Annotated in this window: 53 protein-coding genes, 2 tRNA genes and 1 riboswitch (2 of these 56 only partly in view); of the genes, 8 read left to right on the top strand and 47 right to left on the bottom strand. The window is 56.5% G+C overall.

Annotated features, from left to right (window positions below; genetic code table 11):
* From PUV47_RS18675 to fliI, 11 genes are all read right to left on the bottom strand, one after another.
* Positions 1 to 889, bottom strand: the 5' portion of a protein-coding gene (locus PUV47_RS18675) for a 4-hydroxyproline epimerase (RefSeq protein ID WP_274220109.1). The gene continues 155 nt to the left of window position 1, outside the view; 889 of the gene's 1044 nt are visible here — the first part of the coding sequence; it begins with the start codon at positions 887 to 889; the stop codon falls past the left edge of the window.
* Positions 890 to 907: 18 nt separating this feature from the next.
* Positions 908 to 2143: an NAD(P)/FAD-dependent oxidoreductase gene (locus PUV47_RS18670; RefSeq protein ID WP_274220108.1), complete on the bottom strand. Its 1236-nt coding sequence runs from the start codon at positions 2141 to 2143 to the stop codon at positions 908 to 910.
* A gap of 4 nt (positions 2144 to 2147) precedes the next feature.
* Positions 2148 to 3041 (bottom strand): dihydrodipicolinate synthase family protein, encoded by an 894-nt coding sequence (locus PUV47_RS18665; protein ID WP_274220107.1) that lies wholly within the window; start codon positions 3039 to 3041, stop codon positions 2148 to 2150.
* 218 nt (positions 3042 to 3259) lie between these two features.
* Positions 3260 to 3688, bottom strand: coding sequence for a GNAT family N-acetyltransferase (locus PUV47_RS18660; RefSeq protein ID WP_274220106.1), 429 nt, complete (start codon positions 3686 to 3688; stop codon positions 3260 to 3262).
* A gap of 138 nt (positions 3689 to 3826) precedes the next feature.
* Positions 3827 to 5317: a glycerol kinase GlpK gene (gene glpK, locus PUV47_RS18655; protein WP_274220105.1), complete on the bottom strand. Its 1491-nt coding sequence runs from the start codon at positions 5315 to 5317 to the stop codon at positions 3827 to 3829.
* 117 nt (positions 5318 to 5434) lie between these two features.
* Positions 5435 to 6934 (bottom strand): glycerol-3-phosphate dehydrogenase, encoded by a 1500-nt coding sequence (gene glpD, locus PUV47_RS18650; protein ID WP_274220104.1) that lies wholly within the window; start codon positions 6932 to 6934, stop codon positions 5435 to 5437.
* 251 nt (positions 6935 to 7185) lie between these two features.
* The gene (locus PUV47_RS18645) at positions 7186 to 9660 is read right to left on the bottom strand and encodes a mechanosensitive ion channel domain-containing protein (protein WP_274220103.1); all 2475 of its coding nucleotides are present in this window, start codon (positions 9658 to 9660) and stop codon (positions 7186 to 7188) included.
* A 197-nt stretch (positions 9661 to 9857) separates the two neighbouring features.
* The gene (locus PUV47_RS18640) at positions 9858 to 11420 is read right to left on the bottom strand and encodes an aldehyde dehydrogenase (NADP(+)) (protein ID WP_274220102.1); all 1563 of its coding nucleotides are present in this window, start codon (positions 11418 to 11420) and stop codon (positions 9858 to 9860) included.
* Between the two features lie 179 nt (positions 11421 to 11599).
* Positions 11600 to 12046, bottom strand: a complete 447-nt coding sequence (locus tag PUV47_RS18635) for a paraquat-inducible protein A (protein WP_274220101.1) — start codon at positions 12044 to 12046, stop codon at positions 11600 to 11602.
* A 178-nt stretch (positions 12047 to 12224) separates the two neighbouring features.
* Positions 12225 to 12632, bottom strand: a complete 408-nt coding sequence (gene fliJ, locus PUV47_RS18630; RefSeq protein ID WP_274220100.1) for a flagellar export protein FliJ — start codon at positions 12630 to 12632, stop codon at positions 12225 to 12227.
* A 28-nt stretch (positions 12633 to 12660) separates the two neighbouring features.
* Positions 12661 to 13986 carry a flagellar protein export ATPase FliI gene (gene fliI / locus PUV47_RS18625; protein WP_413697841.1) on the bottom strand — a complete coding sequence of 442 codons (1326 nt, stop codon included), beginning with the start codon at positions 13984 to 13986 and terminating at the stop codon, positions 12661 to 12663.
* 350 nt (positions 13987 to 14336) lie between these two features.
* Between fliI and ctrA the strand changes: the two genes are divergently transcribed.
* Entirely contained in the window at positions 14337 to 15026 is a 690-nt protein-coding gene (ctrA, locus tag PUV47_RS18620; RefSeq protein ID WP_274220098.1) for a response regulator transcription factor CtrA, read from the top strand.
* A gap of 73 nt (positions 15027 to 15099) precedes the next feature.
* Here the strand turns inward: ctrA and PUV47_RS18615 are convergent, their stop codons facing one another.
* From PUV47_RS18615 to PUV47_RS18580, 8 genes are all read right to left on the bottom strand, one after another.
* The gene (locus PUV47_RS18615; protein ID WP_274220097.1) at positions 15100 to 16071 is read right to left on the bottom strand and encodes an MBL fold metallo-hydrolase; all 972 of its coding nucleotides are present in this window, start codon (positions 16069 to 16071) and stop codon (positions 15100 to 15102) included.
* A 213-nt stretch (positions 16072 to 16284) separates the two neighbouring features.
* Positions 16285 to 17211 (bottom strand): CheR family methyltransferase, encoded by a 927-nt coding sequence (locus PUV47_RS18610; RefSeq protein WP_274220096.1) that lies wholly within the window; start codon positions 17209 to 17211, stop codon positions 16285 to 16287.
* The gene (locus tag PUV47_RS18605) at positions 17208 to 18446 is read right to left on the bottom strand and encodes a protein-glutamate methylesterase/protein-glutamine glutaminase (RefSeq protein ID WP_274220095.1); all 1239 of its coding nucleotides are present in this window, start codon (positions 18444 to 18446) and stop codon (positions 17208 to 17210) included. Before PUV47_RS18605 ends, PUV47_RS18610 begins: the two co-directional genes overlap by 4 nt.
* Before the next feature lie 27 nt (positions 18447 to 18473).
* Positions 18474 to 18839 (bottom strand): response regulator, encoded by a 366-nt coding sequence (locus tag PUV47_RS18600; RefSeq protein ID WP_274220094.1) that lies wholly within the window; start codon positions 18837 to 18839, stop codon positions 18474 to 18476.
* 33 nt (positions 18840 to 18872) lie between these two features.
* Positions 18873 to 19364, bottom strand: a complete 492-nt coding sequence (locus PUV47_RS18595; protein WP_274220093.1) for a chemotaxis protein CheW — start codon at positions 19362 to 19364, stop codon at positions 18873 to 18875.
* A complete protein-coding gene (locus tag PUV47_RS18590; RefSeq protein ID WP_274220092.1) occupies positions 19361 to 22102 on the bottom strand; it encodes a hybrid sensor histidine kinase/response regulator in 2742 nt (913 codons plus the stop codon). The genes PUV47_RS18595 and PUV47_RS18590 overlap by 4 nt, the downstream gene beginning before the upstream one ends.
* A gap of 132 nt (positions 22103 to 22234) precedes the next feature.
* Complete coding sequence (chpT, locus tag PUV47_RS18585) at positions 22235 to 22885, bottom strand: histidine phosphotransferase ChpT (RefSeq protein WP_274220091.1); 651 nt, start codon at positions 22883 to 22885, stop codon at positions 22235 to 22237.
* Positions 22886 to 22978: 93 nt separating this feature from the next.
* Entirely contained in the window at positions 22979 to 23398 is a 420-nt protein-coding gene (locus PUV47_RS18580; RefSeq protein ID WP_274220090.1) for a YHS domain-containing (seleno)protein, read from the bottom strand.
* Positions 23399 to 23551: 153 nt separating this feature from the next.
* Between PUV47_RS18580 and PUV47_RS18575 the strand changes: the two genes are divergently transcribed.
* Both PUV47_RS18575 and PUV47_RS18570 read left to right on the top strand, forming a co-directional pair.
* Positions 23552 to 24160 carry a DUF1134 domain-containing protein gene (locus PUV47_RS18575; protein ID WP_274220089.1) on the top strand — a complete coding sequence of 203 codons (609 nt, stop codon included), beginning with the start codon at positions 23552 to 23554 and terminating at the stop codon, positions 24158 to 24160.
* A gap of 122 nt (positions 24161 to 24282) precedes the next feature.
* On the top strand, positions 24283 to 25383 hold the full coding sequence (locus PUV47_RS18570; protein ID WP_274220088.1) for a hypothetical protein: 1101 nt from the start codon (positions 24283 to 24285) through the stop codon (positions 25381 to 25383).
* A gap of 45 nt (positions 25384 to 25428) precedes the next feature.
* Here the strand turns inward: PUV47_RS18570 and PUV47_RS18565 are convergent, their stop codons facing one another.
* On the bottom strand, positions 25429 to 26202 hold the full coding sequence (locus PUV47_RS18565; RefSeq protein ID WP_274220087.1) for a DeoR/GlpR family DNA-binding transcription regulator: 774 nt from the start codon (positions 26200 to 26202) through the stop codon (positions 25429 to 25431).
* 261 nt (positions 26203 to 26463) lie between these two features.
* Between PUV47_RS18565 and PUV47_RS18560 the strand changes: the two genes are divergently transcribed.
* Positions 26464 to 26748 carry a hypothetical protein gene (locus PUV47_RS18560; RefSeq protein ID WP_274220086.1) on the top strand — a complete coding sequence of 95 codons (285 nt, stop codon included), beginning with the start codon at positions 26464 to 26466 and terminating at the stop codon, positions 26746 to 26748.
* 108 nt (positions 26749 to 26856) lie between these two features.
* Here the strand turns inward: PUV47_RS18560 and PUV47_RS18555 are convergent.
* From PUV47_RS18555 to PUV47_RS18545, 3 genes are all read right to left on the bottom strand, one after another.
* Positions 26857 to 26931: transfer RNA gene (locus PUV47_RS18555), tRNA-Glu, on the bottom strand.
* A gap of 49 nt (positions 26932 to 26980) precedes the next feature.
* Positions 26981 to 27055 (bottom strand) — tRNA-Glu (locus PUV47_RS18550).
* A 90-nt stretch (positions 27056 to 27145) separates the two neighbouring features.
* Positions 27146 to 27505 carry a hypothetical protein gene (locus PUV47_RS18545; RefSeq protein WP_274220085.1) on the bottom strand — a complete coding sequence of 120 codons (360 nt, stop codon included), beginning with the start codon at positions 27503 to 27505 and terminating at the stop codon, positions 27146 to 27148.
* On the opposite strand from PUV47_RS18545, the gene PUV47_RS18540 reads away from it, so the two are divergent.
* Both PUV47_RS18540 and rpoH read left to right on the top strand, forming a co-directional pair.
* Positions 27504 to 28553 carry an RluA family pseudouridine synthase gene (locus tag PUV47_RS18540; protein ID WP_274220084.1) on the top strand — a complete coding sequence of 350 codons (1050 nt, stop codon included), beginning with the start codon at positions 27504 to 27506 and terminating at the stop codon, positions 28551 to 28553. The genes PUV47_RS18545 and PUV47_RS18540 overlap by 2 nt on opposite strands.
* Positions 28554 to 28707: 154 nt before the next feature.
* Positions 28708 to 29610, top strand: a complete 903-nt coding sequence (gene rpoH, locus PUV47_RS18535; protein ID WP_274220083.1) for an RNA polymerase sigma factor RpoH — start codon at positions 28708 to 28710, stop codon at positions 29608 to 29610.
* Positions 29611 to 29671: 61 nt separating this feature from the next.
* Here the strand turns inward: rpoH and PUV47_RS18530 are convergent, their stop codons facing one another.
* From PUV47_RS18530 to PUV47_RS18515, 4 genes are all read right to left on the bottom strand, one after another.
* Complete coding sequence (locus tag PUV47_RS18530) at positions 29672 to 30610, bottom strand: ABC transporter substrate-binding protein (RefSeq protein ID WP_274220082.1); 939 nt, start codon at positions 30608 to 30610, stop codon at positions 29672 to 29674.
* Positions 30611 to 30624: 14 nt separating this feature from the next.
* On the bottom strand, positions 30625 to 31380 hold the full coding sequence (locus PUV47_RS18525) for an ABC transporter permease (protein WP_274220122.1): 756 nt from the start codon (positions 31378 to 31380) through the stop codon (positions 30625 to 30627).
* Positions 31381 to 31542: 162 nt separating this feature from the next.
* A riboswitch (TPP riboswitch) is annotated at positions 31543 to 31647 on the bottom strand.
* A 120-nt stretch (positions 31648 to 31767) separates the two neighbouring features.
* The gene (locus PUV47_RS18520) at positions 31768 to 33585 is read right to left on the bottom strand and encodes a hypothetical protein (protein ID WP_274220081.1); all 1818 of its coding nucleotides are present in this window, start codon (positions 33583 to 33585) and stop codon (positions 31768 to 31770) included.
* 40 nt (positions 33586 to 33625) lie between these two features.
* On the bottom strand, positions 33626 to 34918 hold the full coding sequence (locus PUV47_RS18515; protein ID WP_274220080.1) for an adenylosuccinate synthase: 1293 nt from the start codon (positions 34916 to 34918) through the stop codon (positions 33626 to 33628).
* Positions 34919 to 35243: 325 nt separating this feature from the next.
* Between PUV47_RS18515 and PUV47_RS18510 the strand changes: the two genes are divergently transcribed.
* Positions 35244 to 36158 (top strand): DMT family transporter, encoded by a 915-nt coding sequence (locus PUV47_RS18510; protein WP_274220079.1) that lies wholly within the window; start codon positions 35244 to 35246, stop codon positions 36156 to 36158.
* Between the two features lie 72 nt (positions 36159 to 36230).
* On the opposite strand, the gene serA is transcribed toward PUV47_RS18510, so the two are convergent.
* From serA to ruvC, 17 genes are all read right to left on the bottom strand, one after another.
* On the bottom strand, positions 36231 to 37817 hold the full coding sequence (gene serA / locus PUV47_RS18505; RefSeq protein ID WP_274220078.1) for a phosphoglycerate dehydrogenase: 1587 nt from the start codon (positions 37815 to 37817) through the stop codon (positions 36231 to 36233).
* 101 nt (positions 37818 to 37918) lie between these two features.
* Positions 37919 to 39094 (bottom strand): phosphoserine transaminase, encoded by a 1176-nt coding sequence (locus PUV47_RS18500; RefSeq protein ID WP_274220077.1) that lies wholly within the window; start codon positions 39092 to 39094, stop codon positions 37919 to 37921.
* Positions 39095 to 39348: 254 nt separating this feature from the next.
* A complete protein-coding gene (locus tag PUV47_RS18495; protein WP_274220076.1) occupies positions 39349 to 39948 on the bottom strand; it encodes a GNAT family N-acetyltransferase in 600 nt (199 codons plus the stop codon).
* Between the two features lie 135 nt (positions 39949 to 40083).
* A complete protein-coding gene (locus tag PUV47_RS18490; protein ID WP_274220075.1) occupies positions 40084 to 40878 on the bottom strand; it encodes an outer membrane protein in 795 nt (264 codons plus the stop codon).
* A 215-nt stretch (positions 40879 to 41093) separates the two neighbouring features.
* Complete coding sequence (gene glmM / locus PUV47_RS18485; RefSeq protein WP_274220074.1) at positions 41094 to 42440, bottom strand: phosphoglucosamine mutase; 1347 nt, start codon at positions 42438 to 42440, stop codon at positions 41094 to 41096.
* A 278-nt stretch (positions 42441 to 42718) separates the two neighbouring features.
* Positions 42719 to 44641, bottom strand: coding sequence for an ATP-dependent zinc metalloprotease FtsH (gene ftsH, locus PUV47_RS18480; protein WP_274220073.1), 1923 nt, complete (start codon positions 44639 to 44641; stop codon positions 42719 to 42721).
* Between the two features lie 238 nt (positions 44642 to 44879).
* Positions 44880 to 46196 (bottom strand): tRNA lysidine(34) synthetase TilS, encoded by a 1317-nt coding sequence (gene tilS, locus PUV47_RS18475; protein ID WP_274220072.1) that lies wholly within the window; start codon positions 46194 to 46196, stop codon positions 44880 to 44882.
* Entirely contained in the window at positions 46180 to 47106 is a 927-nt protein-coding gene (ybgF, locus tag PUV47_RS18470) for a tol-pal system protein YbgF (protein ID WP_274220071.1), read from the bottom strand. Before ybgF ends, tilS begins: the two co-directional genes overlap by 17 nt.
* A 176-nt stretch (positions 47107 to 47282) precedes the next feature.
* Complete coding sequence (gene pal / locus PUV47_RS18465) at positions 47283 to 47768, bottom strand: peptidoglycan-associated lipoprotein Pal (RefSeq protein WP_274220070.1); 486 nt, start codon at positions 47766 to 47768, stop codon at positions 47283 to 47285.
* Between the two features lie 139 nt (positions 47769 to 47907).
* Positions 47908 to 49272, bottom strand: a complete 1365-nt coding sequence (gene tolB / locus PUV47_RS18460) for a Tol-Pal system beta propeller repeat protein TolB (RefSeq protein ID WP_274220069.1) — start codon at positions 49270 to 49272, stop codon at positions 47908 to 47910.
* Between the two features lie 28 nt (positions 49273 to 49300).
* Complete coding sequence (locus tag PUV47_RS18455) at positions 49301 to 50152, bottom strand: cell envelope integrity protein TolA (RefSeq protein WP_274220068.1); 852 nt, start codon at positions 50150 to 50152, stop codon at positions 49301 to 49303.
* Between the two features lie 90 nt (positions 50153 to 50242).
* Positions 50243 to 50698, bottom strand: coding sequence for an ExbD/TolR family protein (locus PUV47_RS18450; RefSeq protein ID WP_274220067.1), 456 nt, complete (start codon positions 50696 to 50698; stop codon positions 50243 to 50245).
* 2 nt (positions 50699 to 50700) lie between these two features.
* The gene (tolQ, locus tag PUV47_RS18445) at positions 50701 to 51414 is read right to left on the bottom strand and encodes a protein TolQ (protein ID WP_274220066.1); all 714 of its coding nucleotides are present in this window, start codon (positions 51412 to 51414) and stop codon (positions 50701 to 50703) included.
* 259 nt (positions 51415 to 51673) lie between these two features.
* On the bottom strand, positions 51674 to 52150 hold the full coding sequence (gene ybgC, locus PUV47_RS18440; protein ID WP_274220065.1) for a tol-pal system-associated acyl-CoA thioesterase: 477 nt from the start codon (positions 52148 to 52150) through the stop codon (positions 51674 to 51676).
* Positions 52151 to 52156: 6 nt separating this feature from the next.
* Entirely contained in the window at positions 52157 to 53203 is a 1047-nt protein-coding gene (gene ruvB, locus PUV47_RS18435) for a Holliday junction branch migration DNA helicase RuvB (protein ID WP_274220121.1), read from the bottom strand.
* A complete protein-coding gene (gene ruvA / locus PUV47_RS18430) occupies positions 53203 to 53820 on the bottom strand; it encodes a Holliday junction branch migration protein RuvA (protein ID WP_274220064.1) in 618 nt (205 codons plus the stop codon). The genes ruvB and ruvA overlap by 1 nt, the downstream gene beginning before the upstream one ends.
* Complete coding sequence (gene ruvC / locus PUV47_RS18425) at positions 53817 to 54341, bottom strand: crossover junction endodeoxyribonuclease RuvC (protein ID WP_274220063.1); 525 nt, start codon at positions 54339 to 54341, stop codon at positions 53817 to 53819. Before ruvC ends, ruvA begins: the two co-directional genes overlap by 4 nt.
* A gap of 281 nt (positions 54342 to 54622) precedes the next feature.
* Here ruvC and PUV47_RS18420 point away from each other — a divergent pair, with 281 nt between their 5' ends.
* Positions 54623 to 55114 (top strand): Lrp/AsnC family transcriptional regulator, encoded by a 492-nt coding sequence (locus tag PUV47_RS18420; RefSeq protein WP_274220062.1) that lies wholly within the window; start codon positions 54623 to 54625, stop codon positions 55112 to 55114.
* 63 nt (positions 55115 to 55177) lie between these two features.
* Here the strand turns inward: PUV47_RS18420 and PUV47_RS18415 are convergent, their stop codons facing one another.
* The 3 genes from PUV47_RS18415 to PUV47_RS18405 form a co-directional block, all read right to left on the bottom strand.
* A complete protein-coding gene (locus PUV47_RS18415; RefSeq protein ID WP_274220061.1) occupies positions 55178 to 55921 on the bottom strand; it encodes a YebC/PmpR family DNA-binding transcriptional regulator in 744 nt (247 codons plus the stop codon).
* Positions 55922 to 56149: 228 nt separating this feature from the next.
* Positions 56150 to 56977, bottom strand: coding sequence for a TIGR00282 family metallophosphoesterase (locus PUV47_RS18410; protein ID WP_274220060.1), 828 nt, complete (start codon positions 56975 to 56977; stop codon positions 56150 to 56152).
* Positions 56974 to 57428, bottom strand: partial view of a 5-formyltetrahydrofolate cyclo-ligase gene (locus PUV47_RS18405; RefSeq protein WP_274220059.1) — the 3' portion only. It continues 154 nt past the right edge of the window; only the last 455 of its 609 coding nucleotides appear in the window; the start codon falls outside the window, past its right edge — the gene reads right to left on this strand; the stop codon is at positions 56974 to 56976. The genes PUV47_RS18410 and PUV47_RS18405 overlap by 4 nt, the downstream gene beginning before the upstream one ends.

The following is a 57428-nucleotide window of genomic DNA, read 5'->3' as shown; positions in this document are numbered from 1 at the left end:
CCACCTTCACCTCTTCCTTTATGCCGCCCACAAACAAGGAGCCGATGATGGACTCGTGGGTGAACGTATCCCCCACGGAGAGCAACCCCTTGCCATAAAGGTGAGCCATACGCGCCGATGTACCCGTGCCACAGGGGCTTCGATCCAACGCCCTGTGACCATAAAACACCGCGTTGCGCGCACTTGCGCCTTCCACCGTCGGCGCCCCAGTCCATTGAACGTGGCTGATCCCTGAAATCCGGGGATCTTCCGGGTGGACCATCTCGTAGGCCTCATTGAGGGCCGCGCGCAAACGCGGGCTCCAGTCCAGCAAGTTGGAGGGGCTCACATGTTCCAGTCCCGGAAAGGCCTCCTGCGCTTCAACAATGGCGTAAAAGTTTCCGCCATAAGCCACATCAACATGAACCTCACCCAAACCCGGCACATGCACGCGCAAGCCTTCAGCGGCCAGAAAACTGGGCACATTGGTGAGGCGGACACTTTCTACATAACCCGCCTCCATGATGTATTCCGCAGTCACAACACCGGCGGGTGTTTCAAGTCGCAGCACGCCTTCTTCACGCGGTGTGACCAGCCCTTCTTCCAACGCCATGGTAACGGTGCCAATTGTCCCATGACCACACATGGGCAGGCAGCCAGAGGTCTCGATGTACAGCACGGCCACGTCGCAATCTTCCCGTGTGGGCTCCAGCAGAATGGACCCGGACATCATGTCGTGGCCACGGGGTTCAAACATCAGCCCGGTGCGGATCCAATCGTAATGTTCCATGAAGAAGGCGCGCTTGGCCAGCATGTCTGCGCCCTTCAGAAGGGGCGCGCCGCCCGCCACCAACCGAACCGGATTTCCGCAGGTGTGCCCATCGACACAAAAGAAACTTTTCGACGCCATAACCCCTCCCAAGGTTCTTTAAAACCGCTGTGCGCTGTAAGGTTCCAATGATAAGGCGGGCCGCTCCGCAGTCACCAGCGCGACCACCAGATCTGCGGTGATGGCGGCCTGCGTGAGTCCGTGATGCCCATGTCCAAATGCATAGGTAATGTGCGGACTGGCGGTCGAGGGCCCAATGACCGGCAGAGTGTCTGGCAGGGATGGACGAAAGCCCATCCACTGCTTGCCGCCTTCAGTCTGCAGGCCCGGCAGAATGGTCTTGGCACGCTTCAAAAGCGCCTCTGCACGCTTCCAATTGGGTGGCAGCTTGAGGCCGCCAAACTCCACCGCACCGCCAACGCGCAAACCCGTGGCAAGCTGCGACAATGCAAAGCCGTACCCGGGCAGCATCACCATGTGACTTAAAGCAACACCGGAATCGGCAATGGTGGTGTTATAGCCCCGCTCCGTGTCCAGAGGTACGGGGTCGCCCAACCGTGATGCGAGCGCCTTGGACCAAGCCCCTGCCGTGATGACGGCATGATCACCCTCAATGTGTTCGCCGTCCTCCAGAGAAACGGAGACACCGGTGCCTGACGGCTGAACGGCCGCAACCGCAGCGGTGCGAATGATGCCTCCCTGCCCCTGAAAGAAAGCCGCAAGGTCCTGGCACAGCAAAAAGGGCTCATCCACGCTGGTCCATCCGGGCAAGCGCGCGCCGCCTTTGACCCGTTGAGACAGGTCAGGCTCCAGCTCCCGAAGCTCTGCCCCGGACAGCTCCTCCACCTCGATGCCGAAGTCACGCTGTTGCTGCCAGCCGGGCCGGGCGCGAGCAACTTGCTTGTCATCATCATATACATCAAGACAGCCGGAATAGCGCACCCGGTGGGCCGTGCCCGTGCGCTGCCAAAGGCGTTGCCATGCGGGCAAGGAGGCCCCATTGAGGGCGGCCTTGGCCTGTGTGCTCTGGGCAACTTTTGACGGCAGAGCGGCAAGACAGAAACGCACCATCCATGGCAGTATTTGCAGCGCATAGGCCGGGCGAACCGACAGCGGCCCAAGAGGATCGAACAACCAGCCCGGCACGTCGCGCCAAATGCCGGGAGATGCAAGGGGCGCAACATCCGTCCAGGCAATGCCGGCAGCATTGCCGCGCGAAGCCCCCTCTCCCGGCCCACGCCGATCAAGCAGTGTCACCGTGTGGCCCTGCTCCAACAGCCGAATGGCACTCGCAAGACCAACAACTCCTGCTCCGATGACGAGGATATGGCGCATATGGTTATAGCTCCGGCAGTTCTGGACGGCAGGCCATGGCCGTTTTTATCACCGTTTCAACCCGCGTACGCTCAGCACCAGAAAGGGCCATGCGCGGGGCGCGGCAACGATCGCTAGAGCCAATGGCGTGAACTTCCGCCAGTTTGATGTTCTGTACCAGATTGGTCGATACATCGAGATCCAGCAAGGGGCGGAACCAGCGATAGATCGCGCGGGCTTCTTCGAGCCGGCCCGCCTGAGCCAGCTTCCAGATGGCAACGGTTTCCTTTGGGAACGCGACAACCAGACCAGCAACCCAGCCATGAACGCCCATGAGGATGCTTTCCAACGCCAGATTGTCAACGCCCGTGAAAACATCGAAGCGGTCACCAAAGCGATTGAACACCTCGGTGGCGCGCCGGATGTCGTCGGTGGATTCCTTCATGGCGACAATGAGGGGCTCTTCGGCGAGTTCTGCGAACATGTCGAGCGAAACGTCCACACCATAGGCAACAGGATTGTTGTAGACCATGACAGGCAGACCGGCGGCCCGGGTCACAGCCAGAATGTGTGCAACGGTTTCATGCGGTGCGGATCGGTACGGAACGCCCGGAAGAACCATCAAGCCATTGGCCCCGGCCTCGGCCGCATCCAGCGCTGCGCGACAAGCCCGCGCTGTAGAGCTTTCGCAAACGGTCATCAGAACCGGTTTGTCTCCCGCAACGCTTTTGGCGACTTTCAGGATTTCAATCTTCTCTTCCGGCTCAAGAGCCATCGCCTCCCCAAGCGACCCGCAAACGATGATTCCGTCCACCCCTGCCTCGATCTGCAGGGAGAAGCACCGCTCCATCTCCGCAATATCAAGCCGATCATCCTCGGTAAACTTTGTTGTTACAGCTGGATAAACACCACGCCACATAGCACTGCCTCATTCATATTGTGATATATCAGAGTTAATGAAGGAGCCCAGCACTAATGTCAAGTCTCTGATATATCTCTAGCGGCAGTTTTCCGGTATCGAGGAAAATTACACCACGATACCAATAGGTTTCGTCCATGAAGCGGGCAAGCTGGAGATTGGTTGAAGCCCTCTCAAGCAATGGCATCTCATCCCTTCAAAAGCCTTGAAAGAGAGACTCACGACAAATTTCGTGCGGAAGTCGCCATGCCGAGGCAGTGAGGCGCTGTCTCCTTGAAGCCAAATTTGGCGTAGAGATGGTTGGCCGGCACATCGGCGAGCAAGTTCACAAAGGCAGACGGGTCTGCGTGCGCTTTCAGGTGCTTGACAAGAGCGCTCACAATGCGCTTGCCCAGGCCCTGCCCTTGGTAAGCAGGCTCAAGAGCGATATCGACCACCTGCAGGAAGCAGCCACCATCCCCGACTATGCGGCCCATGCCAATTGTCCGCCCTTCAGCGACAACCACCACCGCGAACCATGTATTCTGCAGGCCCTTTTCTGCTGCCTCTCGCGAAAAGCTGGAGAGCCCTGCCACCTGACGCAGGCGCATGTAGTCGTCGAGCGAAGGCGTTGCGGCGATAACTTCAAAAGAGGCTTGGTCGGTCATGGGGGGCTCCTGATCGGAAACTCGGGGATCTACCTCTCCGCCAAATTCCGAACCAAATCAAGTCACCAGAAACAACCTAAGAAAAAGCACCTGCGGTTGAGGCAGGTGCTTGGGAACGGCCTGGGGGAAGTGAAGGCGTCAAGAGCGCGTGCGCTGAACCGCATCCCGCCAGCCATCAAGCCGCTGACGGCGCTCTTCTTCACTCATGGACGGCTCAAAGCGTCGGTCCAGGTGCCAGCGCTTGGAAAACTCCTCCATGTTTGGCCACACCCCGGCACGCATGCCCGCAAGCCAAGCAACGCCAAGTGCGGTCGTTTCCAGCACCACCGGTCGGTCAACACGCGCGCCCAGAATGTCGGCCAGGAATTGCATGGTCCAATCAGATGCAGTCATGCCCCCATCAACGCGCATGACGATCTCATCGCCGTTACCGCCTTTGAAGTCGGCATTCTTTGCTTCAATAAGATCAACGGTCTGATAGCCCACGCTCTCCAGCGCGGCGCGGGCGATTTCTTCCCGGCCTGTCGCGCGGGTCAAGCCAAAGATGGCTCCGCGAGCATCCGGATCCCAATAGGGCGCACCCAGGCCTACAAACGCGGGCACCATGTAAACCTGGCTTTCCTCATCGGCCTGTTCAGCAAGACCTTGTGTCTCGGAAGCCTTCTCGACGATTTCCAACCCATCGCGCAACCACTGCACGGTCGCACCCGCCACGAAGATCGACCCTTCCAGCGCGTAAGTGGTCTTGCCATCCAGCCGGTAGGCAATGGTGGTCAGAAGACGGTTCTTGGAACGCACCAGCTCTTCGCCGGTGTTTAGAAGAGCAAAACAGCCCGTGCCATAGGTGGACTTCACCATGCCAGAGGAAAAACAGGCATTGCCCACGGTCGCGGCCTGCTGATCACCCGCAACCCCAAGGATCGGCAGCGCAGCACCAAACAGTTCCTCCGGGATCACACCGAAATCGTCGGAACAGTCCTTCACTTCCGGCAGCATGGCGCGAGGAATGCGCAAGATGTCCAAAAGCTCCTGATCCCATTCGTTGGTCTCGATGTTGAACAGCAGCGTTCGAGAAGCGTTGGTCGCATCTGTCACATGAGAGCGCCCGCCGGTAAATTTCCAGATCAACCAGGTATCAACCGTGCCAAACAGCAGTTCTCCCGCTTCGGCCTGTTCGCGCGCGCCCTCCACGTTGTCGAGGATCCAGGAAACCTTGGTGCCAGAGAAATAGGGGTCGAGCAGCAGACCCGTCTTGCGCATGAAGACTTCTTCCAGACCCTTGTCTTTCAGATCGGCGCAAAAGTCCGAGGTACGGCGATCCTGCCAAACGATGGCATTGTAAACCGGTTTGCCGGTGAGCTTATCCCAAACAAGCGTGGTTTCGCGCTGGTTTGTAATACCCACACCGTGAATGTCGTAGGCTTCCAGATTGGAGTTGTAGAGGGCCTCGCGGCATGTCTCCAGAGCGGTGCGCCACAGATCTTCAGGATCGTGCTCAACCCAGCCCGGATGAGGAAAATGCTGCGTGAATTCCTTTTGGCCAATGCCTTTGGATTCGAACTCATCATTAAAGATGATGCTTCGCGTGGACGTTGTGCCCTGATCGATTGCCAGAATCCAGCCGCTCATAGGAACCCCCTCCCTCTTCAGCTTCTTATTGTTCTACGAATTTCTACGGTATTATCGAAGGAACCCAGAAAGGTCCAGAGTTGGCGGAGGGTTATACAACCCTCCAGACCATATTCTTTAGTGGACTTTTTCGGCGAGATAGTCCGCAAGAGCGGCTTTCTGCTCGGCGCTGAATTTCAATCCCAGCTTGCTTCGCCGCCAAAGAATATCGTCGGCGGCAACGGCCCATTCCTTGGACTTGAGCCACTCCACTTCCACGGCATGAAGCCCTGCCCCAAAGTGCTGGCCCAGATCTGCTTCCGACTTCACGTCTTTCAGCATCTCCAGCGCGTCCAGACCATAGGAGCGAAGCAGACGCCACGCCAACCGGTCATTAAGGTATGGATGCCGGACCTTCAGCGCCTTCAGCTGGCTTTCAAACTCTTGCGGCGAGAAGCCCCCTCCCGGAAGTTCCGCCGTGGCGGTCCATGGCTTCTGACCTGCTGGCAAAAAGTCCACCAGCTTTTCAAGGGCAGATTCGGCAAGGCGGCGGTACGTGGTAATCTTGCCGCCAAAGATATTGAGAAGACCCGGTTCTCCCGCTTGATGCTCATAGTCCAGAACATAGTCACGAGTAGCCGCCTGAGCCGCTGATGCGCCATCGTCGTATAGCGGGCGCACGCCAGAATAGGTGTGAACCACATCTTCCGGGCGGATCGGCTTTTCAAAATATTCGCTGACGGCGGCGCAAAGGTAGGAAACCTCATCGCTGGAAATGGCCACCTCTCCCGGGTCGCCCTGATAGTCTACGTCAGTGGTGCCAATCAGCGTGTAGTCATGCTCATAGGGAATGGCAAAGACAATACGGCCATCGGTGTTCTGAAAGATGAAACAACGGTCGTGCTCGTAAAGCTTGGGCACGATGATGTGACTGCCCTTCACCAGACGCACGCGGGATTCTTCATTCCGGCCCAGCGCCCGGTTGAGAAGGTTGGAAACCCATGGACCTGCTGCGTTGACCAGAGCCCGCGCCTTCACTTCCCGTGTTTCACCGGAAAGCGCATCGCGCACACTTACGACCCAAAGCGCGCCTTCTTTCTTGGCGCTGACAACTTCGCAGTTGCGATGGACTTCCGCACCTTTTGCCTGCGCATCACGGGCATTGAGCACCACAAGACGCGCATCATCCACCCAACAATCCGAATACTCGAACCCCTTGCTGAACAACGGCTTCAAGGCTTCCTTGTAGGTACCGTCCTTCAGGCTGACACTGCGGGTGCCCGGCAGGATCTTGCGCCCGCCAAGGTGATCGTAGAGGAACAGGCCCAACCGGATGAGCCACGCCGGACGGAGCCCCTTGTGGTGAGGCAGAATAAACCGCAACGGCCAAATGATGTGCGGCGCCGCATTGAGAAGAACTTCGCGCTCAATCAGCGCTTCGCGCACAAGGCGGAACTCATAGTATTCCAGATAGCGCAGACCGCCATGAATGAGCTTGGTCGAGGAAGACGATGTGGCCTGAGCAAAGTCGCTTTTTTCTGCCAGAAAAACAGAAGCGCCACGCCCTGCCGCATCCCGTGCAATGCCGCATCCATTGATGCCGCCCCCAATGACAAAAAGATCAAAGGTCTGATCCATAGTTTCCCCCGGCGCGGTGTCGCCTCGTGTTTATTATGTTCGTCGCACCCAAAGTACGCGAAACCTCTTACGCTTAATTACGAAATAAAGCGCGCCTTTGCGAAAGTCAACGAAACAAAACGAAATCTACCATGACTCACAACCAGGCTGGCCTGCCTCCCAAATAGGCAGCAACCCCCTGCGTAAAAACAAAAAACGGCCCCTCGAGGGAGCCGCTTTCTGTTGTTTCACTAGATGAAAGTATAGAGGGATTACCGTGATCCATCCCCATCCGCATCGGCATCAACCTCGGTTGGCAGCGCCTCGTTGGGAACGCGTGGCTTTCCGGTCTTGATCGGTGCGTCCTTGGCGGCAGCAGCTTTGGGCGCACTCTCCTTTTTGCCGGTAGCAGGCAGAGGCTTTGGCTTATCCTTCTTTTCCGCATCCTCGGCATAGTGGTAGGTGACCTGAGGGAATGGAATCTCAATGCCGCGCTCATCAAAGACCCGTTTGATGTGCTCGTTGTAGGCACGCCCGATGGCCCACTGACTGCCCGGGAGCGTCTTTATGCGGGCCCGAATGTCCACGGAAGAGGCACCAAAAGCGATAACGCCCTGCATGTCCAGATCTTCCAGAATAACCGCGCCGTTTGGCGTATCCCGCAGTTTCTTGAAGGCATCATGCATGGCCTCTTTGGCCAGATTGATGTCCGTATCGTAGCTGACACCCACCACCGCAAGGGCGTAGCTGTAATCGCGTGTGGCGTTGGAGACTGTATCCACCGCAGAGAACGGGATGGTGTGAGTGATGCCTTCCAAGTCTCGTAGACGTACAGAGCGAATGGTGAGACGCTCTACCGTGCCGGACACCCCGCCAACGGTTACGTAGTCACCTTCGTTCATGGCATTTTCCACCTGAATGAAGGCCCCGTTGATCACATCCTGCACCAGCTTTTGCGAACCGAAAGACACAGCCAGACCGAACACACCGGCACCCGCAATGAGCGGTCCGATGTTGACACCCAGCTCTGACATGGCAAGCAGCACGAACATGACCACCAGCAAGATGGTCAGCGCATTGGAAAACAACTTGAAGAGCGTACGCCGCCGCGACGTAATCATGGGGCCGCCGGCATCAGTAAGGCGCAGATCAATCCACGACATGGCGATGACCCAAATCAGGAAGCCGACCAGAAGGACGATCACTGCAGACGTAACGCGGCTGCCAAACTCGCTGCCTTCGCCAGACAAGATCCAGGACCAGAACGCCCCGATACCCCAGACCTCTAGTATGCCGAGGAGGGCACCACCCACAATCGCCACCCGAAGGATGGAGAGCAAGGCCGGTACAGACGCGTTGAGCCGCGATTCCATGGTGGGCAACTTGCGTGCAAGACGCGGCGATAAGTTCACCCCACGGCGAATGCTCTTTGAAACACCTACTGTGGCGAACGTGGCAAGGATCAAAATGGTGAGGGTGTAAGCGCTGGCGTAGAAGATCTCCTGCGTCGCCTGATAGGGGCGGCTGAGCCAAACGAGAAAGATCGCCCAGATGTAAAGCAAGGCAAGGATGTGCCAAGTGTAGGACAGCAGCACCATGAGCGAGCGGGCAATTTCAGAGGTAATCCGCGCTTCGGTGAAGTCCTCAATCTCTGCCTGCACGCGCGCGCGAGACCGAATGATGATGACCGCGAGATAGATCACCGAGAGCAGCACCACGGTAAGCCGGATGCTGGTTCCCAGACTGTAGGACCAGTTCAGCATCACCAGCGGCACAAATACCGAAACGCCATAGCCAAAGCCAATCAGCACATAGGCCAGCTTGCGGGACCAATAGCGCGCCTCACTATCGGAAAACGGCAGCACGCGGAACTTGGGGCGATGCGGTGCGAACACGAAACGCAGCGCCACACGGGACATTTCAACCAGGAAGAAAGCGTTGAGGGTCAGCGCTTCAACGCGGTTGAACACGAAAGGGTCCGTGTTGGGCGTGATCGCTATAGACACGAAGTACGCCAGCCCTGAGGCGATGAACACACTCACCACCTCGATACCGGTTGAGAACAACAGATAGCCGCTGCGGTGAAACCAGTTGCCGGCGGCATAGCGTTTTTGAATACTTGAAAAAAGGCGCAGACTGCCGCGCCGCATGATCATGAGCGCCACGTAACCCGGCACCAGAACGCTCAGCAAGCCGAGGAATCCATCAACAAAGCGATCCGGGTCCACATCTCTGGGGTTCTCGACAATTCGCTCATACCCGGAAAGACCGGACCAGATGCGCAAGAGAATGTCCCACAGCTCTGCGCCGAACTTGCGCACAGATTCCCCGACAGCCGCGACCAGAGATGTGGTGACCTGCCCCACGTTCTCACTCGGTGTGCTGCCTTCCGCATCCGCCGCCGGTGTGCCAGCGTCAGCGGCGGCATCCGCCGTTCCGTTGGTGCCTGACGCCGCCCGCGCACCAGTTGCGGGTTGGGCATTGGTGCCGTCGGTGGCTGGTGCGGTCCCTTGCCCTGTCGCCTCACCTGTGCCGGCATTCTGCTCAAGAAACTTGATCAGCGAGTCTCGCTGCGCCGGGTCTTGCAGCACCTTGATGAGCGCCTCAACGGCCGCCCCATCATCAGCAGGTACGGCCTGTTGCTCGGTTACAGGATCTGTCGAAGCGGGCGTTTGCTGGGCACTGACTGGGCCAGCTACAACAAACAGGACTGCGAGGAGACTTAGAAAGGTGCGGACTGCGAACAACGGAGGGACCTCTGTTCATGTTAGGCGGCCGGGCCGCCCAGATACTCGTTTCCACTGAGTGGCAGATATTGGATTTCTTGTAAAGAAATCAAAAAGGCGGCTCCATTATGAAGCCGCCGCTGTTCTTTCTTTAATACCGCACATTCTGGAGCGCAGCCCCTAAGAAACCGGGGAACGCAACGCGAAAAACCTCCGGATCAAAGCTGTCTGGACCCGTCCTGCAGGCGTGGCAGACCACTGCCATCGCGGATTTCATCAGGCTGCAAGGCTTCTGGGAAGTTCTGATAGCTGACGGGGCGCAAGAAGCGCTCGATTGCCTTGGACCCCACAGAGGTGCTGCGCACATCGGTGGAAGCCGGATACCGACCGCCATGCATCATGGCATGAGAAACCTCAACGCCTGTCGAGAAACCGTTACACAACAAACGCCCAGCCTTGCGCTCAAGCACTGGCACAAATGGGCGTGCGGCACCAAGATCTCCGCTGTCGACCATCAAGGTGGCGGTAAGCTGCCCTTCCAGCGCCCCCGCAACGGCCAACATTTCTGCGACATCCTTACACCGCACCACCACAGCAGCAGGGCCGAAAACCTCCTGCTGTAAGCTCTCATCGGAAAGCCATTGGTCGGCAGCCACACTGAAGACCGCAGGCGACACCGCGCAGCCTTCGCTTGGTTTTGGCGGCAGCAGGGCAATCACATCCGACGCCCCGGCTCGGCGGTTGACCTCACCATCATATGCTTGCGCGATACCGCCAGTGAGCATGGGCTGCGGCCCTACTGCGCCCAGCGCCTCTGTCGCCACGTTGACGAAAGTGGAAAGAGCCTCTCCCTCAACGCCGACAACAACGCCCGGATTTGTGCAGAACTGACCAACACCCATGGTGAGCGATGCCGCCCAGCCCTTGGCCATTTCCTCTCCACGTGCCGTAAGCGCTTCTGGAAACAGAAAGACAGGGTTCACGGAACCCAACTCCCCATAAAACGGGATCGGCTCAGGACGTGACACGGCGATATCAAACAAGGCCCGCCCGCCCCGCAGCGACCCAGTGAACCCGACCGCCTTGATGAGAGGATGGGCGACCAGTGCCGCGCCGCTTTGATGTCCCGCGCCTTGAATGAGACCAAACGTGCCCAACGGCATACGGCAGCTCTCCATCGCGGCCAAGATCGCCTCAGCAACGAGCTCAGAGGTTCCAGGATGCGCCGGATGGCCTTTCACGACCACAGGACAACCCGCTGCCAGCGCAGATGCTGTGTCTCCGCCCGCAGTAGAGAACGCCAATGGGAAGTTCGAGGCACCAAACACGGCGACGGGTCCAATGGGGCGGTTGATCAAACGCAGATCCGGACGGGGCATTGGTGCCCGGTCTGGCAATGCGGGATCGACCCGAAGGTCGAAACATTCACCTTTTTCAATGTAGTCGGCAAAGAAGCGGAGCTGGCCAGTTGTGCGGCCTCGCTCCCCGTTCAGGCGCGCTTCAGGAAGCGCAGATTCAATCATGGCGATCTTGGTGATTGCCTCGCCCCGAGCCTCAATTTCATCGGCAATGGTGCGCAGGAAAGCAGCCCGCTGCGCAGCCTTGGTCGCCGCGTAAGCTGGAAACGCAGCTTCAGCTGCGATCACAGCTGCCTCGACATCCGCCTGGCTGGCCTCACAATAAAGCCGATCCGTGGCAAGGCCCGTTGCCGCTTCCATGGCGGCAAACCGCTCCTTGTTCTCAACCGCTTCGCCGTTAATGAGATGTCGCCCGCTTAGCATTGTGCCGCACTCCTCGTCCCGTGTTTTTGGTCATCAGGCGGACTGTAGCCCATCGATGCCCACCTGTGATATATCATTGTCCGTTTAACAGGATGCACTGCAAAAGGCCAGTGCCGAATGAAACTTGCAGGACAATTTGTGCAGATCGCATTGCCGGAAACACAAGCCCGCAAAGGACGTCATGAGGTGCGCACCGCCCGCAAACACAAAGGCGCTGAAACGGCAGAAAGAAGCGCCGCGGCACCATAAAACCACAGCCCCGGCAACCCGCTGGCTGTTGCAAGACCACTGGTTTTGGCGGCAAAAATCACGAGGGCAACCAGCATGACATCCATCATGGACCACTTGCCGAGCGTTGAGAGCGCCTTGAGCGCCCACCCGGCTCGGCGCTGCAGGCAGGCCAGATGCAACACAACAATCTTCAATCCGGGAAGCAGGACAGAGAACAGGAAGATCACAAGAGCCAAGGCCTGATCTCCCTCGGCAAAAAGGCCGGTAATGACCTCCAGAAGAGAGGGCGTATCCTGCAAGAAATAAAGTCGCTCCATGCGCAACAACGGCAACGTTAGGCCGAGCGCAAAGCTGAAGGACATGACCGGCAGCAAAAGGCCGAGAACTGCGAGCATCACGTTATCTTCCCCGGAAGAGACATGGGTACAACCGGGTGTAGAGAAGCGATGCGGGTCACGCAAGGGCATCCCGCAGCATCAACGTGCCAGCAATAAGGTCTAAAAGGAGCAATCTCGTCTGTCAGGCCAACCTCCGCAGAGGTTGGCTGCAAGGAAGTGCAGAGGTTGAACCGAATCAGCGAGACGCAAAACGCCCGGCGATCTCGTCCATGTTGTCCTGCTCGATCGCTTCCAAGGCGTCGCGTTCGCGCTTGAGCTCGCGCTCCTGCATCAGCTCAACCTTCTTCAGCTCGGCGATGGCATCCTTGAGCTCGTCCTGTGCCTTGGAAAGCTGTTCCTTCAGCTCGTTGGCCGAGTTCATGATGTTATCGCGGCGCTGAGCGGCGGCACGGGCGAAGGTTGGATAGGCAAAGTGAGCAACATCGTCGATTCCAACGCGCTGCTGTTCACTGCTGATCTGGGTATCCAGCTCTTCTGCCATCCGATCAAAATCGGCAAGCATCGTTTCAATTTGGGTTACCTGTCGACGTTTTTCGTCAACATGGAACCGCTTAAGCTTGATAAGGCCCTGACGGTTTTTCATACGCAATACTCCCTTAACCCGATGGAATTTACGCAGGAGTCATTTCCAAAAGGTGAGCAAGCTGCTCATAACCGGCACTCAAACTCGTTTTTTCGTGTTTTTCTTGTCCCAAAAAGGCCTCAATCTGTGAATTCCTGAGGATTGCCTCGTCCACATCCGAATCGCTGCCCTTCTGATAGGCGCCGAGTCTGATGAGTTCTTCCATGTCATTATATGTAGCCATCAGAGCTTTCGCTTTTCGCAGGATTGGGCGCATCTCCTCCGGCACACAGCGTGGCATCATGCGCGACACGGATTTCAGGACGTTGATTGCCGGATATCGGCCTCGCTCGGCAATGGCACGCTCCATTACAATGTGACCGTCCAGAATGCCGCGCACCGTATCAGCCACCGGCTCATTGTGATTATCGCCTTCAACCAGCACTGTGAAAAGCCCGGTGATGGAGCCCGTGCCAACCCGGCCCGGACCAGCGCGCTCCAAAAGCTTCGGCAGTTCCGTGAACACGGTCGGCGTGTACCCCTTTGAGGTGGGCGGCTCGCCAGTAAAAAGACCAATCTCGCGCTGAGCCATGGCAAAGCGGGTGATGGAATCCATCATGCATAGAACATTGGAGCCCTGATCTCGGAAATACTCAGAGAGCGTCATTGTAAGATAGGCCGCCGCACGGCGCATCAACACGCTCTCGTCAGAGGTGGCCACCACAACAACGGATCGCGCCAGCCCCTCTTCTCCCAGATCATCCTCGATGAACTCCTGAACCTCTCGGCCACGCTCACCAATCAGGCCTATGACAGAGACATCGGCAGAAGCATTTCGCGCCAGCATGGACATGAGCACCGACTTGCCGACGCCAGAGCCGGCAAAGATGCCAATACGTTGTCCTTCGCAACACGTAATGAAGGTGTTGAGTGCTCGCACGCCCACATCAAGGGGGCCACCCACCCGCCTTCTTTCAGCTGCCGCAGGGGGAGATTGTCTTAACGACATGGGGGTGCTCCCAAATTGCAATGGTCCTTTACCATCAATGGGCTCTCCCAAAGCGTTAACAACCCGTCCCAACCAGGTGCGACTTGGATGGACGATGCTCTCACGGGAAACGAGTCGCGCTTTGGCCCCCAACCCGATGCCTTCGACGCCTCCATAGGGCAAACAGAGCGCAACTCCGTCGCGAAAACCGACCACCTCGGCCTGCACTGACGTTGCGTTCTCCCTGATTTCTAATAGGACTCTGGCCCCAATACTCATCTCGTGCACAGGGCCTGCCACTTCGACCAGCAACCCCTTAACTGCTTCCACGGTACCGTAAATTTCGACCGGAAGGCATTGTTCTATCTCGGTGAAGAGCGATTGCACGACTGATTCCCTATTAATCATTTTCGAAGATGGTAACCGATCGTTTACGGTTATGGTTAATCTTAATGCAGAGAGTTTTAGCAGCTGGCAGCCCTTTTGTAGGGGGTCACGCGCGTTCTGCGGGTTCTCAGTAGTGGACAACACTGTGTGTGGCTACAGGGTGTACACATGGATCCTTAGGGGTTGTCCTCAGAAGACTGAAACCGGCGGTGTCAAAGCGCTTGCCTGCGCGAATCGAGTTCTGTTAACCATAACTCATGGTATGAGTCGGGGTTCCAGTATTCCTTCGCAACGGTTCGCGTTTATTGGCCGGCGCGACTGCCCAGGAAAGGCAACACGAGGGGATTAGCATGCGTGTATTGTTGATCGAAGACGACAGCGCTACAGCCCAAAGCATTGAGCTGATGCTGAAGTCTGAAAACTTCAACGTCTACACGACAGATCTTGGCGAGGAAGGCATCGACCTCGGCAAACTGTACGATTATGACATTATTATGCTTGACCTTAACCTGCCGGACATGTCCGGATACGAGGTGCTGCGCACGCTACGTGTGTCAAAGGTCAAAACACCAATTTTGATCCTGTCCGGCCTTGCCGGTATCGAGGACAAGGTACGTGGTCTCGGCTTCGGTGCTGACGATTACATGACCAAACCGTTCCACAAGGACGAGTTGGTCGCCCGAATCCACGCGATTGTACGTCGCTCGAAGGGTCATGCTCAGTCTGTGATTGTCACCGGTGATTTGACGGTGAATCTGGACACCAAAACTGTTGAGGTTGACGGTCAGCGCGTTCATCTCACCGGTAAAGAGTATCAGATGCTTGAGTTGCTTTCCTTGAGAAAGGGCACCACCTTGACCAAGGAAATGTTCCTGAACCATCTATACGGTGGAATGGACGAGCCTGAGCTGAAGATCATCGACGTGTTCATCTGTAAGCTGCGTAAGAAGCTCGCTTCTGCTGCTTCTGGCAAGAACTACATCGAAACAGTATGGGGCCGCGGTTATGTTCTCCGTGAGCCTGAAGAAAAGGCTGCTTAAGCCGCATTTTTCTTAAAGAGTTTTGAGAACCCCCGACACCTGGTGCCGGGGGTTTTTATTTGTTTGCAATGCCTTAGAGCTGGAACTGATAAGAAGCTGGCACATAGCGGAAACCGCTGTCGCGCTTCTCCACGTAGCCCACCGCCGGGAACGGCATGTGATAGCCAACAAAAGGCGTCTTCTCGGCAGCCAGCATGTCGAACACCATGCGGCGTGTCTTTGCGGCAGCTTCTTTGTCCATGTCAAACCGCACTTCCCAATCCGGGTAGGCCAGAGACCAAACATAGTGGTTTGCCGTGTCCGCCATGAGGACCAGCCGGTCCGGACCAGATTCCAGAAGGTAGATCATGTGACCCGGCGTGTGGCCGAAAGCGCTGATAGCTGTGACCCCGGACGCAACTGACCCGCCATCATCAAGAAAGGTCAATTTCTCAGAAAATGGTTTAACGTTGCTGTCGACCAGCTTGGCAACACCATTGGATTCTGGATCCATCTTGGACCAAAAGTCATACTCGACACGCCCCGTCACATAGCGGGCGTTGGGAAACGCGGCTGCGCCCGCTTCCATCATGCCGCCAATGTGGTCTGGATGCATATGTGTAATCACGACAACGGTCACCTGCTCCGGCGTATAGCCAGCACCAGCCAAGGCGGCCCGCATGTTACCGCGTGCCGGGCGCCCTCCCTCTCCAACGCCAGTATCAAACAGGATCACGTCGCTCCCGGTATCCACCACGGTTGGCGTGAAGAACGCTTTGAAGGCATCGGCGGGGATGAAGTTTTCAGCAGATGCAGCGGCAAAGTCTTCGGCGCTCTGGTTCATGCCGAATGTTTTCTGCGGCTCTCCAGCGGTAACGGCCCCATCCAGCAAGGTTGCGACTTTGAAGTCGCCCACCTGATAGGATGCGGACGGCGCCACACTGCCTTGAGCTGCCGATTGGGCAGCCGCGACAGGCAGAATACCGCCAGCCGTACTGCCAACTGCGGCAGCCCCGGCGCCCAAGAGGGCAGCCCGCCGTGAAATCTCGATACGAAGGTTTGTCATGGGTAAAATGCTCCGGCCTTTGGAAAGGAACTTCGGCTCAGGAGGCTTTCGGTGCGTTTTCGCATCTCTGAAAGCCAACCAAGGCGCGCAATCAAGCACGCACTCCCCTAACGTAGAGCAAGATAGAGATGGCAATGTGCCGGTAACGTAATCGTGAAAACAAAAAGGGCCGGCGCTTGCCGACCCTCTCGCTTGTTGTTTTCGTGAGGCTTGTTAGCCCCTGAGAGCACGCAGCTTCTGGAAAGCTGGGCTGTTCAGCGGATCAACCGGCCCCTTGGCAGGCTGCGCTGGCGATGTCGTTCCCAGAGGCGCTCGCGTGGTCGTAGCGGACTTGCGCGGCCGATAGAGGCCTCTGTGGTCCGGAACCGGCTCGAACGCGTCAGTGAGGCCGACAACAGTTTCAGCCGCACCCAAGACGAGGAAACCGTCGCTCGGCATCTGCTTGGCAAGACGCTGAAGAATGTCGCGCTTGGTATCCTGATCAAAATAGATCAACACGTTTCGGCAGAAGATGATGTCGAACTCACCCAGATGGGAGAAGTTCTGCAACAGGTTCAGCTTACGCCACTGCACCATCGCCCGTAGCTCCGGTGCGACCTGCCACAACTCACCTTGCTGGCTGAAGAACTTCAGCAGCATCTGGATTGGCAAACCGCGCTGGACTTCGAACTGGCTGTAGATGCCCATCCGAGCCTTTTCCAAGACCTCGGAGGAAATGTCCGTGCCGAGGATCTCGAACCGGAAGCCCCCGGTCTTGCCGCGATCTTCCTGCAGACACATCCCGATGGAGTAAGGTTCCTGGCCGGTGGACGCTGCCGCACACCAGATACGAACCCGCTTTGAACCAGCCCGGTTGGTGAGCATGGAAGGCAGCATGGTCTTGCGGAAGTGATCGAACGGGGTTTTATCCCGGAAGAAGAACGACTCGTTGGTCGTCATGGCTTCCACAACCGTGTTCTTCAACTCTTCGCTGCCACGTGGCCCCAGATCAGCAATCAGGGCGCTCAGGTTCTTGTGGCCCGTGCGCCGGGTTACAGGAACCAGGCGGCTTTCGACCAGATATTGCTTTTCGTCAGACAGCACCAGACCGGAGCGGCTCTTCAGAAACTGCTTTAAAAACTCATACTCAGAAGGTGTCATCTCGCCGTCCCTTCGAAGATACGCATTACTTTCGGGCCGATCTGATCCAGCGGCAAAACGGAAGAACAACTTCCGGTCTTGACTGCTGCGCCAGGCATTCCCCAAACAACGCTCGTTGCCTCGTCCTGGGCAATGACACTGCCCCCCTTATGCGCGATGAACTCAGTGCCCTTCGCGCCGTCAGAGCCCATACCCGTCAACACCACAGCCAAGCTGGCTGCGCCGAAGATTTCCGCAACACTCTCAAAGAGAGGGTCAACGGCGGGCTTACAAAAGTTGATGGGCTCCCCATCATCAAGTTTGGCGACCACCTGGCCATCCGCCTTTGCAAGGCGCATATGCAGGCCACCTGGTGCCACATAGATATGCCCTGGCTGCAAAACCTCACCGTCTGCCGCTTCCTTGGACGGTAGTCCAGTGGCGCGACCGATGTGCTCAGCCAGAATGGTGGTGAATGTGCGCGGCATATGCTGCGTGATCACCACCGGAACCTTCTTCAGGCTTGCCCCAGCAGCCTTCAGCATGGTTTGCAGAGCTTGCGGACCGCCCGTAGAGCTGCCCACTGCCAAGATGCGCGGCACTGCAGAAGAATACGGACGCAGGTTGATGCCTTCCTTGGCACCAGAGGCCTGCGCACGGGCCTTCTGCATTTCCTTCCGTGTGTCGATGCGGTCGGAAGTACCGCCGCGCAGACCGCTGGATGCGACCTGCCCTGCACTGGTTTCGGCGCGCATGCGCCGCGGTGCAGGAGCCGGAGCCGAAGCATCAGGCTTACGAGTGCGACGGACCTGCTCACCAAGCGAACGGAGCTTCTGCAAAAGCTCGTGACGAAACTCCAGAGACGTGGTGGTCTGGCTGGTGGATTCCGGCTTGGCAACGTATTCCGTTGCCCCCAACGACAAGGCTTTGAGGCTGACCTCCGCGTTGCGGCGGGTCAGTGTCGAAGCCATGATCACAACAAGCCCGCGCTTCTTTGCAAGGAGCAGAGGCAGAGCCGTGAGCCCGTCCATGACGGGCATCTCAACATCAAGCACAACGATGTCGGGGTCGGTTCGTTCGATATCATCAACGGCCAACTGACCGTTGCGATGTGTTGCGACCACCGTTAACTCGGGATCTTCATCAATCCAGCGTCCGAAAAGGCCACGAATGACGACGGAATCGTCAACGATCATGACCTTAGCAGGACCCGAGGATGGGGTATTAGAAGCAGCAGTGCTGAAACGATCGGGCATAGTTTTCTGGACCCATTCTTGTGGTTATTAGATAAGCCCAACTTCCTGGAATTTCGCCTCGATGATGTCCCTGTCAAACGGCTTCATGATGTATTCGTTTGCACCAGCCCGGATTGCCTTGGCGATGTGAGCCACGTCGTTTTCTGTGGTGCAGAACACCACCAGCGGCACATCGCCCCCCTCTTCTTCACGAAGCTTGTTGAGGAACTCAAGACCATCCATGACCGGCATGTTCCAGTCCAGCAAAATTGCGTCTGGCATAGACTCCTTGCATGCATCCAGTGCCTGCTGACCATCCTCAGCTTCGGAGATGGAAAAATCCATGTCCTCAAGGATGCGGCGGGCCACTTTGCGGATGACGCTGGAGTCGTCAACAACCAAACAGTGCTTCATCGAATATCTCTCTTTATCACGCTGCGCAGCTGTTTAAGCCGCCTTCGGTTCGATCAACGTAGTGAGCAGACTGTCAACGTCCAAAATCACCATGAGCTGCCCTTCAAGACGATGCACCCCGCCTGAAATCTCTGCCCAGCGCCAATCGAGGTTGGATGGGTTGTCTTCCCGCTCGTGTGTCGGCAGGTTGAGCACCTCTCCAACGGAGTCGATCACGAGTCCATAAGACTCACTCTTGTATTCAATACCCACGGCCATCATGCTCTGGTCTTCATCCAGCGGCGGCAGGTGAAGCCGGCGACGCATGTTGATGGCTGTGACGATGCGGCCACGAAGGTTCAAAACGCCTTCCACCTCTGGCGGAGACAGCGGAACGCGGGTCACCTTTTCAGGCACGAAAACATCGTGGACCTGTGAGATGGGCAGACCAAACAGCTGCCCACCAATCACGACCGTTACATACTGGATGTACTCGCTGCTGGCGTGCAGCAGCTCAGTGTTATTGGAACCTGCGAAGTTGCTCATGCTGCCACACCCATTTCATTGGTGAACACATCTTTGAGGGATGCGATGAGGCCCGGGCGGTCGAACTTGGCGACGTAGTCATCGAAGCCAGCGTCACGGCCCTGCTGGATGGACTGAGGAGTCACAACCGCAGACAAGGCGATGATCGGCAGATGACGGAAGCGCGTGTCGCCACGCAGGCTCTCACAGAATTGGTAGCCATTAATTTCAGGCATTTCGATGTCCGTGACGATTGCCGCATAGTCCTCACCCTTTTCCAGCAGCTCGAAAGCGGCCTGAGCGGATGGGCATGTGGTCACGTCATAGCCAGCGGCCTTCAGAACCGGCGTAAGCATGTTGCGGAAGAACGCACTGTCATCCACAAACAGCAGCTTGCGCGCGGTCGGCTGGTTGCTCATTTCCTTGCGCATGAACCAATCATCGAAGGCCAGCGGCAGGTAGTGCCCCAGATCGATGATCTCGGTTGCCTTTTCCTTGATGATGGCGGAACCGAGGATGCCCGCACGTTCGGAAACAACTTCGATCTTCATGCGATCTTCGACGATGTCGACAATGTCGTCGACCACGAGACCCATGGAGCGACCGGAGTCGGAGAACACCAGCATCGGCTGTGTGCCTTCACTCTTATGCTGCGCACTTTCGTTGATGTAGACGAGCGGCATAAGCGTTCCGCGGTACTGGACCAGATCGCGGCCGTTGGAGCGCTCGATCTTGGAAACATCGAACTCTTCCAGACGCGTAACCAGTGACAGCGGAACCGCTTTCGGCTCTGCAGAACCGGCGCGGAACAGCAGCATGGAGATTGGTGCGTCGCCGTCCACTTTCTTCTCGCTGATTTCTTCGGCCTTTTCCTCGACCTCTTCCACCAGCGCGCCAGACGCGTGGCTTGCCATGGCGGAAGCAACACCGTTCGGGTCAATGATCATGATCACCGCACCATCACCAAGAATGGTATTGCCGGAGAACATGGTCAGATTGCGGAGCATGGAAGACATTGGCTTGACCACGATTTCTTCCGTATGGAAGACGCCATCAACCACAACGCCAAACCGCTGGCTGCCCACTTGCATCACAACGATGAAACCGTTGTCTTTGTCCAGCTCCTGATCTTCACTCTCGAAACCGAGCAGCTGAGACAGCGGAACCAGCGGCAACAGCTTGTTGCGCAGGCGCAGAACCGGACGGTCCTTGATGCGCTCTATACGATGTTCTGAGTTCGACTGAACACGAACCAACTCGACCACGGAGAGCTGCGGGATCGCAAAACGATCGCCATGGCTCTCAACGATAAGCGTGGAAACGATGGCCAGCGTTAGCGGGATCTTGATGATGAAGCTCGATCCACGCCCTTCCTGAGAGCGAACGTCGATGGAACCACCGATCATCTCAACGTTGTTGCGTACAACGTCCATGCCCACACCGCGACCGGAAACGTTGGTCACCGCAGATGCGGTAGAGAAGCCTGCCGCGAAGATGAACTTCTGGATCTGCTGATCCGACATCTTCTCCAGCTCGCTCTCGGTCGTGATACCGTTCGCAAGAGCCTTCTGCTTGATCTTGGCAAGGTTCAGACCACGACCGTCGTCGCGGACTTCAATAAGAATGTGGCCGCCTTCATGATAAGCGGAGAGTGTGATCACACCCTTCTCAGGCTTACCGGCAGCAACACGTTCCGCGGGGCTTTCCAGACCATGGTCAGCCGAGTTGCGGATCATGTGCGTGAGCGGATCCTTGATCAGCTCGAGTACCTGGCGGTCCAACTCGGTGTCGGCACCAATCATCTCCAGTGAGATCGGCTTCGACAGTTCCTGAGAAAGATCGCGTACAATTCGAGGCAGTTTCTGCCAAGCGTTGCCGATTGGCTGCATGCGCGTCTTCATGACGCCTTCCTGCAGCTCGGCAGTCACGTTGGACAGACGCTGAAGTGGAACCTTGAACTCGCTGTCTTCATGACGACGAACGATTTCCAGCAGCTGGTTTCGGGTCAGCACCAACTCGGAGACCATGGTCATCAGATCTTCTAGCGTATCCACAGCCACGCGAATGGACTGGTTTGAAACGCCCTGCCCGCCATTGTTCTTGGCTGGCTGATCCTTGGCAACAGAGGCCCCGCCTGAAGCCGCTTCGCCAGAGGCAGAGGCTTTGACCTTCACTTCGACCTGAGGCTCCGCCTCGTCGTCATCGCTGACGGCAACGCGCATGTCCACTTCGACTTCTGCCTCGCGGAAGGCGCGTTCCAACTCATCCAGGGAAACTTCACCCGGGCGCAGCGGGCGTTCCAGAACCTGATAAACGTCGTCGCCTTCAGCAACGGCTTCTTCTTCAGGTTCGGCAGCATCTGCACCCAACTCGCCGGCGTCGGCGCTCAAGGAAAGACGCTCCAGTTCCTTAATCAGGTCCTGATCGTCACCCTCTGGCTCAACACCATTGCTCATCTCCAACTCGCCAAGGATTTCCTTGATGCGGTCGATGGAGTTCAAAACAAGGGAAACAGATTCAGGGGTCACAGGCACGCCGTCCCGGAATTTACCCATCAGGGTCTCGGAGGCGTGCGCGATTGCTTCCAATCGCGGTAGACCAAGGAAACCGCAGGTACCCTTGATCGTGTGAACCAGTCTGAAGATGTTGTCGAGGATCTTAGCGTTGTTTGGTTCCTGTTCGAACTTCACCAGCTCGACGTCAACAACATCCAGACTTTCAAAAGTCTCAGTGAGAAACTCTCTGAGAAGATCGTCCATGGCCTGCACTCACTCAGTTTCAGAAGGGTACCCGCTATACGTGCCCCGAGGCGGGTACTTCACCTTGTTCATACTGACCGAGTCTTGCCGCAAACTGTTAACATACGTTGAAAGGCTGCCTATTTTGCCTAACTATATTTCAGCGTTCGGCTGCGCAATGCACATAATTTTTTCCCCGTCGGTTTCTAGGGAAACCGCCATTTCTGCCTCATCGGCAAGCAGAACAGCGTAAATCGGCTGCACGGTGTGCGCATCAATGCGTTCAGGCTCTTGTCCGCCGAGCACTTCGCTGATCATTGCGGGGATTCGGGCGTTCTTGCCTTCGGCTGTAAGGATGAACTTGGGTGCCTCGGCCCCGTTTTCCATCTGGACTGTAATCGTGCCGCCGCGCGGTATGCACTGGTTAACAATCAAGATCAAATTCAGCAAAAGCTTCACTTTATTCTTGGGCAGCAGAAGACGTTCCACTTCCCAGACAAGATCAGCTTTTTCGTTTTCCATGAAGCCTGTAGCTACCGACTGAGCATCGCCAAGGTCGATTTCTGAGCCAGCCGAACCCGCTGCACCAAAGGCGATACGCGCGAACTGAAGCTTGGCAGAAGCGTGGCGCGCGGACTTGCGGATCAAGTCCATGGCGAAGTCAGCCATGTCCTCGTTGCCTTCCTCATCCAGCACCTCAAGACCGTTGGTAATGGCCCCGACCGGGCTGATGATGTCGTGACACACACGACTGGCGACCAATGCGGCCAGATCAATGGAAGACAGTTCTTTGAAGACAGACATACACGCCCCGTTAGCTTGCACAAAACGGCAATGTTGATTCGATTAGCAGCTTAAAGAGTTACATTGCCGGGCCCGTCCTGCCAAGAATCTTGGTTAACGAAAACCGTCGCAATTAACTCTTTCTGCATTCTCCTGAGCCAATTCTATAAGTTTTTCAGGGGCGGACAAGAAGAGGAAGCGATGAGACTTACTATTGAAAATGTAGAGACTCCGCTCGTGCAAGGCAAAAACGCGTGGACTACCCTGAGCCCGCAAGCCTTGTGCCAGCGAATAGGGGTCACAACCTGCAAACTTCGGCGCGTAAACCTCGGGAGCACCTTCAAAGGCTTTCTTGTTGCCAATGTTTGAGAACAACCAAAGGCGCCCACCCCACTCCAACTGGTGCTTTTCGATACCTTTGACGGGCTCGAAGCGGGTTTGAAAAGCAACAGGGTCGTAGCCGGAGATGGCGTACTCGTAGCGAATATCGGCTGCAGCTAAGCCTGAAAAAGCCACAGAAAGGACGATACACACAAGAAATCTGTATATTCGTGTAGAGCAACTTCGCGAAGTTACCATAAATTCCGCCTAGTTTTCGAATCATCAAAGTCAGAACCGTGTGTGGTGGGCACACTAGGCAGTTCTGTCAAATAAAGCCACTTGGATCCCATGCAAGGAGATTGCTGAATGCTGAAACATCTTTTCGGGCGCATGAAGCATGCCGTAACCATGACTGCTGCTGTCATTGGTCTGGTTGCGCTGACACAGAACGCCTCAGCACAGGCACAACAGGCCCCTGGCGCGCAGGGTGACACAACATACAGCCAGAACGAGATTGTTGACGCAGGCCACAAGTTCTTCGGCAGCGTGTCTTCAGGTCTCGCAGCCGTTGTTGAACAGGCCATCAACAAGTATGGCGAACCGAACGGATACATTCTGGGCGAAGAAGGTTCAGCCGCCTTTGTTGCCGGTGCAACTTACGGCGAAGGTCAACTTTTCACGCGCAACGCAGGCATTCATCCAATTTTCTGGCAAGGTCCGTCCATCGGCTGGGACTTCGGCGGTGATGGCGCACGCACCATGATGCTGGTGTACAATTTGCCAACCATCGACGCCATGTATCGTCGCTATGTCGGCGTCAAAGGTTCAGCCTATCTGGTTGGCGGTTTCGGCATGCAGGTCCTGTCCAACAACAACATCTATGTCGTGCCGGTCAAGGCAGGTGTTGGCGCCCGGCTGGGTCTCAATATGGGCTATCTAAAATTTACTAGGAAGCCAACTTGGAACCCGTTCTGATATAACCGCTTTAACGCGGACTTTAGAGAGCATCATGTACCTTCCTGGTGCGAAACGCTCCGGGATGGTGCATGCTGGGGATTGATCGCAATGTCAGACCCCATCAGATCTAAGGCATTCAGGTGATTGAAACTGCGCTTTACATAGCCCTTGGCTTCCTCTCTGCCAGCCTGCTGGCCCTCGCAGCCCTCCCACTCGTCTGGGGCCGCGCGGTCCGGCTTACTCGTCGGGCAATTGAAGCTTCCAACCCTGTAAGCTATGCAAAAGCGAGCATGGCGCGCGACTATTTGCGCGCCCAGCACGCTGTAGAACAACGCATTCTGGAAGTGAAGCTGGAAGAAGTTGGGCGCAAGCATGCGGAAGAATGGGCCGCTCGCAATCGGGCGGAAGCCCAACTCCTGAAACTTCAAGATCAGGTCGCCACCCTCACCAAACGCCTTGAAAAGCGCGGCCTTAAAGACCGCCTCACCATGGGCCTATGGAGTGCTGAGGAGGCAGAGGCAGAAAAGCCGGCAGAGAAGATCGAACCGCCAACCGGCGAAGTGACCGAACTTCCCAGAAAGGAAGCCGGGACCAACGCCGCCTCCAAGAAAGCGCTACCGGAGATGGGCGCAGAGGTCGTGCCGCTGCCAACCGAACGCGTACCGGTTTCCCCAAACCATCCACTGGAACGTCTTGCACGGGAAATTTCGCGTGAAGTTTCCGAAATGACAGCTCAAAGCACGCCTCAGGTAGTAGACAACTCTCCAGAGGAAGCCGCAGAACAGGCAGGAGAAGCCTTCGCACGCCTCAAGACCAGCTATGAGAAACTTGAGGTGGAGCGCAACGAGCTCAAAACCAAGCTGGAAGAAGCGGAAAAGAAACTTAAGGCCAAGCCACAGTCGGCCCGCCAGCGCACAACAAAAGCGCAGAAAGAGCTGAAAGAGTTGCAGCAGAAATATACCGAAGCGCAAAACAAGATCAGTGAACTAAGCGCTCAAATCAAGGGCGTGGCCACCGCCAAGCCCGCCTCTGACAGCTACAAGACCCTGCGCGAAGAGCTGAAGGAACTGGCGGCCCAGCTGGCCGCTGCCGCGATCGCCAAAGACCCCAAGCTGACGCAAAAATTCGATGCCATCATGCAGGATATCGGCACGCTCAAGACTTCCGGTGCAGCAGAAGGCACAGAGCCTCAGCTTGCTCAGCGCATCGAAAAGGCGCGTAGGACAGGCACAGACAGTTAGGCAACCTTGCCGCCGTCATTGATCCAGATCCCCGCGAAGCAGTTTCTATGTGGCTTCTTGCGCCATCGCCTCAATAAGACGGACACTCCAGGTCTTCATGAGTGACTTGAGGCGCGGGTTTTCCAACTGATCACAAACAAAGGTGTCGATCTGCTCCATGTGCCCGACGCGCACCGGGGCTGACCTATCGAACTTGCTGGTATCGGCCACGAGGATTACATGACGGGCATTGGCAATGATCGCCTGCGCCACCTTCACTTCCCGGTAGTCAAAGTCCAATAGCGCGCCATCGGCATCGAGCGCCGATGTACCAATCACGGCATAGTCCACCTTGAACTGGTTGATAAAGTCGACAGCTGCCTCGCCCACAACCCCACCATCGGTAGAGCGCACAACACCGCCAGCGATGACCACCTCATTCTCGGAGAAAGGTCTGAGCGTCACGGCGACATTGAGGTTGTTGGTGATGACCATGAGGCCCGAGTGCTGCACCAGCGCGCGCGCAACGGCCTCTGTGGTGGTGCCGATGTTCACGAACAAGGACGCCCCGTTGGGGATCAGCTCGGCCGCGGCCCGCCCTATGGCCTCCTTCTCGCGACCTGCCAGATCCTTGCGGGTGGCATAGCCCACATTCTCCACGCCATAAGCCAGCACCGCTCCGCCGTGAACACGCGACAAAAGCCCCTGCTCACACAGGTCATTCAGATCCTTCCGGATCGTCTGCGGGCTTACCGAAAAACGCTCGGCAAGATCTTCAACTTCAACCCGCCCATTACTTCTCGCGAGATCTAATATGGAGTTGTGCCGTGCAACCAACATTTATTAACGCCCTGTTAACATTTGTTAAGCGCCCACCAAGACGACTTACTTAGTCAATTCAATAGAATAGTCCATAAACAACTAAACCGCACCAAATGCATAACCAATACTGACCATGTTGGCTATTGCACGCTGCACCCCTCGGGACTATTAATACGCGCTATCGGGACTACAGATTAAACGATCTTTGCGTAATTCGACGAAAGGGCAATATCAGCTTGCGCTGATGCTTTGCCGCGTACCGAGTTGGAGGGCCTGATCATGGGGCAAAGAGCAGAAAAGATCCCTGAAACGCATCAGCAGACGGCATTCACTTCACTGGGCAAAGAAGCATTGGCCGCTCAGGAAAAGATGATCGCGTATCAGCAGCAGCATGAAGAAACCGTGGATGACTACCGTCGCTTGACGGAGGACATGAAAGAATCACTGAGTGCTTTCGTGAATACCCAGTCTGACTGCACAGAAGGCAGCATCCCGCGAACGATAAAGAAGTCGGAAAAGGAACCAAGCCACTTGGGCGCAGGTCTGAAGGGTCGCTGGTTCTAACCAGCCAGCGGCTTTGCTTAGTGAACCGAAACTCCGGCAATACCAAGCCGTTTCACATCCATCGGATGCGTGCCGTTTCAACTTTTCAATTTTTGGAGAAAAGAGAAGTGGCACGCCCAAGGGGAATCGAACCCCTGTTTCCGCCGTGAAAGGGCGGCGTCCTAACCGCTAGACGATGGGCGCTCACTTACTCAGCAGTTGCCTGCTGATCGTGGCACAGAGAAAAAGCGAATGGCACGCCCAAGGGGAATCGAACCCCTGTTTCCGCCGTGAAAGGGCGGCGTCCTAACCGCTAGACGATGGGCGCCTGCGCTTCGCTCCGTGCGATGAGGGGGATTTAATCGGTAACTTCCGGCTTGGCAACCCCCCTTGCATCAATGAATTAGACTTTTTCCACCTATCTTGCCATAAAATCTGTTCTGCCGAGATTTTTACCCGTCACAGGATCCACATAGACAAGCGCTTGGGCGGTGCCCTCATTTACAAGCAGCATTAGTTTGCCGTCTACCATTTGCGCCGAAAGCACGCGGGCTTCCGGGCCCAAAGCAATTGTTGCGGCCAGCGCATCGGCGCTGACATCGTTGCTGCCCTCGGATATCTTGTAGAAAATGGCAGCGAATACGGCGACCAAGCCAACCAGCATCACCATGCTGGACCCCATCAACAGGCGCCGCATTTTTTGCTGGATCCGCTGAGCTGCAGGATCTAAAGCCTCGTCACTAGTCAAATCTGCGCTGTCATCAACAGGATCACGCATGAGCAATCATTCTCCAAACGGCCTTTCGCCGAACCAATCAAGTGTAGAACCGGGCGAAGACGGCATTGCCTTCACCACTGTCGAAGCCCAGGAGGCGGGAAAACGTTTGGATGCCGTATTGGCCGCACACCTATCCGACTTCAGCCGAAATCGACTGCAGGCTCTCATTCGCGCCGGACATGTTCATGTCGGCGATCGCAAAATAGTGGAGCCCAAACACAGGGTCAACGAAGGAGACGTGCTCTGTGTTGAAGTTCCTGAACCAGAAGCAGCCGAACCGCAGCCCGAAAACATCCCGCTGGACATTCTCTATGAAGATGAGGATGTGATCGTGATAAACAAGCCTGCAGGACTTGTTGTTCATCCCGGAGCGGGCAATCCTGATGGCACATTGGTGAACGCGCTGCTCTACCACTGCGGTGACAGCCTTTCCGGCATCGGCGGCGTAAAGCGCCCCGGCATCGTCCACCGCCTCGACAAGGACACCAGCGGCGTTCTGGTGGTCGCCAAGAATGATATGGCCCATCAGGGACTTGCAGCCCAGTTTGCAGACCATGGCCGCACTGGCCCGCTGGAGCGCGCGTATGTGGCACTCGTTTGGGGAGCCCCTTCTGCATTGGCAGGCACTGTGGACGCCAACCTTGCACGCTCGCTCGCCAATCGCCAGAAGATCGCCGTGGTCAAGACGGCGGGTCGCACAGCCATCACCCATTGGCAAGTCAAGGAACGCTTCGGCCCGAAAGACAGCGAGCCCCTTGCAAGCCTCATGGAATGCCGCTTGGAGACAGGACGAACGCACCAAATCCGCGTTCATATGGCGCACCTTGGACACCCGCTTATTGGCGACATGGACTACGGTGCAGGCTTCAAAACCCGGCACAAACGCTTTGACGAGCCCGCCCGCTCAGCCTTGGGAGAGTTTTCTCGTCAGGCCCTGCATGCGGGCCTGCTTGTCTTCGAACATCCAAGAACAAGCGAAGTAAAGGCCTTTGAATCTCCACTACCAGAAGATTTTCAAACACTCCTCTCACTTCTTAGGGATGCATAAAACAAAATTTCTCCACAAAGAGGTAGCGAATAGGCCATAATGCCCCCATATCAATGCGTCTGGCGTGCTCACAATGGAGGCGCCAGTGAGTGTTTGCCCATCAAGTGCCGATAGGGCACGGGAAACATAGCTTGTAACGGAAAGGGGTGCATAAATGGCCCGTAATCTGCCAGTAATCTCTTCAGGTGAAGGCGGCCTCAGCCGCTACATGGATGAAATTCGCAAGTTCCCGATGCTTCAGCCGCAGGAAGAGTACATGCTCGCCAAGCGGTACAAGGAGCATGACGAAGCTCAGGCTGCGGAACGGCTCGTGAACTCTCACCTGCGCCTCGTGGCGAAAATCGCCATGGGATACCGCGGCTACGGCTTGCCTTTGGGCGAGGTTATCTCCGAAGGTAATGTCGGCCTCATGCAGGCTGTCAAACGCTTTGAACCAGACAAAGGGTTCCGCTTGGCCACCTACGCCATGTGGTGGATCAAGGCGTCAATTCAAGAATACATCCTGCGAACCTGGTCCCTCGTAAAGATGGGCACCACCGCAAATCAAAAGCGGTTGTTCTTCAACCTGCGCCGCCTCAAGGGTAAGATTCAGGCGCTTGAAGACGGCGACCTGCGTCCGGATCAGGTGAAAGAAATCGCAACCACCCTCGGCGTGAACGAGGACGAGGTTGTGAACATGAACCGCCGTTTGAGCGGGGATGCTTCCCTCAATGCGCCGCTGCGTTCCACAGAAGGCGAATCCGGCGAATGGCAGGATTGGCTGGTGGACGATGGCGAAAGCCAAGAGAGCATTCTGGCTGAGCAGGAAGAACTCGATTCCCGTCGCTCCATGCTGAAAGACGCCATGAGCGTTCTCAACGACCGTGAGCGCCGTATCTTTGAGGCACGCCGGCTCTCAGAATCGCCGTTGACGCTTGAAGAGCTCTCGGAGGAGTTTGGGGTCAGCCGCGAGCGCGTGCGCCAGATTGAGGTCCGGGCTTTTGAGAAAGTTCAAAAGGCGGTCATGCAATCTGCCCAACAAGCTCAAGAGCAGCAACAGTCTCTGCTCGCTGGATAATCTTCCAGCACACAACCAGATTAAGAAGCCCCGGACCGCTGAGCGACCGGGGCTTTTTCTTTTAGCGTATAACCGCTGTATAGCTTTCAACCGGCGGCGCGGTCTTGATCAAACCAGCCTCCAGCATGAAGTTGGCAAAGCGTTCGTAGCGCCCCTCATCCAGCGCTGCAGGACGTTTGGCAAAGCGCGGCAACGTATCGCCCCAAGCCCGGCGATTCAGCTCATCATCCAGATTTGGGTAAAGCTCCAAAAATGCCTGCCAAGAATCCTGCGGGTGATTGATGAGATACACGGTTGCATCTTCCAGCGCGGCCATGAATTTGGCATAGCGCGGGTCATCCACCTTGTCCTTGTGCGCGACGAGGATCAACTCGTCATAGGCCGGAACTCCGTTCTCCTCCGGATAAAAGGCGAGACCGGCAGACCCTTTGATTTCAAGCTGGTTCAGCTCAAAATTCCGATATCCCCCAATGATGGCATCGACCTGTCCGGCCAGAAGACTTGGAGACAAGGAGAAGTTCACGTTGATCAACTCGATGTCTTCGATGGTCAACCCAGCCTGCTTCAGCATGGCGCCAAGCATTGCGTCTTCAAAGCCGGAAACGGAGTAGCCAACGCGCTTGCCCTTGAGGTCTTCAAGTGTCTTGATGGGGCCATCCTTCAACACAATCAAGGTGTTGAGCGGTGTTGCCACCAACGTCCCGATACGCGACAGCGGCATGCCCTCGTCGATCTGTGCATGCAGAACAGGCTGATAAGAGATGGCGATGTCCCCCTGACCCGCAGCAACCAGCTTGGGTGGCATGGCTGGATCAGCGGGTTCAATCAACTCCACTTCCAGACCATGCGCCTCGAAGAAGCCGCGGGTTTGCGCCACAGCCAAGGGAGCATGGTCCGGGTTGGCGAACCAGTCCATCAAGACGGTGAGCTTTTCCTTCGCTTGCACCTGAATACTACCCGCCAGCATGGCGGCAATGAACAAAGCGATGAAACGCTTCATGGGCAGAGCCTTTCTCAAGTTTTTTCCTGTTGCCAGGGAATAAGGCGCACGACCGCCAGCTCGACGAGACCGCGCAGGATAAGAACCATGATGGCAAGTAGGATGAGCGCTGCGAACATGGTGTCTGTTTGCATGCGCGCGTTGGACTGGAGCATGATGAAGGCAAGGCCTCCCTTGGCTCCAACCCACTCCCCCACCACTGCGCCAATGGGCGCAAAGACGGCGGCAATGCGGATACCGGACGCCAGAGCTGGTAGCGCAGCGGGAATGCGGATGTATCGCAAACGCTGCCACCTGTTCAGGCGATAGAGCCGCCCCAAATCCAGCAGAGCCGGATCAGTTCGCCGCAAGCCGTCATGGAACGTGGATGTAACCGAGAAGAAAATGACAATAACTGCCATGACCACTTTTGACGCGAGCCCAAAACCAAACCACAGCACCAAAAGCGGCGCGATGGCGAACACAGGCAAAGACTGCGTTGCGGTGATGGGAGGCAACAGAAACCGGCGCATGATCTCTGAGGAACTCATGATCAACGCCAGCAGAACGCCCGCTGAAACACCGAAGATGAAACCGAGAATCGTTTCACCTGCGGTGATCGACGCGTGGTACAGCAGAAACGACCACTGCTGAGTGAATGCTTCATACACAGCTATGGGAGATGGCAGCATGAAGGATGGCAGGGCAAAAACCCGAACCACCGCTTCCCAAAATGCAACAAAAACCGCGATACCTGCGACGATCCGCAGGGCTCTGGACACCAGCCACATCAGCGCGTCCTCGCGCAAGATTTGGCACCGCGATGCGAAACCACCGCCCGGAAACAACGCGTTCGGACATGGCCACAGCAACTGGCAATGCTACAAGATTGGAACATGTGGATCTCCCTTCTGTGCACCTACATGCACGTCAGCTACGGAGACCCGGGAATAAAGAGGCTCAGGTTCCAGTCCCTTCGCCGGTATTACCCGGATCAGGTTCTAAGGGTTCGGCAGTGCCATCTCAGCTCCAAACAAGGAGCACCCCTCGGATACGCAAGAACCTATAGATTCCCCCGGCATTTTCAAGGGCAGCTGCAGCGAAATACGCAGCAGAAAAAGAAAAAGGCGCTGGAGAACCTCTCCAACGCCTTGTTTTAGAATATAATTTTTCGCGAGCTAGTTCCAGCTTTCAAGCGCTTGTGAAATCACACGATTGCCGGAAACACCTTTTTCAAAGGTCAGAATGGCGCGCTTGCCGTTGTTGTAGAGCAATGGAATGTCGATCCACTCACGCTCTTCAAGGCGCTTCATGTTCGTCACCCGATCAGCCTCAGCATCAGAAAGCGCGATCCAGAAGAAGTTGTCGGATACCTTGACCGCAGCGCCGGCCAGAGGTTCGCCCCGGGCCTGCTCGGTCGGTTTCATGATAATGCCCGGCACCTCGGCAATGCCCTGCCCGGCGAAGTCTCGTGGCAGATCGAATCTCAACTCAAGCAAGTGACTTGCAGGCAAAGAGTTGTCTGCATTCGGCTTGATCGACATGGTGATGGTCACATTTCGATCTGGCATAACCGCAACAGCCTTGACGATCCTGCCAGCACTGTCGCCCCGATCCAGCGACCACATGACGTTGCCCCGAGACGCGGTCCCTGACTCGCCCGGATTGGCCGCTTCTTCATAAAGGATGCCCTGTTGCGCAACCGCTGTTTGCTCGGCTTCAGCTGTCAAGCTTTCTGCAGGACGCACAGAGTTGGTTGTCACCGGCACCGCATCCACCTCATCTGGCGATGGAATGTCTGGTGGCGTCACTGGTAGACTTGGCGGCGGCGTTGCCTCAGCACCAGAGCCCGGATTGGTAACATCCCGGCTCACAGAGGTAACACGCTGCGTCGACACAGCCCGCGCGTCTGGTGAGACCTGAGAGCCGTCATCATTGAGAAGACGGTCGGTGTTCTTGTTGGAGGCAGGTTCCTCCGGCTCTTCGGCAGGCGCTGGTTGGGCCGTGTCAGATCCCCCATCAGTGACCGTTGGCTCGATGAGCGTCATCAGGTCATCTTTTTGGGAATACAGCGCGTAACCACCAGCCCCCAGAAGGGCCAGAACAATAAAGATACCAATTACTTGCGGCATACGTGAGGGCCGCAGTCCCTCCTCCGACAAACCAGCATCGCCCACAAGCGCGCTGGATGCCTTTGCAGCCCTTTGCTTGCCGCGGGGACGCTTGGCCAATTCAGGTGCTTCTGCGTCGTCCTTGGCCTCTTCCGCAAGGGCTTGCTTGCGCGCTTCACCGGGCACCCAAACATCTTCCTCACGGGGCTTCGGCCGGTAGGCGCTGGAAACGGCAGGCTGCACTTCCGCCGGAGGCACATCACCCAAATCCGGCTCGCGTTTGGCATCGTTTGCGCCAGGTAGCTGATCTCGCGCTTTCTTGCTTGCCTGATGCGCAGCCGCACCCAGATCAGAAGCAGCTTTTACGGCCTGCTTGAAAACATCTGGTTCCGCAGGACCATTGTTTGCCTCGGCAGCCCCTCCGCTTGCACCAGCGGCACCCGTTGTCTGGGTGGCGTGTTCTGCGGCGTAAGGGGAAGGCGAAGCAGGTGGTCTTTGAGGTTGTGTCGGAGGAACCGGTGCCTGAGCTGTCTGCGGTGGCGCAGGCGGCCTTTGTGCAGGCTGCGAAGTTGCAGGCCCCGCTACGCCAGCATGCGCCCCGCCTGACGCGCCACCGGGCGCGGCAGTTGGTTGCTTTGCGGGCTGGGCAGGTGCATTCCCCAGACCGAGGGAGGCACGGGCGGCCTCAGCTTCCACTTTCCGAATTGCTTCTTCGAGCTTGAGCTGTTCCTCGGTAATTTGCGAAGGGGTCAGTGGCGGATCATAGTTCTGCAGCTGTTTTACAATAGCTGAGCGAGCACGTTGATACACACCGCGCCGCGCTGAGCCAGTGTTTTCCTGAAGACCGTTAATTGTCTTCTTTAAAACGGAGTAATAGTCCGCCATCTATCCGTCTTTAGCCCCCCAGAGTTACTCTGCTAACGGCTTAGTCTTGAAAAGGATTCTGAACGAGAATTGTGTCATCTCTTTCAGGGCTCGTCGAGAGCAATGCAACAGGTGCACCAATCAATTCCTCAACATGTCGTACGTACTTCACAGCTTGAGCAGGCAAATCGGCCCAACTACGTGCGCCCTTGGTGGTTTCTTTCCAACCTGGCAGCGTTTCATAGATCGGCACAACCCGCGCCTGTGCTCCCTGAGAAGCAGGCAAATAGTCAATGCGCTCGCCATCCAACTCATAGCCAACGCAAATCTTGATTTCATCAAGACCATCTAAAACGTCCAGCTTGGTCAGCGCAATCCCGCTGATGCCACTAGTGCAAACGGTTTGACGGACGATAACGGCATCGAACCAGCCACAGCGGCGTTTACGACCAGTCACCACACCGAACTCGTGACCGCGGGTGCCAAGGAACTCACCCACTTCGTTCTGCTGTTCGGTTGGGAACGGCCCTTCACCCACGCGGGTTGTGTAAGCTTTGGTGATGCCCAAAACGTAATCGACAGAGTTCGGACCAAGGCCACAGCCAGTGGCAGCCTGACCCGCAACGGTGTTGGAGGACGTCACGAATGGATAGGTTCCGTGATCATTGTCCAGCAGCGCGCCCTGTGCGCCTTCAAACAAGATGCGCTTGCCTTCGCGGCGCGCATTGTCAAGCAGCTGCCAGCTACGTTCCATGAATGGCAGGATCTTGTCGGCAACACTTGCCAGTTCTTCGTAGATTGCATCGGCGGAGATTTCCGGCTCGCCAAGACCACGCAGAAGCGCATTGTGGTGCACCAGCATGCGGTCGATCTTGCCCGGAAGAGTTTCAAGGTTTGCCAGATCCATTACGCGAACAGCGCGGCGGCCCACCTTGTCTTCATAAGCAGGGCCAATGCCACGCTTGGTGGTGCCAATGCGGTTTTCTTCAGAAGCTGCATTCTCACGAAGCGCATCCAGCTCGCGGTGAATGGACAGGATAAGCGTCGCATTGTCCGCCACTCGGAGGATTTCAGGAGTGATCTCAACGCCCTGTTCCTTCAGACGGTCAATCTCGGAAACCAGCGCATGCGGATCAACCACCACGCCATTGCCAATGACAGAAAGCTTGCCGCGCACAACGCCGGAAGGAAGCAGAGAAAGCTTGTAGCTCACACCGTCAATTACAAGTGTGTGGCCAGCGTTGTGGCCGCCCTGAAAACGCACGATGACATCAGCTTGCTCAGACAGCCAGTCAACGATCTTGCCCTTACCTTCGTCACCCCACTGGGAGCCGACAACTACAACATTGGCCATGGATTTTTCGCCCTCCTACGGCGGCGGTTGGCTGGACCTTGTAGCGGCCCTTCCACTTCAAAGTTTGCTCAGGCGTGCAAACAGATATCACACATAAGAAACCCCGGACGAAAGCCCGGGGCATTTCCTTGGTCTTATAGCCCCATCAAACGCGTCTGACGAGTCTTTTACGTGCTTCTTTTCCCAAGCTTCCCTGCGGCTTATTGCGTTTTCTTCAAGGAACAGGCTTTGAGCCACTCGCAAATCGGATTGCATTGTTTCCTTGATCTCTCTTAGTGGTGTGACAACGACTAATTCAATTTCGCGGCTAAAGACTGGAGATCGCATGACCCAAGCGCCGAAACTGGACCTGATCGCATTGGCCATGCTGCTGTGTCTGTCGCTCTTGTGGGGCGGCTCATTCTTTCTTGCTAAGATTGCTGTCGCGTTCCTGCCGCCACTCACCCTGGTGTTCTTTCGGGTCTTCATCGCGGCGTGCACCCTGTGGGCCGTTTTGCTCATTCTTGGAAAACGCCTACCCCTTCACGGTTCATGGCCATTGAAGTTTTTGGCGCTGGGGCTGATCAACAACGTGATTCCCTTTTCGCTGCTGTTTTGGGGCCAACAACACATTGCATCAGGTCTTGCGTCCGTTCTGAACGCCTTCACCCCCATATTCACAATGCTGGTCGCTCATCAGATGACGCAGGATGAAAGGTTGAGCGGAGCAAAGATACTGGCAGGTTTCGTGGGCATCTGCGGCGTTGCAGTCATGCTGGGTGCCGACGCCCTCCTTGGAGACACCTACCGCATTCTGCCCCAAATCGCGTGCCTTGGCGCAGCGTTGTCCTACGCGTTTGCGGCGACAATGGCCAAGCGGCTCAAGGCACTGCCACCCCTTTCGATCGCCACAGGCCAGTTGACTGGGTCGACGATCATCCTGCTCCCGGTCATTCTCATGACCACCTCCAGCAGCGAGCTGGCCACTGTGCCAATTAACACTTGGGCAGCCGTTGTCATGCTCGCCGTCGTTTCTACAGCATTGGCCTATCTTCTGTACTTCCGCATCTTGCAGCGGGCGGGCGCAACCAACGCCGCATTGGTCACCTTCCTTGTGCCAGTAAGCGCCATCATGCTGGGCGCTGTCTTTCTGCATGAGCGTCTGGAAGCGAACCAGTGGTTGGGCATCGCACTGATCGCTTTGGCTCTACTCATCATGGATGGGCGAGCGTTCACGCGCCTACGGACAAGCCTGAGGTAAAATGCAAAAAAGCGGGCCTCAATGGAGACCCGCTTCTTCCCTGGGAGGAAGGTGACGCTGCTCTAGTTGTTTTTAAAAGTGCAGCTGCTTGACCTGGTTGACCTGGCCAATGGCTGCGATTTTTTCCAGAGCGTCCGCTGGAATCTGGCCATCCACTTCAACAAGACAGATCGCCTCTTCGCCCTCAGCCTTACGGCCCAGGTTGAAAGTTGCGATGTTGACGCCCGCCTCACCGAGAATGGAACCGAGCTGGCCGATAAAGCCTGGCTTGTCATCATTGGTGACGTACAGCATGTTTTCACCCAGTTCGGCTTCCATGTTGATGCCCTTGATCTGAATGATACGTGGCTTGCCATCGGAGAAAACAGTACCGGCGACAGAGCGCTCCTGACGTTCTGTGATAATCGTCAGGCGAATGTAGTTCTCATAAACACCGTGCTGTTCGCGGCGAATGTCTTCGATGGTGATGCCACGCTCGCGCGCCATGACCGGCGCAGAAACCATGTTCACGGTCTGCAGCAGCGGCTGAAGAACGCCGGTAACCGCAGCTGCCGTCATGGCCTTCACGTTCATCTCGGCAACTTCACCCTCATACTCGATGCGAATGCCCTTGATGCCTGTTTCAGTGGCCTGTCCGGCAAAGGAACCCAGCAGCTCGGCCAGCTTGACGAACGGTGTCAGTTTTGGCGCTTCTTCTGCGGTGATGGATGGCATGTTGAGCGCGTTTGATACGGCACCCTTCACCAGATAGTCAGCCATCTGCTCTGCCACTTGCAGCGCAACATTCTCCTGCGCCTCGGTAGTGGAGGCCCCAAGGTGCGGCGTACAAACAACGTTTGGCGCGCCAAACAGCGGATTTTCCTTGGCAGGCTCTTCAACGAACACATCAACGGCAGCGCCGCCAATCTTGCCGGAATCAAGGCCTGCACGCAGGGCAACTTCATCCACCAGACCACCACGGGCACAGTTGATGAGGTAGGCACCCTTCTTCATCTTCTCGATGGCAGCCGCATCAATGATATTGCGCGTCTTGTCGGTCAGCGGGGTGTGCAAGGTAATGAAATCTGCACGGGCAAGAAGTGTATCAAGATCCACCTTTTCCACGCCAATGTCCTGCGCACGCTCATCAGACAGGAACGGGTCGAACGCAACGACACGCATCTTGAGGCCAATGGCACGGTCGGCAACGATGGAGCCAATATTTCCGCACCCAATCAGGCCAAGGGTCTTTGAGGTAATCTCAGTACCCATGAACTTGGATTTTTCCCACTTGCCAGCCTGTGTGGAAGTGTCTGCGGCAGGAAGCTGGCGGGCAACGGCGAACATCATTGCAATTGCATGTTCTGCCGTTGTGATGGCATTGCCGAAAGGCGTGTTCATCACGATCACACCCTTGGTCGTTGCGGCCGGAATATCAACGTTATCAACACCGATACCGGCACGGCCGATCACTTTCAGGTTGTCGGCAGCGGCAAGGATCTTCTCTGTCACTTTCGTGGCAGAGCGAATTGCAAGACCATCATACTGGCCAATGATCTCAGCCAGTTTTTCCTTATCCTTGCCAACGTCAGGCAGGAAGTCCACTTCACAGCCGCGTTCTTTGAAGATCTCAACAGCGGCAGGAGAAAGCTTATCAGAAATCAGTACCTTAGGAGCCATGACACGTTCCTTTTGCGCACGAAGCAGGGTCCGGCGCCCCAACGCGCCGGAATGCTCATTCTCTATTCAAAAAATCTCAAGAAAGGCAGCAGCCGCTTTTGTTAGCGGGCAGCTGTCAGCTTCGCCTTTTCAACGGCAAACGCCCAGTCCAGCCACGGTAGCAAAGCCTCAACATTCGAGGTCTCAACAGTGGCACCACACCAGATGCGCAGGCCCGACGGTGCATCACGATAAGCACCGATGTCATAAGCCACGCCCTCAGCATCTAGAGCTGCAACAAGCGCCTTAGCAAAGGCGGCCTGTGCGGCAGCATCAAGAGCTGCTACGTCTGCATCTACGATCTTCAGACAGACGGAGGTATTGGAACGGGTTGCAGGGTCCACTGCAAGGAAGTCGACCCAATCGGTCTTCTCTACCCATGCAGTGATCGCGTTTGCATTGGCATCCGCGCGCTTGATCAGCCCCTCAAGACCCCCAACGCTCTTGCCCCACTTCAGGGTGTCGATGTAGTCCTCGACGCAGAGCATGCTGGGTGTGTTGATGGTTTCGCCCTTGAAGATCCCTTCAATGAGCTTTCCACCTTTGGTCATGCGGAAGATCTTCGGCAGCGGCCATGCCGGCGTATAGGTCTCCAGACGCTCAACAGCGCGTGGAGAGAGAATGAGAATACCATGAGCGCCTTCGCCACCCATGACTTTCTGCCAGGAATACGTGATCACATCGAGCTTGGCGTAATCCAGCTCCTGTGCGAATGCGGCTGAAGTTGCATCGCAAATCACCAGGCCTTCACGGTCGTCAGCGATCCAGTCTGCATTCGCCACGCGAACGCCAGAGGTTGTGCCATTCCATGTGAAGACAATGTCGTGGGCCGGATTAACCTGTGCGAGATCAGGAAGCTCACCGTAGGGGGCTTCAATCACGCGGGCATCCGCCAGTTTCAACTGCTTGACTACGTCAGTAACCCAACCCGAACCAAAGCTCTCCCACGCCAGCATGTCAACCGGACGCGCGCCGAGCATGGACCACATGGCCATTTCGACTGCACCGGTGTCAGAAGCAGGAACGATACCAATGCGGTAATCGTCAGGCACGCCAAGCACTTCGCGGGTAAGCCCAATCGCTTCCGCAAGCTTTGCCTTGCCAATTTTTGCTCGGTGAGAACGGCCCAAAGGCGCGTCATTCAATGCAGCTGGAGTCCAGCCTGGACGCTTCGCACAAGGGCCCGAAGAAAAGTTCGGGTTTGCCGGCTTTGTAACCGGCATTTCAATATTCGCCATTTAACTACCCTCTCAGATAGGCGCCCCTCGTTGGGGAGGGGTGTCCCACCGACGGGTCTATGCGAAACCACGCAGACGGTCAACAAACTTTTTGGCCAGAGCATGACCGAGATACTCTCCCCATGCTGCGGTGCATTCACTATTCCCTTGTCTTTTCAGAGAGATAGAGAATTAGAACAGTTCGACACTTTTTTGCAGGTAGCCACGCGAATCAGGAGCGCCAACCGCCATCACTGAGCATCTTGATGCCATCCTCACACGAGTGATTTGCGCATTTCAGCAGCTCTCGAGAAATCGAAGAACAACTCCAGAATACCCAGCCGCTGCTCTGCCACCCTTCGGAAACCGTGTTTCAGGTAGAGCGCTTCAGCACGGGGATTGGTGTTGATCACCTCCAGTGCGAGGAATGACTTGCCGTCCGTGCGCGCAATCTCCTCCGCCTTCGACAGCAGCAAGGAGCCAATTCCCAAGCTACGCGCCTCCTCGTGGACCGCAAGACCGTCGATAAAAACTGTTTGAGGGTCGCAGGAGTTGTCGAGCAATCCGAGCAGCATCAGGCGCAAGGGCCCCAAAACACCGAGGATCCGCCAAGCCTCCCGTAACGTTGGCTCGTAAGGAGAGGCACTCGCTGTTTTCAGCCCAAGAACCCCAACCACCTGCCCTTTATGTTTTGCAATCAACACCTGATGGCTGTTGAGCGCACCTTCAAACAAGTCAACGGCTTTGGGGTAATCGCCTAAAATGGGCAAGATCTTGGAGGCCAGACAGCGAACATAAAGCTCGGTCACTGCACGAATGTCGTCGGGCTTCACGCCGCGTTCAATGCCCAAATCCTGAAGGCTCTCAATGCGCATGACTTCCGCCCTATCCAACATATGAGACTTATCTGTCTCATATGTTGGATGAGGACGCAATCCTTCCATTCAAGCGACAAGCAAAACAAAAGGCCCGCCGAAGCGAGCCTTGATCATCGTTCATTCCGCCTGCGGTCAGTAGGTTGCAACTACCGGACCGGGAGCAAAAGCGTTCTCTTGGCCAAACTCGTATCGCAGCCCCACACGGAACTCATGAGCCGCCAGATCTTCGTACTTGATGTGATCATTCACGCCATTGCTTGAGAAGTTCGCGGACTTGCCATCTCCAATCCAAAGGTAGCGGTAGCCTGCATCAAGATGCCAACTTGGTGTAATGGCGTAGCCAACACCGGCCATGGCAGCCCAGGAGAAGTTCCACTTTCCATCAGAGGGATATCCCCCTTCTGCGCCGTTCGGATTCACATAGCGAATGTCATCGTAGGACACGTAGGAAGCACCGATACCCGCCCCTACATACGGCGTAAAGCCGCGATAGTTGCCAAGGTCGGCATAGACGTTCCAAAGAATGGTCCACACGTCCAGACTTGCGGTTTCAACGGACTGTGCAATACCGGGTCCAGTGCCGCAGTTGGTCAGACAGTCGACACGCCCATCAAAATCAGAGGGCCACTCGTAGTCAACTGTAACATCGGTGCGCAGGTGCTCGTTGAACCGATACCCCACACCGGCACCGATAATGCCTGTGGGATCCTGTTCCTCACCTTCAAAGATGATGCTGTCGCTATAAGTTGTCTTCGGTGCCTTGTAGATCTTGTAGCCAATATCGCCACGCAGATACCACCCGCTTGAGCTGGCCGCCGGAATGACAGGCACATGCTCGATAACCGGCTCTGGCAGGTCCGCAGCAATTGCGGAACCTGCAACCAATGAAAACAAACTGAATGAAACAACGCGAGATACAAACTTCATGTCTCTGCCCCTTCAGGTAACCACCACCCTCCGGAAGCGGCCCCGCACTAAAATACTAGGCACAGTAGACAAGAAAATAATTACCCATAAATTAACCATGAGTATTTACTGAGTTTTTTAACCCAAACAAATTCTTAATACATATTTACTTATCCAGAACAAAAGAAAGCCGCCCTGTTGGACGGCTTCCATCTTAACAAAGATTAACAGGTTGTTTAAGCGGCCGTTTCAACAGCGCCGACAATCGTGTCAACCACATCGCCGAGAAGCACGGCATCATCGGCCTCCCCCATCACGCGGATCAACGGCTCGGTTCCTGAAGCACGAATGACAAGACGCCCTGCCCCAGCCAAACGGTCCTCACCATTCTTGATGGCGGCCTTTACATCGTCATTCTCCAACGGCTTGCCCCCGTTGTAGCGGACGTTTTTCAGCAGTTGCGGCACAGGCTCGAAGCGGCGACACACGTCAGAGACCGGCCTGTCGGTCTTCTTCACACACGCAAGCAACTGCAGGGCTGCAACGAGGCCGTCGCCTGTTGTGGCAAAATCAGACATCACGATGTGGCCTGACTGTTCTCCGCCCAGATTGTAGCCATGGGCGCGCATGTGCTCCACCACGTAACGATCCCCCACCTTGGTACGAGCGAGCTGCAAGCCAATATCGTTCAGGTAGCGCTCCAGCCCTAGGTTAGACATGACGGTCGCCACGATGCCCGGTGCGGAAAGACGGTTGTCCTCCTGCCAGGACTGCGCAACCGTTGCCATAAGCTGGTCGCCATCAACCACACGGCCTTCTTCATCAACAATAATGACCCTGTCTGCATCACCATCCAGAGCGATACCGATATCTGCGCGGACCTCATGCACCTTGTTGCAAAGCGCATCAACAGAGGTAGAGCCGCAGTCCTTGTTGATGTTGTAGCCATTTGGCTCAACCCCGATTGGGAAAACCTCGGCACCCATTTCCCACAGCACCTCAGGTGCCACCTTGTATGCCGCGCCATTGGCGCAATCGATCACGATACGCATACCCTCAAGGGAGATGTCCCGCGGCAAGGTGCGCTTGGCAAATTCCATGTAGCGATCCCGCACGCCGTCAATGCGCTTGGCCCGGCCAAGTTCATGAGGCTCTGCAAGAATGGCTGAAAGGTCATCGCTTTCGATGAGGCGCTCGATCTCCAGCTCGGTTTCATCGGAAAGCTTGAAACCGTCCGGGCCGAAAAACTTGATGCCGTTGTCCTGGAAAGGGTTGTGGGACGCCGAAATCATCACGCCAAGATCCGCACGAAGCGAGCGGGTCAACATCGCTACAGCCGGGGTCGGCATTGGGCCAAGAACAAACACATCCAGACCAACGGCGGTAAAACCAGCCACCAGCGCATTCTCAATCATGTAGCCGGAAAGACGCGTGTCCTTGCCAATAACCACCCGGTGGCGGTACTTGCCACGCCGGAAGGTAATGCCCGCCGCCATGCCCACTTTCAGGGCGATCTCTGGTGTAATTGGCCACTTGTTGGCAGTTCCGCGAATACCATCGGTACCAAAATATGCTCGCGACATGCACAAATCCTGTTTTCTCTGATGCAGCTGCGCCGCTTAAGCGGCGGGCAGCAGGATCATCCTCATCTTTTCTTGGTGTTGACCGGGACCTTAGCTGATCAAGCACGAAGAATTTGTTCTCTTTCAGCTTGATACAATCATCGGCGGCCCCTGTGGGGTCAAAAAATGTGTTCTTTTGTTACCAGTAGGCAAACAAGTTCAAGCAAATTAGACAACAAAGCAAAACGCCCGATGTTTTCCACCGGGCGTCCGCAAAATTGTGGTCGTCTGTTTGGCGTTTAACCCTGAGGCTGAGGCTCCAGGCCATCGCCACTTGCTTCGCCGCCGGACTTCTTCGATCCAGTCGAAGGAATGCCGGAGGAACGTGCTGGAGGCACATCGTCGCCTTCGTCGCGAACCGGAGCTTCCCCTTCCAACAGCTTTTTGATTTCATCACCGCTCAAGGTCTCGTACTCAATGAGGCCGTTCGCGATGGTGTGGAGCTGATCTTCGTGCTCCTTCAAAATGCGTGTTGCGGTTTCATACCCTTCGTTGACGAAGTGCTTAACTTCAGCATCAACCATCTGCTGCGTTTCATCAGAGACGTTCTGGTTCTTCGCAACGGAGTGGCCGAGGAACACTTCCTCTTGGTTTTCGCCGTAAAGCAGCGGACCGAGCTTGTCGGACATACCGAACTGGGTTGCCATCGCACGAGCCAGTTTGGTCGCCATCTGGATGTCACCGGATGCGCCTGAGGTCACTTTCTCGTAGCCGAAGATCATCTCTTCAGCCACGCGGCCACCCATAGCCACCGCAAGGTCGGCCTTACACTTGGCACGTGTCAAAGACACCTGATCCTTTTCCGGCAGACGCATCACCATACCCAGCGCACGGCCACGCGGAATGATGGTCGCCTTGTGGATCGGATCAGAAGCAGGCATGTGCAACGCGACCAGCGCGTGTCCAGCCTCGTGGAAAGCGGTCAGCTTCTTCTCTTCCTCGGTCATGACCAGCGTACGGCGTTCCGCACCCATCATGACCTTGTCCTTTGCATCCTCAAACTCGGCCATGGTGACCAGACGCTTGGAGCGACGCGCAGCAAGCAGCGCAGCTTCGTTCACGAGGTTCATCAAGTCTGCACCAGAGAAACCCGGTGTGCCGCGTGCAAGGGTTTTCACATCAACGTCTGGGGCCAGAGGCACCTTGCGCATGTGCACCTTGAGGATCTTTTCGCGGCCCGTAATATCTGGGTTCGGCACCACGATCTGACGGTCGAAGCGGCCCGGACGCAGCAGCGCAGGGTCCAGAACGTCAGGACGGTTGGTTGCCGCGATGATGATGATGCCCTCGTTAGGCTCAAAACCATCCATTTCAACCAGCAACTGGTTCAAGGTCTGTTCGCGTTCATCGTTACCGCCGCCAAGACCGGCACCACGATGACGACCCACAGCATCGATTTCATCGATGAAGATGATGCATGGCGCGTTCTTCTTCGCCTGCTCGAACATGTCGCGCACACGAGATGCACCCACACCAACGAACATTTCAACGAAGTCGGAACCGGAGATGGTGAAGAACGGCACGTTCGCCTCACCCGCCACAGCGCGAGCAGTCAGGGTCTTACCAGTACCTGGAGGACCGACCAGCAGACAGCCGCGCGGGATCTGACCACCGAGACGCTGGAACTTCTGCGGGTCGCGCAGAAACTCGACGATCTCTTGCAGGTCTTCCTTGGCTTCATCAATACCGGCAACGTCGTCAAAGGTCACGCGGCCCTGTGCCTCGGTCAGCATCTTCGCCTTGGACTTACCAAAGCCCATAGCCTTGCCGCCGGAACCTTGCATCTGCCGCATCACGAATATCCAGATGCCGAGGATCAGCAACATCGGGAACCACGAAATCAACGCACCCAGCAGCGAGAAATTCTCAGAAGGCGGCTTCGCATTGATCATCACACCCTTGGAGCGCAGAAGCTCAACATACTGCGCGTTGTCCGGCGCATATGTTTGGAATTTGCCGCCACTTGAGTAGGAGCCAGTGATCTGCTGCTGCTGAATTGTAACCTCTCGCACGTCCCCTTGCTCTGCTTGGCTAAGGAACTGGGAGAACGGAATCTCATTGGCATTCGTTCTCGAGGCCGGGCTTTGGAAAAGCTGGAACAAAGCAATCAGCAGAAGGCCGATGATCACCCACAGGGCGAAGTTCCGGAAATTTGCGTTCATTTCGATCCCTTTACCGCTGAGGCGCGGAGGTCTTCGCGTTTCATTTTATCTCTTGTCGTAACATAGGCGCCCACAACGGACCTGCCAAGGTGGACTCAAGAATGACACAGCTACAATTCTAATTTCTTAAGACGAAAACCACGAGGGCTACCGTAAAATTCAACAATCTAGCCTGCCATCTTCAAGAATTTGTGGTGGATCATATCCACCAGCAATCCCAAAATCTGCTCAATGGTCGTCAAAGCACGCTACGGATCAACTCGACGGACACACGACAGGGACGGGTTGCTGTGTTTTCTGAGGTCAGCGACGCCTGTACTCCAGTCCACGGGATGTAGGGCATTCCACGTGGAAATACAACAATTGGCGCACTTTCAAACGCAGTTTTCGGCCAATCCTCAAAGGCCTCAAGGCCATACTCAGCAAATCCACCGGCACCCAGCACCTTGAGGCAGGAGCCCTCTGGCACATTTTGCGCACGATATGTAAACCGACCATCCCAAGCGCCCTCAGGGACCGAATGGATATCGACCTCCGCCGGTGGAACGCGGCCAAGTTCCTTGAAGATAAACGCCTCATCCCGGCGCAAGTGCAGCCGTACACCGCCCAATGTCGCGCCGCCCCCAGCAAATTCAGGGTTAGCCAACTTCTCGTAGAGCCGCTCAACTGAGGCAAGACGCGGCGTATAATCGCCGCCGCCCACAAGCTTGACCAGCCGCGCCACCAAGCGCAGTCCCACTTCCTCCGGCAACTCCACGAAACGAGAACGCATCACACGTACCGGGCCAGCAGGATGCACGGTACAGTAATCCTCGAAAAACCGAGTGACCCAAACGTCCAGCGCATCACTGGCCCGCGCAAGCCGGTGTGCTGTTTCTGAGAGCCGCTGCGGCGTAAGCCCAAGTTCTGCAAGCATTGGCTGCGCCTGACGGAACCGCACCCGCTCGTAATGAAGGTCCGTGTTGGTCGGGTCTTCAAACCAGGAAATGCCGCGAAGGCGCAAACTGGCCTTCAAACGCTCTTTGGAAACCTCGAGCAGCGGTCGCATCACAGGCGGTATCACATCACGGCGAACCGGACGCATGGCCCCAAGCCCATAAACGCCACTGCCCCGCGCCAGCCGGTAGAGAAACGTCTCTGCCTGATCTTCGAGATGATGGGCCAGCACAATTGCCTCACAGCCTTGAGCCAAGGCCTCATTTCGCAGCAACCCATGGCGCGCCTCTCGCGCAGCCGCCTGCAGATTGCCGCTTGCCCCGCCCCCATTCCAACGCAACGTCTTGTGAGAAACGCCCAACTGTTCGCACAGCAGCGCCACGCCAGCGGCCTCGGTCGCGGCTTCCGGCCGCAAGCCGTGATCAACGGTAATCGCAGCGATCGCGGGTTTTCCATCACCGCGCTTGGCCCACTCAGACAGCAGCACCAGAAGCGCAACAGAATCCGCCCCACCCGAAACGCCAACCGCCACAGCCTTCAAGTCGCTCAAGGCCCGAAACAGCGTGTCGGCCTCGTCCGGCTCAATCGGCAGATGGTCAGAGTTAGCTACAGCCGGCACGACTTTGTTCGGTTCTCGCCTGGTTTAAGATGGTAGATGGCGCAGATGGGAACTTGCCCAAAAGCTCGGAATAGGTGGCACAGGCCGCATCCCGCTCGCCCAGACCAGACAGAGACAGCCCCAGCTTCAACAGGCTGTCCGGTGCCAAATCACTGGATGGATAATCGGTGTACGCCTTGAGAAAGGCATCCGCAGCCTTGCGATAGTTGCGCTGAGACAGCAAGCTTTCGCCATACCAGTACTGCGCGTTGGGAGCCAACGCATGATCCGGGTACATGCCAAGGAAGGTGTCGAACCCTTCCGCTGCGGCCGGGTAGTTCCCCTTCAGCACCAGATCATAGAACATATTGTAGTCGGTACTCGGGTCGCCGGTAATGGACGCTTGCACGTTGCCGTTAAAGGTTGCGGCTTCACCGCCGGGCGCCACCAGAATGTTGCTTTGCGAAGCCGTTCCAGCCGCATTTGGCGCGCCATTGCTGCCTTGCGCCAATGCAGACAGATCCAACGGTCCAGAAGTCCCGCCCTGCGCGGTGTTCGAAAGGTTCTGCGTCTGCGCAGTCCGGTTTACCGGCTGTGCCTGCTGCTGCTGCGGCTGAGACCGCGTCGGCTGATTGAGGTTGCCTTGCTGGCGTGGACCGCTCGGCGCACCGCCTTCAAGCTGCTGCAAGCGGTATTCGTTGTCTTCCTGAGAGCGGCGCAGCTGGTCCTCAAGCGTGCGAACCTGAAACTGCAGCTGTTCCACCTGCCCGGTCAATGAGCGAATTTGTTCCTCCAGCTGGCCGAGGCGTGCCGTGGCTTGCGCCGCTTCATTGCGATCAGAGCCAAACAGCTGCGCTGATGCCGGCACCGCCACGCTTGCGCTCAGCAGAATGGCGAGTGAATAGGTTGCAACGGTTCGGTTCAGTGCCATGAATATCTCCAGCGCAGCACAAATAAATCTAAGAATTAAGCAGCAATATCATGCCGATATCGGCCAAATTTTGACAGGATCGCATCCAGCTGACAAGGGCACAAATATTTGCCCCTGATGAGATACAAAAAAGGGGCCGCCCCTTGGGTCAGCCCCTTAACTCCAGCGTGTCAGTCTTAGCTGCCAGCGTTGTTCACCACGGTCACAGCGCGGCGGTTTTGGCTCCAGCAAGAGTCGGCATCACACACAGCCACTGGACGCTCTTTACCGTAAGAGATCGTCTTGATGCGGCTCTGGCTCACGCCTTTTGCAGAAAGATAGTCATAGACTGCCTGCGCACGACGGGCACCCAGTGCAATGTTGTACTGGCGGGTGCCGCGCTCATCCGCGTGGCCTTCAATGGTAATCGTATAGTTGGAATAAGCGTTAAGCCACTGCGCCTGCTTGTCTAGCGTTGCGCGAGCAGCCGGGCTCAATGAAGACTGGTTGTTGTTGAAGAACACGCGGTCCCCAACATTCACCACAAAGTCTTGGCCAGAGCCGGGAACCACGGAGCCATCAGCACCGAGTTCAGGGCGTGTCTGAGAACACGCCGCAGCAACAAGACAGACCGTTACAACGGCAACCAAACGCGCCACACGCGCGAATAGTACATTTGACATCCTAGTACTCCTGATCCCCAAGATTCCATTAGGGTTGACCATTGCTAACCAAACTTGGTTAATCCGCCCTCAACAAGCTTGGTTAATAGTTGGTAAAGATTCACGCAACACGAAAACTGCTGTGAGACTTTTATACCCCTTAGTCCAACAGCGGTGACCATGCCGGGTCAGACGCAAAATTCGGTGTCTGAACAACCTGTTCGTTGTAGCCGGTCAAGTCCACGGTCCACACCTGTGGGCCACCTTGTCCACCTCGGGTGTCTCGGAAGAAGGTCAGAACACGGCCATTGGGAGACCATGCAGGCCCCTCGTTGTGATAGCCCTCGGTCAAGATGCGCTCGCCGCTGCCATCCGGGCGCATGACGCCAATCATGAAACGCCCCTGATGTACCTTTGTGAAGGCGATCAAATCTCCGCGAGGTGACCAGACAGGTGTTGAATAGTTGCCCGGACCGAAGGAGATGCGCTGCGCGTTCTGACCGTTGGAGCCCATCACATAAAGCTGCTGCGAACCACCGCGGTCACTTTCAAAGACGATCTGACGTCCATCTGGAGAAAACGACGGGCTGGTATCAATAGCTGCGGTATTGGTCAAACGGGTCGTGCGACGGGTGCGCAGATCCATGAGATAAATGTTGGCGTTGCTGCCCTGCTGCAGGCTCATCACCACGCGCTGCCCATCTGGAGAAAAGCGCGGCGCAAAGGTCATGCCCGGGAAGTTGCCAAGGGTCTCACGCTGACCGGTCTCGATGTTCAGAAGATACACCTGCGGGTTCTGTCCAGAGTAGGACATGTAGGTGATCTCTTGAGAAACCGGGGAAAACCGCGGTGTCAGCACCAGCTCTGAACCGTTGGTCAGGTAGCGGATGTTCGCGCCATCCTGATCCATGATAGCCAGCCGCTTGCGGCGCTGGTCTTTCGGACCGCTTTCGTCCACGAACACGATCCGTGTATCAAAATAGCCCTTTTCACCGGTCAGGCGCTCATAAATCTCATCGGAAATGATGTGCGCAAGACGACGCCAGTTTTGCGGTGTCGTAAAGAACTGCTGGCCAATGAGCTGCTGCCCTGCATAAACGTCCCACAGCCGGAACTCTGCCTTCAGGCGGCCGTCCGGCAGCTGACTGACAGAGCCGGTAACCAGCGCCTGCGCGCCAATGGTACGCCAGTCGCCGAAGCGCGGCTGGGTGTTCACGTTCATGTTCTGCTGAATGTGCGCGGCTGGATCGATCGGACGGAACAGGCCAGACCGCTGCAGGTCTGCTGTCACGATACCAGATATCTGCTGCCCAAGATCAGCCTGTTCACCCTGCGTGGCAAAGTGCGGGAGCGCAATTGGCATTGGCTCAAGATTGCCCTGTGTGATGTCAATCTCAATCAGTGCATGCGCAGGACCGAGCAGCGCAACACTGGCAAAGCCCGCCACAACGAGTGCCTTTACCCGCGTCCCCAAGCACCGCCAAAAGGTGCTTCCCTTATGCTCTGAGGTCGCCTGTACAGACATTGACCTTAGCTCCTTTTAATCCAATAGCTCAGTACCCAAGCATTTCGCTTGGATCGAAATTCAAGATGACTGTCTGCCACGATTCGTACTTATCAAGTGGCAATGAATACGGCCCACAGCGATAAACCGCGCGAATTGCACTCTGCGCCGCTGCATTGAAGGCCGGATTGCCACTTGAGTTCAGCACCTTCGGGGCGCCAGAAACCTGCCCTTCTCGCGTCATTGAGAATTGAAGCCGCACAAGAAGGTCAGCCGCACCGGCGGCCCCGACAGGCGGCTTCCAACACTCTTGTATCCGTGAACGCAGCGCATCCAGTTCAGACTGGGTCATGCGCACGCCCACTTGCCCGCGCGACGACCCCAAAGAAGCCTGCTGTTGTGTGCTGGACGAGCCCCCACCGCTCGGCGTGGTCTTGTTCAGCAGGGCAGCAATGTTGTTCGGATCGAACTGGCGATCCGGTTGGCGATCCGGCTCGGGGCGGGGCGGCACGCGTGGCTTCACCCGAGGGCGGGCGGTCACCACCTGCGGCTCCGGCTCTTCTGCCTCGTCCACCTCGGGGCCCAGCTCTGCGGTTTCGGTTGGTGCCTCTTCAGGCGCAGGCTCAGCCTCTGGCGCTGGCTCCGGGTCCGGAGCTGGCGGTGGCGGCGTTTGTTCTCTCACAGATTCCGTTACCGGCCGATCATTGTCCGGTCCCGGCGCACTGGTTTCATTCTCACCAGGCTGCTCTGCAGGTTCTGGCTTGTCTTCCGGTGGCTTGGGTGTGGGCTCAACGGCAGCTTCCCTGATCTCGGTTTCTTCCTTGGAGCCGAGCTGCAACTGGGTAAGCTCAGCCACAGGAACAAGCTCAACCGGCAGCGAGTCCACCGGAGCCATCGACATGTCTCGTCCACCGGGGAGAGAAACCACCCCAGCGACAAGTATGGCCACGTGGCCTACTGCCGATGCAATAAGAGCTTTACGCATAAGCTGTTAGCTACCTTGTTCCTCGAGCGTGACCAGACCGATACGCTTGTATCCGGCCGCATTGATCCGCCCCATGACCTTCATGATGACCCCGTAATCCGCGTCCTGATCGCCGCGCACATAAAGGCGCTGGTCGTATCCGTTCACGGCGATGGCTTCCAGTTTCGGGATCAGCTCATCAAGTGGAATTTCCGTGTCCTGAATGAACACACGCCCGTCCACATCAACAGAGATGGCGATTGGCTCCACATCCCCTTCCATAGGCTTAGCGCGTGTCTCCGGCAGGTCAATTGGCACACCTACCGTCAAAAGCGGGGCTGATACCATGAAGATGATGAGCAAAACCAGCACCACGTCCACGAAGGGTGTCACGTTGATCTCGCTGATGGGCGCGCTGTGTTTGCCGCGCCTTCCGCGTCTGGAGGCGCGACCGCCTCCACCGGAGCCCATACTCATGCCCATGGTTACACCCGCTCATCAATGCGGCGAGACAGGATCGCCGAAAACTCGTCCGCAAAACCTTCCATGCGCGCGGCAATCTTGCCGGAGTCAGACTGCAGCTTGTTGTAGGCGATAACCGCCGGAATAGCTGCAACAAGGCCAATGCCGGTCGCCAGCAGCGCTTCCGCGATACCAGGTGCCACAACGGCAAGGCTGGTGTTCTTGGAAGCTGCGATGGAGGTAAACGAGTTCATGATCCCCCAAACCGTACCGAACAGCCCGATAAACGGGGCAGCCGAGCCCACGGTCGCAAGGAACATGAGGCGTTTTTGCAAACGCTCCACTTCGCGATTGATGTTAAGGTCCATCACCCGGTCAATGCGCTGTTGCAGGCTGGCGATGGCCGGTTTCTGGCCCTCGTGAGAGCGCTTCCACTCACGCATTGCCGCAACAAACAGCGCCGCCATGCCGTTGTTGGCGCGGCTGGACAGGGATTTGTAAAGTTCTTCGAGCGACTGACCAGACCAGAACACGTCTTCGAACCGGTCCATCTGCTTTTTTGTCCGGCGGTACAGCAGGATCTTGTCAAAGATAATGGCCCAGCTCCAAACGGAGGCCATCACCAAGCCGATCATGACCAGCTTAACGACAAGATCTGCATCAAAGAACAGATGCAGGAAAGACATACTCGCGGCTGGCGCAGCCAGCGCTACTTCAGAAACGCCTTCAGGATTCATGCAGCAAGGCCCTCTCGCCTCTGTATTACTCGCAAATGCACCTGCGGTGGCGCCCCTCGCCCCACAGTGCTTCGACTTTCAGGAAAACTTGAGTGCCTTCCTGCATCCCGAATTTGGCAAAACTTCGACTAGGCCAAACGGGACGAGCCACACGATAAAGACAGCGTTAAGGTTACTGAAAAATTAAAAGCCCGCGAGTTCCGTTAATTGTGATTGTATTCTGGCGATAAATAACCAGAGATATATGCAGCCTAGGGAGTTAGCTCGGAAGAGCACTGGCAGCCAGCAGGCGTTCTGCAAGATGCTTCGGCATCCGCCGGGGACCGCCGCCGGGCTGGATTACGGCAACCGTCACCGTGGCGGTGAAAAGGGTTTCTTCCCCGCGTGTCACCTCCTGATGTAGCACGAGGCGCGCGCCCTTCAAGCTTGCAAGCCTGGTAACTACTTCCAGCACATCATCGATGCGTGCAGGTCGCAAAAAATTGATGTCCATATGTCGCACCGCGAAGGCCAGCGCTTCACCGTGCTTGCCGTCTTCCAGCTCATTGTGATGGATATCGCAGATCCGCAAAAAGTCAGAGCGGCCACGCTCGATGAACTTCAGATAGGCCGCATGGTAAACCACGCCGGTAAAGTCCGTGTCCTCATAGTACACCCGCACAGGCAAAACGTGCCCCGCTCCGGAAAGCCGGCCCGCCAGATCCGGCCATGTCTGGGTGTTGCCCTGTGTACTCATGATGGATTACTGCCCGTCTTCTTCGTCAAAAAAGGTCATTTGTGGCGCATTTGGGTTCTGAGGCACAGAAAGGCCCAGATGCTGGCAGGCGATTGGGGTCAAAACTCTCCCGCGTGGCGTGCGTTGCAGGTACCCATTCTGGATCAGATAGGGCTCAACAATGTCTTCAATGGCATCGCGTGGTTCGGACAAAGCCGCCGCAATGGTTTCAATGCCAACAGGCCCGCCGCCAAAGTTGCGCGCGATTTGTGTCAGATAGCGCCGGTCCAGACTGTCGAAGCCCGCGGAGTCCACCTCAAGCTGTAGCAAGGCCCGGTCCGCGAGCCCCGCATCGATTTCGTCATTTCCGCCCACAATGGCGAAGTCGCGCACACGGCGCAGCAAACGCCCCGCAATACGCGGCGTGCCACGGGACCGCTTGGCAATCTCCATGGCACCTGCGTCGCTCATGCCGATGCCAAGAAGCCGGGCACCACGCTTGACGATCAGAGTCAGCTCTTCCGGGGTATAGAACTCAAGCCGCACCGGAATTCCAAAACGGTCGCGCAGCGGTGTGGTCAGCAAGCCCAGCCGGGTCGTTGCCGCGACCAGCGTGAACTTCGCCAAATCAATCTTCACAGAGCGCGCCGCAGGCCCTTCGCCAATGATCAGATCCAGCTGGAAGTCTTCCATGGCCGGATAGAGCACCTCTTCCACCGCCGGGTTCAGACGATGGATTTCATCGATGAACAGCACATCCCGGTCTTCTAGGTTAGTCAAAAGCGCCGCAAGATCACCGGCCTTTGCAATCGCCGGCCCGGAAGTTGCGCGAAAGTTCACACCCAGCTCACGGGCCATGATCTGCGCCAATGTGGTCTTGCCCAGCCCCGGAGGGCCAACAAACAGCACATGGTCCAGCGCTTCGCCCCGCGCCTTCGCTGCCCCGATGAAGATCTTGAGATTCTCACGCGCCTGCTTCTGGCCCGTGAAGTCATCAAGAGTTTGCGGACGCATTCCGCTGTCGATCTCATCGCCGCGAATTTCCGGGGTTACGATGCGCTCTTCGCCATCCATCATGCTGAAAGTTCCTTAAGGCCGAGACGGATCAAGGTCTCGGCGGTCGCATCTTCACCAGCAGACTTCACCGCCATCGCCACGGCAGCCGAAGCCTGTGCAGGTTGATACCCCAAATTGGTGAGGGCGGAAACCGCATCGGTAACGCCACTTGCGGCAACGTTCTCCTGAACGGCAGCACTCACGCTGATGGTTTCCTGATCCACGCTGGCAAACTTCGGTGCCTTGTCCTTGAGTTCCGAGGCAATCCGCTCCGCCACCCGTTTGCCGACACCCGGCGCGCGGGTCAACGCGGTCTTGTCGCCCAGCGCGATGGCATTTGCCACTTCGCTTGCCTTCATGACCCCCAGAATGGCAAGGGCGACCTTGGCCCCGACACCTTGAACGGTGGTCAGCAGGCGAAACCATTCCCGCTCGCTTTCATCCTGAAAGCCAAACAGCTTGATCATGTCTTCACGCACAACGGTCTCAATCGCCAGCACCGCAGCTTCACCAACCCGTGGCAGATACTGCAGGACGCGGGACGGACAATGCACCTGGTAGCACACCCCATGAACATCCAGCAGAACGTAGTCCTCGCCGAAACTGTCCACCACCCCTTTGAGTTTCCCGATCATTTTGCACGCACTCCTGCTAAGGCCGCCATGCGGCCACTTGCGCTGCCACGATGGTGCGCATGACAAATGGCGATGGCCAGCGCATCCGCCGCATCGTCCGAGTTAAACACCGCTTTCGGCATCAAGACCTTCACCATCATGCGGATCTGTTCCTTGTCCGCATGGCCGGTTCCCACCACCGTCTTCTTCACGAGGTTTGGCGCGTACTCTGCCACCTCAAGATTGTGCAAGGAAGGCACCAGCAGCGCAATGCCGCGCGCCTGTCCCAGCTTCAAGGTCGCGCCTGCGTCCTTGTTGACGAAGGTGTTTTCAACCGCCGCTTCCTGAGGCTCATTGCGATTGATCACGTCATGCAACGCGTCATGCAGCTGTCGCAGCCGCTCAGCCAGACTGGCCTTGCTGTCGGAGGTCAGCGTCCCGCTGCCTACAAAGCTCAACCGGTTGCCCTGCGCCTCGATAACGCCCCACCCGGTGCGCCTGAGGCCCGGATCAATGCCAAGTATGCGGATTGGATGAATCATAGAACAAACCGGTAACAAATAAATCCTGAGCGCGCCACAACAACCCCGCTGCAGGCAAAGTTTTGCAACGTCTTCTGCATTTACACGCTTCAGCCGAATTACCCCCTTGCCGGGCAAATATTGAGTAATTTCAACCACCCCCGCAGAGCACGGTTGAGCTGAGCTCTCCTGTAAGCAAGTCGTTTGTGAAACTTTTTTACGGCACCATCTTGTAGGATTTAGATATTTTAGCTAGCGTTTTTGAAATTATGTTTTCACAACGCAACAACGTCGATTGATTCATGCCAAAAAATGAACTTGATAAAACCGACTTGGAAATCCTGAAAAATCTTCAGGACGATGGCCGCCTTACCAATGTGGAACTTGCCAACAAGATTGCCCTTTCGCCCTCGCCATGTCTGCGCCGCGTCAAACAGCTGGAGGAATCCGGCGTAATCAGCGGCTATCAGGCATCGCTGGATCGAAAGGCGGTTGGCCTCGGCATGACGGTGTTCGTCGAAATGCGCGTGGTCAAACAGGACCGCACCCGCGTTCTGCGCATTCTTGAGGAGCTCACCACTCAGGCGGAAGTCGTGTCTTGCCACCTTGTCTCTGGCCAGTCGGACATTTTGGCGGAGGTGGTTGTCCCCTCACTGGAGGCCTACGACGCGTTCCTCTCCGGCTTCTTGATGACCATTGAAGGCGTGGAGGATGTACGCTCCAACTTTGCCATCCGCACGCTCAAGGCCAATGGCCCGCTGCCCCTGCAGCATCTGGAAGAACAACTCTCCTGAAACAAGAAAAGCGGCGCAGCCTACGCTGCCCCGCCTCTCAAAAATCTAAGGTAAAATGTCGGCTTAGCCGAGCTTCGCCAGCACTTCTTCATCGATGTCGAAGTTGGAGAAGACGTTCTGAACGTCGTCGTCCTCATCAAACACATCCATCAGCTTCATCAGCGTGCCAGCCTTTTCCTCGTCCACTGGAACAAGGTTCTGCGGCTTCCAGATGATCTTCACGGATTCCGCTTCACCAAGGTTTTCTTCCAAGGCCTTGGAAACATCAGAAAGATCTTCAAAAGCGCAGGTAATGGTGTGGCCTTCTTCATCAGAGGCAACATCGTCCGCGCCCGCTTCAATGCCAGCTTCCAAGATGGCTTCCGCTTCACCAGCTTCCACCTTGTAAACGATTTCGCCAACGCGATCGAACATGAAGGAAACGGACCCTGTTTCGCCCAAAGAGCCGCCATACTTGGTGAAGTAGGAGCGCACGTTTGCGGCGGAACGGTTCTTGTTGTCGGTCAGCACTTCAACGATGATCGCGGTGCCGCCAGGGCCATACCCTTCATAGCGGATCTCGTTATAGTCCGCCGCATCGCCGCCCTGAGACTTGGCAATTGCACGCTGGATGTTGTCCTTCGGCATGGACTGACCCTTTGCGTTCTGGATAGCCAGACGCAACCGGGGGTTCTTGTCCGGATCAGGATCACCCATCTTTGCTGCAACGGTGATTTCTTTGGAGAGCTTTGAGAACATCTTGGAGCGCACGGCGTCCTGACGCCCTTTGCGGTGCATGATGTTCTTGAATTTGGAATGTCCGGCCATAGATCTTCCAGGCTTGCTGTTCGTTGAATGTTAAAAGTCTGAAACTGCGGCTCGTTCAGGCGCACCCGCCGTCGTCCCGCTTTTGGGCCACGGAGCGCAGCAACAAAACAAGCCTGCTCAAGTCGTTCGTTCGCCGCTTATAAAATGTCAGCGGGTCAAAATCCAGCACCACAATCGCGTTTTTTGTACCGCAGTTGCGCTGCTGGAATTCTTGTCTGGCTTTGCGCTTTAAACGCCCTCCCAGAACTCGGGAATGATTTGCGACAGCCGTCCACCAAGGCGAACCGGCGAGACTGCCGTGGCAAGCCCGGTCCTGTCATCCGTCTCAACTGCGACACCACAAATGGTGGCCTCGCCCAATGAAGGCGTAAAACGACCTCCTGCGATCTTTCGCATGAAGCGGTTCACCGGCTCTTCCTTGTCCATGCCGAGAACGGAATCATAGTCACCGCACATGCCTGCGTCAGACATGTAAGCCGTTCCGCCAACAAGGATCTGGTGATCTGCCGTCGGCACATGCGTGTGCGTGCCCACCACAAGGCTGGCACGGCCATCACAGAAGTGGCCCATGGCCTGCTTCTCACTAGTGGCTTCTGCATGCATGTCCACGATGATCGCATCGGCCACATGGCCCAGAGGGAACTCCTCCAGAATGCGCTCCATGGAAGAAAACGGATCGTCAAGCGGATCCATGTAGATGCGGCCCATCACGTTTGCCACCATCACATTGGCGCCGTTGCGCGCCCGGTAAAGGTTCGCCCCGCGACCAGGTGCGCCGGCCGGATAGTTGGCTGGGCGCAACAACTGAGGCTGACGCTCGATGTAAACCAGCGTGTCCCGCTGGTCCCAGACGTGGTTGCCCGTGGTCACCACATCGGCACCGGCATCAATCACGTCCTGCAGAATCTCCTCCGTGATCCCGAAACCGGCGGCGGCGTTCTCGCCATTCACCACCACGAAATCCAGATTATTGGCTTCAACGAGACTTGGCAGACGCTCAATAACTGCGTTTCGGCCCGCGCGCCCCACAAGGTCTCCGAGAAACAGAAGCCTCATTTAGTATCCTTACTTTCCTTGGCGCGGATGATGCCGCGCTCGGTCACAATCATATCCAAGGTGCGATCATGGGGCTCGACGGGCACCGCTTCCAACTCCTGACATGCGAACGCAATGCCAATGGTGGTTACGGGGCCTGAAGCCTCAAGTCGGCTGATGGCACGGTCATAAAACCCCTTGCCATAGCCAACGCGCTGCCCTGACCTATCAAATCCTGCCAGCGGCACAAGCACAACATTGGGCGACACCTCGGTTGCGTGCTCGTCTGGGCCATAGGTTCCAAACCCTGCTGGCACCAGATCACCCTCCCGGCCCAATTTGCGAAACACCAGATCGTCTCCGCTCACAATCGGCAAGCAAAGTTCCGCCCCCATTTCGGTGAACTTGGCCATCAGAGGCCGAGGATCCACCTCATCGCGAATGGGCCAGAAGCCAGCAACCCGTGCAGGAC

Origin of the sequence: Pseudovibrio exalbescens, assembly GCF_028737195.1 — a bacterium.
GTDB lineage: Bacteria > Pseudomonadota > Alphaproteobacteria > Rhizobiales > Stappiaceae > Pseudovibrio > Pseudovibrio zosterae.
The sequence above is the reverse complement of the archived record's forward strand: the minus strand, read 5'-3'. Positions and strand labels throughout refer to the sequence as shown.

What these genes read in the sequence shown, in the direction of transcription:
- ruvA (WP_274220064.1), bottom strand. Translation starts at nt 53,820, where the DNA reads ATGATCGGGAAACTCAAAGGGGTGGTGGACAGTTTCGGCGAGGACTAC.
- glmM (WP_274220074.1), bottom strand. Translation starts at nt 42,440, where the DNA reads ATGTCGCGAGCATATTTTGGTACCGATGGTATTCGCGGAACTGCCAAC.
- PUV47_RS18635 (WP_274220101.1), bottom strand. Translation starts at nt 12,046, where the DNA reads ATGCTCGCAGTTCTCGGCCTTTTGCTGCCGGTCATGTCCTTCAGCTTT.
- PUV47_RS18595 (WP_274220093.1), bottom strand. Translation starts at nt 19,364, where the DNA reads ATGAGCAACTTCGCAGGTTCCAATAACACTGAGCTGCTGCACGCCAGC.
- ybgC (WP_274220065.1), bottom strand. Translation starts at nt 52,150, where the DNA reads ATGAGTACACAGGGCAACACCCAGACATGGCCGGATCTGGCGGGCCGG.
- chpT (WP_274220091.1), bottom strand. Translation starts at nt 22,885, where the DNA reads ATGTCTGTCTTCAAAGAACTGTCTTCCATTGATCTGGCCGCATTGGTC.
- ruvC (WP_274220063.1), bottom strand. Translation starts at nt 54,341, where the DNA reads ATGATTCATCCAATCCGCATACTTGGCATTGATCCGGGCCTCAGGCGC.
- PUV47_RS18420 (WP_274220062.1), top strand. Translation starts at nt 54,623, where the DNA reads ATGCCAAAAAATGAACTTGATAAAACCGACTTGGAAATCCTGAAAAAT.
- PUV47_RS18510 (WP_274220079.1), top strand. Translation starts at nt 35,244, where the DNA reads ATGACCCAAGCGCCGAAACTGGACCTGATCGCATTGGCCATGCTGCTG.
- PUV47_RS18565 (WP_274220087.1), bottom strand. Translation starts at nt 26,202, where the DNA reads ATGTTGGTTGCACGGCACAACTCCATATTAGATCTCGCGAGAAGTAAT.
- ftsH (WP_274220073.1), bottom strand. Translation starts at nt 44,641, where the DNA reads ATGAACGCAAATTTCCGGAACTTCGCCCTGTGGGTGATCATCGGCCTT.
- PUV47_RS18520 (WP_274220081.1), bottom strand. Translation starts at nt 33,585, where the DNA reads ATGGCGGACTATTACTCCGTTTTAAAGAAGACAATTAACGGTCTTCAG.
- PUV47_RS18575 (WP_274220089.1), top strand. Translation starts at nt 23,552, where the DNA reads ATGCTGAAACATCTTTTCGGGCGCATGAAGCATGCCGTAACCATGACT.
- PUV47_RS18560 (WP_274220086.1), top strand. Translation starts at nt 26,464, where the DNA reads ATGGGGCAAAGAGCAGAAAAGATCCCTGAAACGCATCAGCAGACGGCA.
- PUV47_RS18660 (WP_274220106.1), bottom strand. Translation starts at nt 3,688, where the DNA reads ATGACCGACCAAGCCTCTTTTGAAGTTATCGCCGCAACGCCTTCGCTC.
- PUV47_RS18610 (WP_274220096.1), bottom strand. Translation starts at nt 17,211, where the DNA reads ATGACACCTTCTGAGTATGAGTTTTTAAAGCAGTTTCTGAAGAGCCGC.
- PUV47_RS18495 (WP_274220076.1), bottom strand. Translation starts at nt 39,948, where the DNA reads ATGCGCATTGAGAGCCTTCAGGATTTGGGCATTGAACGCGGCGTGAAG.
- glpK (WP_274220105.1), bottom strand. Translation starts at nt 5,317, where the DNA reads ATGAGCGGCTGGATTCTGGCAATCGATCAGGGCACAACGTCCACGCGA.
- PUV47_RS18640 (WP_274220102.1), bottom strand. Translation starts at nt 11,420, where the DNA reads ATGCTAAGCGGGCGACATCTCATTAACGGCGAAGCGGTTGAGAACAAG.
- PUV47_RS18410 (WP_274220060.1), bottom strand. Translation starts at nt 56,977, where the DNA reads ATGAGGCTTCTGTTTCTCGGAGACCTTGTGGGGCGCGCGGGCCGAAAC.
- PUV47_RS18455 (WP_274220068.1), bottom strand. Translation starts at nt 50,152, where the DNA reads ATGTCGATGGCTCCGGTGGACTCGCTGCCGGTTGAGCTTGTTCCTGTG.
- ruvB (WP_274220121.1), bottom strand. Translation starts at nt 53,203, where the DNA reads ATGGATGGCGAAGAGCGCATCGTAACCCCGGAAATTCGCGGCGATGAG.
- PUV47_RS18590 (WP_274220092.1), bottom strand. Translation starts at nt 22,102, where the DNA reads ATGGACGATCTTCTCAGAGAGTTTCTCACTGAGACTTTTGAAAGTCTG.
- PUV47_RS18530 (WP_274220082.1), bottom strand. Translation starts at nt 30,610, where the DNA reads ATGAAGCGTTTCATCGCTTTGTTCATTGCCGCCATGCTGGCGGGTAGT.
- PUV47_RS18615 (WP_274220097.1), bottom strand. Translation starts at nt 16,071, where the DNA reads ATGACAAACCTTCGTATCGAGATTTCACGGCGGGCTGCCCTCTTGGGC.
- fliJ (WP_274220100.1), bottom strand. Translation starts at nt 12,632, where the DNA reads ATGAAAAACCGTCAGGGCCTTATCAAGCTTAAGCGGTTCCATGTTGAC.
- PUV47_RS18450 (WP_274220067.1), bottom strand. Translation starts at nt 50,698, where the DNA reads ATGGGCATGAGTATGGGCTCCGGTGGAGGCGGTCGCGCCTCCAGACGC.
- PUV47_RS18525 (WP_274220122.1), bottom strand. Translation starts at nt 31,380, where the DNA reads ATGTGGCTGGTGTCCAGAGCCCTGCGGATCGTCGCAGGTATCGCGGTT.
- glpD (WP_274220104.1), bottom strand. Translation starts at nt 6,934, where the DNA reads ATGGATCAGACCTTTGATCTTTTTGTCATTGGGGGCGGCATCAATGGA.
- rpoH (WP_274220083.1), top strand. Translation starts at nt 28,708, where the DNA reads ATGGCCCGTAATCTGCCAGTAATCTCTTCAGGTGAAGGCGGCCTCAGC.
- PUV47_RS18500 (WP_274220077.1), bottom strand. Translation starts at nt 39,094, where the DNA reads ATGGCGAATATTGAAATGCCGGTTACAAAGCCGGCAAACCCGAACTTT.
- pal (WP_274220070.1), bottom strand. Translation starts at nt 47,768, where the DNA reads ATGTCAAATGTACTATTCGCGCGTGTGGCGCGTTTGGTTGCCGTTGTA.
- PUV47_RS18490 (WP_274220075.1), bottom strand. Translation starts at nt 40,878, where the DNA reads ATGAAGTTTGTATCTCGCGTTGTTTCATTCAGTTTGTTTTCATTGGTT.
- PUV47_RS18670 (WP_274220108.1), bottom strand. Translation starts at nt 2,143, where the DNA reads ATGCGCCATATCCTCGTCATCGGAGCAGGAGTTGTTGGTCTTGCGAGT.
- PUV47_RS18665 (WP_274220107.1), bottom strand. Translation starts at nt 3,041, where the DNA reads ATGTGGCGTGGTGTTTATCCAGCTGTAACAACAAAGTTTACCGAGGAT.
- tolQ (WP_274220066.1), bottom strand. Translation starts at nt 51,414, where the DNA reads ATGAATCCTGAAGGCGTTTCTGAAGTAGCGCTGGCTGCGCCAGCCGCG.
- PUV47_RS18515 (WP_274220080.1), bottom strand. Translation starts at nt 34,918, where the DNA reads ATGGCCAATGTTGTAGTTGTCGGCTCCCAGTGGGGTGACGAAGGTAAG.
- PUV47_RS18605 (WP_274220095.1), bottom strand. Translation starts at nt 18,446, where the DNA reads ATGCCCGATCGTTTCAGCACTGCTGCTTCTAATACCCCATCCTCGGGT.
- PUV47_RS18600 (WP_274220094.1), bottom strand. Translation starts at nt 18,839, where the DNA reads ATGAAGCACTGTTTGGTTGTTGACGACTCCAGCGTCATCCGCAAAGTG.
- PUV47_RS18540 (WP_274220084.1), top strand. Translation starts at nt 27,504, where the DNA reads ATGAGCAATCATTCTCCAAACGGCCTTTCGCCGAACCAATCAAGTGTA.
- PUV47_RS18415 (WP_274220061.1), bottom strand. Translation starts at nt 55,921, where the DNA reads ATGGCCGGACATTCCAAATTCAAGAACATCATGCACCGCAAAGGGCGT.
- ybgF (WP_274220071.1), bottom strand. Translation starts at nt 47,106, where the DNA reads ATGGCACTGAACCGAACCGTTGCAACCTATTCACTCGCCATTCTGCTG.
- ctrA (WP_274220098.1), top strand. Translation starts at nt 14,337, where the DNA reads ATGCGTGTATTGTTGATCGAAGACGACAGCGCTACAGCCCAAAGCATT.
- PUV47_RS18545 (WP_274220085.1), bottom strand. Translation starts at nt 27,505, where the DNA reads ATGCGTGATCCTGTTGATGACAGCGCAGATTTGACTAGTGACGAGGCT.
- tolB (WP_274220069.1), bottom strand. Translation starts at nt 49,272, where the DNA reads ATGTCTGTACAGGCGACCTCAGAGCATAAGGGAAGCACCTTTTGGCGG.
- serA (WP_274220078.1), bottom strand. Translation starts at nt 37,817, where the DNA reads ATGGCTCCTAAGGTACTGATTTCTGATAAGCTTTCTCCTGCCGCTGTT.